This is a genomic window from Mesorhizobium sp. WSM4845 (genome assembly GCF_055811455.1).
Genome location: NZ_JBVVQA010000015.1, coordinates 1 through 55,324 on the forward strand (window position 1 = coordinate 1; position 55,324 = coordinate 55,324).

A 55,324-nucleotide genomic window follows, 5' to 3' on the forward strand; every position below is an offset into this window, starting at 1 on the left:
TTTCTCTTCATCAGTCCGTCCTTCAATCGAGGCCGGACTCTAATCTCAGATGGAGGAAATTACCCGTGGCAGGTCAATTGTAATCGGTATAAACGCCGGCATCTTTGGTCGCTCTCTAGAATTGAAGAGGCTAAACGCGAAGACATGGCGGTGGTTGCATGAACGTTCGTCGGGGCTGTTGGGGGGCCTAATTTGCGTTGCGTCTACCGACCTAACGGCAGCTTTGACGCTGAGACAAGTTCGTCCTCGTCAGTGATACCGGCCGTATAATTTGCCAGGATCCGGGACGCGAGAGCCTCACGTAGATGTTCGGAGTCGCCCTCCCTCTTGAGCCGGTCGAACACGCGGCCCAGCGTAGCTACTTCGGACGCACTGAAGACGCCAAATTCTTTAGCCTTTCGATTAATCGGCATACCACCCCCTCCGGCAAACGTTCTGCGCAAATAATACGATTCAGGACATCCCGGACAACAAAAAAGGCGCGCCGCACCTTTTGGGCACAGCGGGCTAGGACGCCTTCACCAGGTGCCAATTTTATGTCTGACAAAAAGCCGCCTACCGCTTGGCAGCTAGGGCCTTTGCTTCCCGGAGCAGCGATGCCCAATGGAGCCCCAGGAACAAGATAAGCTCTCGGGCCTGTTCTTCGGTGATGCCGGTTTCTTTGACCAAGCGTCGAACGACGAAATCAATGTTGTTCGGTGCCATATCCTGTTCGTCAGCCATAGGAAAGCTCCTCACGCCAAACTTCCCTATCTCGCGCTTGTTCCCAATCGCGCGACGGCGCAACGGAAACTCAAAGCGCGCTATGTAAGATACCAACTAGCGATGGCGTACCCTACCAAGCCCAGCATTGAGAGCGCATACAGAACCAGGAAAAACGGAACTACGGACGGTTGGCTGTCGAGGGCGGCGTCAGTTTCTTCCAGTTCCTCGACCAGATTGCGATCCCGCCTGGCCTTCGTGACCACCAAACCGTGCGGCCCAACTTTACTCTCAGTTTCTCTCGAAATTCTTTTCGCGATATCGGCTCGGATCACTGGATCCTCGGGCAGGTCGCCCGGAAACCACTCAGGAAGATTGTCGCCATCGTTCTTGTCCATGGCGCCAACAATGTTCTCTGCCTCACTTATGTTCCAAGCTTCTAATGTAGAATTTTGACAAAGACGCGAACCCCAACGGCGTGGGAAGGGAAAGGGCGGCTGTCGGGAACGACACAATCAACCGTCAACCAGCCACCCAGACCAGCAGTGCGACACCGATGGCGTAGGGAACCAGAACAACCGCCAACGCGGCCCAAAAGCCCGGATGTGCCAAAGCGGCCATTTCGCTGAGAAGTTGCTTCATGCCGGCGAACGCACACCCGCGCCTGATGTTCCGTGCGGGCAATAAAGCCCGCGCCCAGGAGGGAGAGGACGCGGGCTGATCGGAGGGTGCTATCCGACCTCGCAGCATTGGTCTGCGAGAACATGCTGCAAATGCCCAAACTGTTGTCTCAAGCCTTTGTTCCAAACGCAAAAGCCCGCCGCACCTTTCGGCACGGCGCCACGAGCTTCGGGCTGTCAACCGAAAAGCCCGCGCCTCTGGCGGAGAGCGCGGGCCCGATCGGGTTAAGGGCCCGACCTGCAGCGGGCAAGCGGAGGGCCATGCCCACTGGTCACAGACAATTTTTAGAACTCTCTAGAGTTCCACCCTCACTAGGACCTCGGAAATTGCAGGAGCCGGGCGCTTGGCACTTCCGGCACGGCGGCTTATTGCGGCGCTATGCCTTTAACGAGAGGAAGGTTTCCCGGTCGCCCATACCCTCTGCCAAGATTCCGCTGCCGACCGACTAGGGCAGCTTCTAGACAGCGCATCGGCCAAATAGATGAAGCCGGCGTTGGGTTCGCTCCGCCAACGCAAACGCTTGCAAATTCCTGGACTTGCCGATGTCTTGATCAGCGTTCGCAAAAAGCGCCGACGGAAGGAGCCGGGTTGAGAGACCGGTCGGCGGCCCTTTGGGGAAGGTGGAACGTTTTCGCCCTCCTTGCCGTTGAAGCGGTCGGGAGAACGCTCGTGGTGGACCAAGTCGCGCAAGTTCGAACTGGTAGCTGCATTTGCCGCGGCGTAACGTTTCGCGTGACCGGCGATCCGCTTCGGGTTGGCATTTGCCACTGCAGCGACTGCCGCAAAGCCAGCGGGTCGATTTTCTCTGCGTTTGCAGTGTGGCCCCGAGGGGCATTTGAGCAAATGACGGGTTTCACCAGTACGTACGCGGGCAGAAGCTTCTGCTCGACTTGCGGCGGACGCGTGCCGTCGATCCGCGACGACGAAGTGGAGGTTATGATCGGGGCCCTCGACGAGGTACCATCGGACCTAACACCCGAATACGAACTCTGGACCGTACGTCGCGAAAGCTGGCTTAGTCCTCTGCCATCCGCAACGCAGTTCGAAAAGGACGCAGAAGCCCCCGGCAATGAAGCCGAGGTAGAACCACCTGAGCCCGCAAGCTAAGGACGCAGGCACAACGCCAGAATGAAGGCCGCGGCGAGCAGCATGGCGACTAGTTCCCAGTTAATCCGGTAGATCATCGATCGATGTAGGCCCGCGCGGGTTTAGAATCGCGGCGGTAGATTCTCCGTGGAATGCATCCGCTGTGGGGTCCGTCGTTGTTCCCTCAACGGCGGCGGGCTCCCCCTTGGCAGGACCCGTCAGGGCAGCTATGGAGTTTCGTCCCGACCGGCCTTGCCGATCGCCTCAAGCAATGATGCCAGCGTTGGCGGCAGTTCTGGTTCGACCTCCAGCCCAAGCAGCTTGTGTACGTGATGACGATTGTCTTCGGTGCCGATCAGCTCCCGAACGGCGTCGGCAAGGGTCTTATGGCCCGCTGCATCACGCTCTGCCATGTCGGCATGTCCCAACCCCGCCCGAGCCGCAACTCGCAGGTCACGGAATGGTTCCGTTAGAAGTCACGAATGTTTTGGGACCTAGGGCCACGTATGTCGACCATCAAATCTTAATCAGATTGTTGGGTTCGCTCCGCCAACGCAAAGGCCTGCAAATTCCTGGACTTGCCGATGTCTTGATCAGCGTTGGAAATAATCGAGAAGAACGCCGCACGGGCGATGTCCTTTTTCGACGCTTCCGGATGCTCCTTCTTTGCAGCCTTCAGGAGCTGTTTCGGTGTCATCTCTGGCGTCACTACCCGCATCAGCGTGTCGCTGATCGCCTGCAATTCGGTCGGGTTCATAAGAGGTTCCTCAACAATGGGTTGCTAACGTCCTCTTATCTAAATGTCCCCCCGGTATCTTCTGTTCCGGTAGTTGGTTGGTCGGAATGTTTGGAACAAATTTCTGAGCGCTAAGGACTGGCTGATCAACCGGGAGCCATTAGAGGATCATTCGCTTTGGTCGAAGGCTACCGCGCGCCCAAATGCCGGAGCCGCTGCCACGATAAGCTCGATCAGATCACAGTCGGTCACTTCCCAATGGGGGCCATCTTCGCGCACCGCTGCTATGGTGGCCTTAACGGAGACGATTCCGCCGTATGGCGCTGCCACGATGACCTCTGTAACAAGGTCCTCGACTGTGCGCCCGTTGGTCGTCTTAACGTTCACCCGAGGGTCTCCCCGAGCCGCTGCCCAAGCTGCCATTTGTTGCACCTTCCCGGAAAAAAACAATGTACGATTTCGTACCAAAGGGGCCGGAATGTTTGGTAGACTTGGCGAAAGCGTCGGCGATAACTTCACTGGATGATTGGCGAAGTAGGTCCAAACTCATATCACCGCGGCCGCCGCCCGCGCCTCCGCAATCAGCGCGGAAATCTCTCTGCGCTGCTCGATCGCTTCACAAGTGAATCGCCCGTGACGGTAGAGACCATGAGCGGCGCCTCTGGGTGCTCCGCCGCCAGCGCCATGGAAGCGACAGACGCGATGGCCACGTACAGCCGGAGCTTTGCAGCCAATTCCGCTGCGCTTGCTGCGAGCGTGACAACGCGGTGCGCGGTTCATGGGGTTATCGATCATTTTTCTTCACCTACCCCGCCCCCATGGGCGACGTTGCCGACGATGGCCTGGCCGCCTTTTTCAACGTTCACGCGCTCGACAATCACGCGCTGCTCTCCCTTGCTGCGATAACGCTTCAGAGCCTCAACCTGGGCCACATATGTACGGGCGAGCCGGTTTAATGCCCGTTCTTGCGATTCCTTCAATTCCCACGTCTTAGCTTGTCCCATGCACATAGCGGTATTCATCGTGGCCATGTGAATGGCAGCCATCTGGACACCAAGAGTCGCTTCGATCTGGTCCTTTGGTCGGAGCCCGCATACCATGGAAAGGGCATAATTCATTTCACCCTCACGTACCACGGAGCCGACCTGAGCAGCCTTGGCCAGTGAATCGAGAGTGCCGGCAAGGAAAGTGCCGCTATCGGCCCCTATGGCTTCGGCCAGTAGCTCATAGCCGAGTGCGGGGTCAGGGTGATCCACCGCGATCGAAGCGATGCGCTTACCACCATCGTCGCTCATCGACACTTTTATTTGCGGAATCGGACGCCTGTTCTCGCGGCGCTTAGCGTAGGCGGCCTGTGATGCAAGTTCCCGCGCTGTCGGCTCATACGGCTTTGCAACCGGATTTGCCGTCTTGCCTCTCTTGGGCATCGGAACGACTGTCATTAGTGCCTCACCATAGGGCCGTGCTGCATGGCAGCCAGAGCCGACCGTTGATCGGTCACGCTGAAACCGAAGCCGCTGGGAAGGGATTCGACGCCGGAAAGGGTGCCGGCACGGGCGTCAGCCACGATTGAGCCAATGCTCCTGCATTCGGCCCTGTGGAGGCGCCAAAGCTGCATGAGGGTCATTGGCGGGGCGGCAAAGTGGGACATGCTACGCTGCTGCCCGCTGAGAGGCTTGCGAAGCTGCTTCTCGAATGTACTCCGATAGCGTGAGGCCTCGCCTCATTGCTGCGGCGCGAAGTGCAGACTTCTCTTCGGGCGTAACACGAAGCCGGATATTCTCGATCATCGCTGCGCTGAGGCGCATGGGAAACTCTCCTGTGACGAACACAGGAAATGTATCAGCCTAGGCTATTGCTGGCGTTCCGCATTATCGGCAATGTGGGAGAAGTTGCTATATTGTTCTCGTTTAACCGATTCGGATGGTGTTTTGATGGCCGACGATAACGATGAGCCCGTCCACCTCGTTGAGGATGCTCTGACGGGCGACCGATTTCTCGTCTATGGCACCGATAAAGGTTTGCGGCTCGACATCCGCTATGAAGGCGAAACGCTTTGGATGACCCAAGCCCAAATCGCGCAGCTTTTTGGCGTGGATCGCTCGGTTATCACCAAGCACATAGCTAACGTGTACACTGAAGGCGAGCTGGATGCCGATGCAACAAGTGCAAAGATTGCACAAGTTCGACAGGAGGGTGCCCGAAAAGTTGAACGCCAGATCGAGCACTACAATCTGGATGCCGTGATTTCAGTTGGTTATCGAGTCTCCTCTGCCCAGGCGACAATTTTCCGGCGCTGGGCAACACGTGTGCTGGTCCAGTTTGCTAAGAAGGGGTTCGTTGTAGATGCTCCCCGTCTGAAGCAGCCTGATAGCGCCAGCAGAATAGCCGAGCTTCGTGAAATTATTCGTGACATCCGATCGGATGAAGCCAACGTCTACCGCGAGCTCCGCAGCATCTGCGCTATGTGCCAGGACTACGATGGGACGACCGAAACCGCTCGCGAGTTCTACCAAAGAACACAGGCAAAACTGGTCTACGCGGTGACTTCACGTACGCCAGCCGAAATAGTCGCGTCCCGAGCGGATCACAAGGTCGCAAACATGGGATTGCAGACGTGGCCGAACGACAACATCCGAAAAACGGACGTTTGCGTATCGAAGAACTTCCTTGCTGAGGGCGAGATCAAGGAGCTGAACCGCCTTACAACCATCTTACTCGACATTTTTGAGGACCAACTCGACATAGGTCGCCTGGTGGTGATGCAGGACGCACAAAATCTTCTTGACCAACAACTGCAACAGCTGGGCCGAAATCTCCTGCGCGGCGGTGGCTCTGTGAAGGCTAGCGACGCGAAGAAGCTTGCCGAGAGGCAGTACGAAAAGTTTGATGAACGCCGCCGGATTGACCGCCAGTCTGCAGCGTCTGAAAATATCGCATCTCTCGCCCGGGAAGCTAAGAATCTCCCAAAAGGGTCAAAACGTTAGCGGCGAGACTGGTAATCCGCTAATGCCTCTGCATCGCCCGCCGCAACAATACCTACGCCGATTGGATCTACCCGCCACGGCGCCTTGCTGTGAAGCTGCTTCCCGATCCCATACCGTTTGCACCACCGGGCTATCGTATCGGGCGAAACCCCGGCGATGCCTGCCGCCTGCTGAAGGGTGAGAGGCTTTGATTTATCCATGGCGGCCCCCGTCCTGCGCAGAGGCCTTTTCCTCCAGATAGGCCGCGATGCTTACCGATCGAACAGCCGATGCCGGGCCGAATGTTCCCTGCTCTTTCGTCGGCGCAAATAGCCGGCCCTGCGGGGGTGCTGTTTTCACCGGGCAGAGCGTGCGCTGCACCTTCAAGAGGGCAGGGAACAGCGGCGCCAGCCGATGCGGCATCTTCTTGCCCTGGCGGCCAAGCCTTATTGCCAGCCATAGCGCCTGCCGTTCGCTCTTGAGCGCGCCGACATCGACGCCGTGCTTGCGAAGCCATTCCCGCAAGGCGAACAGCGGCTCTGGCCATTCGTAGGAGCGGCATTCTTTTCTTGATGCCTTGAGGTCGTAGAGCGCTGCCCTTGAAAGCTTGCGTCCTTTCTTCCCTCCAAAGCCTCTTGCCAACGATAAGGGAACGCCTTCGTTCGCTATTTTGACGGTCTCAGTAAAAGTCTTCTTCTTTGTAAAAGTCTCGGTTCCAGTCTCTTCTCCGTCTCGTGTAACTGTCTCCGTCTCAGTCTCCTTATGTCGACAAGGTCTCGACACAGTGTCCCCATCGTGTCCTCTCATGAGGCCCTCCTAGTCATGTAGGATGAATTTCCAAGTCTGGCGCTGCCGAGTGTTTCGACGGTGCTCGGGATCAGAGCGGGGTGAAGTTCGGTCTCGGCGACCTCGCGGACCGCGTCGCTTTCGACATCAGAGACGACGCGAACGATCGACTTCTGATGGCTGGCATTCATCGGTTTGTTATGCCCGAACCAGCCAACAACAAAATACTCGTCCGTCGCGATATCGAAGGCGATCAAGTCGCCCTCGATAAGATGTTGACGAGCCGTCTGCATGCGTTCAATCGGCCAACCCAGGTCCGCCGCAGCATAGGCATCAGGCATTCTGAAGCAGCCCGCACTGGTCTGATGTTCACTGGTCAGGAAGAACAGCAACAGAAAGCGAGCATCGTCAGACGGCAGTGCGCGAAACCGTTTTGAGCGCCACACCTTCGGGCTGATTTTTGAGAATTCGCGCATCTTCAGCATCCCCCAATCCGGGCAGATATCGACTTGAGGAATTGGAGGTCATCGGGGGTCATCATGCCGCGGCCCTCTCGCTGTCGCTGTCCTCGATGATGGCCACCAAGGAGCGGAGCACGTACCGGGCATGAGAACCGGCATAGGGGCCAGCGCGGGCCTCGTGGACGGTATCAATCACAATTCCGAACTTGTGCTTCAAGTCGTGCACGTAGGCAGACCAGCGGGGAGCCGGTTGCTCGATAGGCGTGCAGCCCTTTTCGCCGGCTTCGATCAGCCTGCGAAGGCACCAAGCCTCACGGCCATAGATGGTCATCGGCTCGCCATCGGGCAGCACCTTGGCGCGAACCCAGATCTTATCCTTGGGGCGGCTCATGATGCGCCTCCCAAACCAGAGAGGGTGCAAACAAGACGAGCCGTTTCGATCCGAAGGCGAAAACGGGCCGTCTTGTTTGCAGCGGCATAGTCGAAGCTTGTTGCGAGATCGGTGCGGTTTTGGTAATCCTGAGGCGCGACACCTTTTGAGACTACCGGACCGGTCAGCCCTGCCAGGCTGGCCGTTTCCATTTGTAGGGTCATCGTCTTATCCCCCCACCTTCGGAAGGGATTCGACGTAGCTCTGAAGCTCGGAAACTAATACGAGCGTCCGCTTGCCATTCTTTCGGGGTGTGATTTTCCCCGCCTTGAACAACTTGTAGAGGCCGCTCCGGCTTATGCCGGAGATGTTCACGGCTCTGGCGATGTCAACTGAGATTGCGGTCATTGGAGGGAGTATCCTTTCCCTTGCTGGCTGACCGGCCAGCGCGCATTCCAAGACACGATTTCGTCTAGGACAGTCCCCATGTATTCCCATGCGCAGTGATGGCGGTATCAGCGCCGTGCACCGCCGCTTCTGACGCAATCAAGCGGAGAAAAGCGAGCCCCCCATAGCTAAGCCATTGTTTTTAAATGCCACAAGCGAGGGGGTGCAGAACCTATTTTTTCTTATAGCGGGGAGAGTTTTTGCCTCCGCCCGCTTCCGGCTCGCGCAGGATGGTTGCCATGTTATCGGCCATCGTTGGGCTGATTTGGCTGATGTCTGTATCGGCTACCCCGCGCGCAAAGGTGAGAATATCATTCGCAACTTGCTTGCGCGTCCTATTGTCATCCGGCTTAACGTTGAGGGAATCGGCAGCGGCAAGCAGAAACCGCAGATACTTGGACCTATACCCCTTGGCCGGTTCCGTCGCAGACGGGCTCGTCCCGAGCGGGTTAACCAGCGCAGTCAGCGTGTCCATTCTGACAAACAGCGGATGACGATCGTGGCCATAGTTCGAGGGGACGCTGCAATCCCAAAGCCATTTCATGGCCTGCTCTCGGTTATTCCAGCGCTCCTTCTCAACCTTCATGGCCTCGCCGCTCGACAACATACAGGCGGCGACAAGGCGCCCCCAAGCACAGTGTTCACGGAAAACTTCTTTGGCTTCGCGAAACCTCGACCGCGCCGCCCTGTCCCGCTCGAAAGCATCAAGTGCCAAACTCCAATGCTCCTCCGAAACCGTTTGCGGGGTCTCTATTTCAGGGCAGTATATCCGGATCAACGATTTTGCGGTCTCTAGGCTGCTCCGGGTGGCATCGAAGGTCGCCGGAAGGCGTGGGGGATTATGTGCGGACATCTGCGTTTGCAGTTCTCGCCCTGTCCATGCGGAGCCGAAGTGCAGCGCCCCAACGGCGTCTAACGCTTCTGCAGCGAAAGCATATTCTGGCGTTTTAGGGGGCCAAGACTTTTCATTTGCCCAGTTCAGACGTTCAGTCATTGCCCGCAGCACCTTCGCGATGCACCTTGAGGGCCGCAGGGAAACCGAAGGTGCTGTCCCGGCTTCTCGGATGGCCGTCCTATCCCTGCGGTTTCGACTAGACCTTTTGAACCTTTTAAGTGTTCCGGTTCTGGGGCATTTGAGAATTTTTCATCCTCTGAGTTTCACAACATTGCTGGCTTTCGATGCCTTGAGATAATCGGCCCATGCCTGCATGAGCTTTCGGCGCTTCTCCAGGGCGTCAGACCGGCGATAGGCACGTTCGGTTTCGTCCCCGACCTTATGGGCCAGGGCAGCCTCCGCGACCTCACGCGGGAAGCTGGTGGCATCGCCGCACCAATCCCGGAAACCAGAACGGAAGCCATGAACGGTAATTTCCGTCTGCTTCATGCGCCGAAGCAACATCATCATGGCCATGTTTGACAGAGGATTCTCACTGTCGCGGGTAAAGATAAATTGCTGGCCCTCCTGCCGTTGCTCGTGCAGGGCTTTCAAAATCGCCAGGGCCTCGACCGATAACGGAACGGTATGCGGGGCGCCGGCCTTCATGCGCTCTTTGGGCACGTTCCAGAGCTTGCCCTTGAAGTCGATTTCCGGCCAGGTAGCGCCAAGCGTTTCGCCGGATCTAGCCACGGTAAGAATCGTGAACTCCAGCGCTCTGGCCGCCATGGCTTCTGCCTTCCGCAAGCGGGCCGTGAACGCGGGGATTTCAGCATACGGCATTGCCGGCTGATGGCCGCGTTGAAGCCGCTGGCGCTTGGGCAGGAGGTTTCGGAGATTGCCACGCCATGCGGCTGGATTTTCTCCAGAGCGCCAGCCCTTCACCTTTGCGAACTCTAGAACGCGCTCGATACGCCCGCGAAGCCTCGATGCGGTCTCGGCTTTGGCCTGCCAGATGGGCGCCAGAACTTCTAGAACGTCTTCGGTTGTGATTGTCGAAACCCGCTTCGGCCGGATACTCTCGCAGAAACTGGTGAGCGTCTGATTCCACTGGTATTCGTGCTTGGCATTCCGCCATTCGGACTTGATGGTGGCGATGTACTTGTCGGCGCACTCGCCAAAGGTCGGCTCGGCTTCCTTTGCCTTCTCTGCAATCGGATCGCGCCCTTCCTCAACCGCTGACCGACAGTCCGCAGCCCTCGCCCTGGCCTTGGCGAGCGAGACGGTGGGATAGGCGCCCAAGCCCATCTCCCGGCGCTTGCCGTCGCGAGCCCACATGAACAGCCATGACTTAGAGCCCGAAGGCGAAACCCATAGGTAAAGGCCGCCCCCGTCACTGTGGCGGCCGGAAGCCTTTACCGCTTTCACGGCTACATCAGAGAGTTTGTGCAGCGCTCGGGCCATCGTCCCCACTTTTGTCCCCACTTCGAAGTGGGGATAGTACGGGACGGGGCGGGACAGTGCGAGACAAATAAATCCAAAAGCCCAATATTTTCAAAGCGGCAGGGGACGGTGCGGAACAGCATGAAACGTTAGTTCGGTGGACCTCAGCTCCACCAGCGGAAATTTACTCCAGTAAATCAAGAAGATAGCTGTAGCGGCGTACCCCGAACGCGCTCTGGCGGGCTTTGAGCTTGGGGCTTTTAAACCTGGCCATCAAGCCATTCTCGCAGATCGGGGTCCTCGTGACCTTCAGGGATAGGCGGTCTCGTTCTGACGTACCAGATCACGCCAAATCCAACTGCCGCCCACGCGCCAGCAACCACGAATGTGATGATGTCAGTCACTTCAAACCCCTAAGCCCGACACATCATTAGCTCGACCGAAATCGCCTCACAAGAGCAGAATCAGGTCGTTGCGGGAGTGGGCTGGTGCCTAGCCAAGGGAAGTCCTGCTGTTGTCAGACGCCTAACTAAATCCAGCCGTTCCGCACGGCTGTCACAGCCGCTCACGATGGCCTGCTCTGCGACGATCCGATGGCATTCGTCAGACAGGTTTGCGCATTGCCGGCGGCGACACGGTTGAAGCGGCCTGCACAATCGGCATAGTAGGCCGGTCGTGAACCACGGGAGGGCCACATGAAGCTCGGATTGCTCACCGCACCGTTTGCCGACACCCCGCTTGGCGAGGTTGCCGACTGGGCAAGTTCTGCCGGCTTCGAGGCGCTGGAGATCGCCTGCTGGCCGAAATCCTCAGGCGCAGCCCGGCGCTATGCCGGCACCAGCCATATCGACGCCGCCTCGACCTCGACCTCGCAGGCCAAGGAAATCGCCGCCGCACTGGCGGAAGAGAACCTGTCGATCTCCGGCCTCGGCTTTTATCCCAATCCGCTGCATCCCGATGCCGCCCACCGCAAGGCCGTCGTCGATCATTTGAAGAAGGTGATCGTGCTGGCGAGCCATATGGGCGTGCCTGTCGTCAACACCTTCTGCGGCGGCGACGCCTCAAAAACCATCGACGCCAACTGGCAAGAGGCACTCAAACTGTGGCCCGATATCATCGCCCATGCGCGCGACAACGGCGTCAAGCTGGCTTTTGAGAACTGCCCGATGATCTTCAGCTACGACGAATGGCCGGGCGGCCACAACATCGCCTATTCGCCCTATATCTGGCGCCGCATCCTCGAGGCATGGGGCGGCGACGTCGGCATGAACTTCGACCCGTCGCATCTGGTCTGGCAGATGATCGACCAGGCCCGCTTCATCAGGGAATTCGGCCCGTACATGCTGCATGTCCATGCCAAGGACCTGATGATCGATCATGATGGCCTTTACGAGCGCGGTATCCTCTCGGCCGGCATGGGCTGGCAGGTGCCGCGCATGCCGGGGCTTGGCGATGTCGACTGGAATGTGATCTTCTCCGGCCTCTACCGCGCCGGCTACGACGGAGCCATCATCATCGAACACGAGGACCGGCGCTTTGAGGGAAGCGACGACGACGTCAAGCGCGGCTTTCTGCTCGCCCGCGACGTGCTGCGCCCCTTCGTGAAATGAGGCCTCTTTCGAACTGAACTGAAAACAAGGTGGAGGAAGACTGAAATGAAAAAATATCTGGCAATGGTCCCGCTGCTTGCCGGCGCGGCGTTTCTGGCTTCGGTGGGCATCTCGTCCGCTGAAGCCAAATACACGATCGGCGTCTCCAACACGGTGCAGGGCAATGGCTGGCGCGAGGAGATGATCTGCGCCATCAAGGCGCAGGCGCTTGCCTCCGGCGAGGTCACCAAGCTCAACATCGCCCATCGCAACACCGACGCCGCCGGCCAGCTCGAGGATATCCGCAACCTGATCAGCGCCAAGGTCAACGCCATCGTCGTCAACCCGGCCGATCCCGCCGGCATCAAGTCAGCGCTTGAGGAAGCCACCAAGGCCGGCATCGTCGTCGTCGCCGTCGACCAGGCGGTCACCGAGCCTTCGGCCTACATCATCTCCAACAACCAGGAACAGTATGCCTATCTCGGCGCCAAATGGCTGTTCCAGCAGATCGGCGGCAAGGGCGACGTCGTCTATATGCGTGGCGCCGCCGGCGCCTCGGCCGACAGCGACCGCGACAAGGGTTTTAAGAAGGCGCTTGCCGAATTCCCCGACGTCAAGGTCGTGCATGAGGTCTTCACCGGCTGGCAGCAGGACCAGGGCAAGCAGCAGATCCTCGACTTCATCGCCACCGGATCGCCGTTCAACGGCATCTGGACCTCGGGCATCGACAATGTGATCGTCGATGCGCTGGTCGAGTCGCAGACGCCGCTGGTGCCGGTGGTCGGCGCCGACAATGCCGGCTTCGTCGGCCAGCTGAACTCGGTCGAAGGCCTTGTCGGCGCGGCGGTGACCAATCCTGGTTCGATCGGCGGCGCTGGCGTGACCCTGGCCCTGCAGATCCTGAACGGCAAGAAGCCGGCGGAGCAGACCGTTCTCGTCGAGCCGCAGCTGTGGGAGAACGCCACCGAAGAGGGCAAGGCCAAACTGAAGGGCGTCGCCGATCCGTCGCTGAGCCCGGAATGGCCGGTCTCGATCTCCATTCCGGAATGGACCACCTACACCAAGGAGCAGATCATCGCCTGCAAGGGCCCTGGCGAGTAATCGCTGCCGCGCTTCTGCCTTCTCCCCTTGTGGGAGAAGGTGGATCGGCGCGCAGCGCCGAGACGGATGAGGGGTGCTGGAAGGAATGAGAAGTTGGTGTTCCCTGGAACACCTCTCATCCGACCTCGCTTCGCGAGGCCACCTCCTCCCACAAGGGGAGAAGGCAGGATCGCCATTTTAGACAACTTGCAACGAGAGCAACGCGATTTTGACCACCAACCCGCTCCTGGACGCCACCGGCGTCGTCAAGACTTACGGCGCAGTGGTGGCGCTGCGCAACGCGTCGCTGTCAGTTCTGCCGGGTGAGGTTCACGCGCTGATGGGCGCCAACGGCGCCGGCAAATCGACGCTGGTCAAAATCCTGACCGGCGCCATCCGCGCCGATGCCGGACGTATCCTGATCCGCGGCGAGACGCGCGACGTGCGCTCGCCCGCCGATGCGCGCCGCGCCGGCCTGCTTCCCGTCTACCAGGAACCGTCGCTCATTCCCGATCTCGACGTCGCCTCCAACCTTCGCCTGACCGACACGCCGGTCGAGCCGTTCCGCGCTTGGGTGCGCGAACTCGGCATTCCCGACCTCGACATCCGCGACATCGCGCGCGACATCCCGCTGGCCGTGCTGCGGGTGCTCGATCTGGCGCGCGCGCTGGCGGTCGAGCCCGACGTTTTGCTGCTCGACGAGATGACCGCAGCACTGCCGGCGAACCTGGCCGAAAAGGTGCTTGAGGTCGTTCGCCGCCAGGGCGACAGCGGCCGATCGGTGATCTTCATTTCCCACCGTTTTGTCGAGATATCGGCGCTTTGCGACCGCGCCACCGTGCTTCGCGACGGCGAGACCGTCGGCGTCGTCGACATCGAGCCGGGCGTCGAGGAGCGCATCGTCGAGATGATGCTCGGCGCCAAGGTCGAAAAGACGCGCGTGGCGGCGCGCCAGGCGAGCCAGGCCGCTTCGCCTGGGGATAGCCGTCCACGCCTCGGTGTGGCGAACCTTCGTGTCGGCACCAAGCTCAACGACGTCTCGTTCGATCTGGTGAACGGCGAAGTCGCGGGCGTCGTCGCGCTCGAGGGGCAAGGCCAGGACGAGCTGTTCGCCGCGCTTGCCGGCTCGATCCGGCCGTCCGGCGGCACCATCGAAGTGGACGGGCAGCCGGTGAAATTCGCGCATCCGGCCGATGCGATCCGCGCTGGCATCGCCTATGTGCCCGGCGACCGCACCGAAGCGCTGACCATGCAGCGCTCGGTGCGCGAAAACATCGCGCTCCCGTTCAGCGCCGCCTTGCGCAACTGGGGGCCGATCAACATGGCGCAGGAACGCTCCAGGGTCGTCAGCGCAATCGAGCGTCTGCAGATCGACACCCGCGCCCAGCGCGAGGTGCAGCGGCTGTCCGGCGGCAACCAGCAGAAGGTGACGATCGCCCGCTGGATCGCCGCCGAGGCACAGACCATCCTCTGCTTCGACCCGACGCGCGGCATCGATGTCGGCACCAAGCAGGAGATTTATAAGCTGCTGCGCGAACTCGCCGACCAGGGCAAGTCGGTGCTGTTCTATACATCCGAGCTCGAGGAGGTGCAGCGTGTCTGCGATCGCGTCATCGTCATCTTTGGCGGGCGTGTCGCCGATGTCTTCCCCGTCGAACTCGCCGACGAACCGGCACTGATGCGCGCCGCCTACGGCTTGCCGCGCGGCGCCAAGGTGGACGTCGGCATCCTTGCCGACATCCACTCGAGCCCGGTGGCGAAACCTTGACCCGCCTCGTCCGCCGTCAGGGCTGGGTCGCCGGCCTGCTTGTCCTGTTCGCGGTCCTGCTGGTGATCACCAGGCTCATCCAGCCGGGCTATGGCAGCGGCGATTTCGGCTCGCTGGTGCGCGCGGTGCTGCCTTACGCCTTTGCCGTGGCCGCCCAGACGATTGTCGTCATCGCCGGCGGCATCGATCTTTCCGTCGGCGCGATGATGGCGCTGACCAGCGTCACCGCCGCCTCGATGATGGACGGCGCCAGCGAGGAATATGCGCTTTTTGTCGTTCCGTTCGTGCTGGCGATGGGGCTGGTGCTGGGCGCCGTCAACGGCATGCTGATCGTCGTCACTCGCGTGCCCGATATCGTCGTCACGCTGGCCACCCTGTTCGTCCTGCAGGGCGCGGCGCTGTTGGTCCTCGGCGCGCCCGGCGGCGCGGTCGCCGAATGGCTGCGGGCGACCATCGTCGGCACCGTCGCGATCCTGGGCTTGCCAGAAATCTCTGCCTGGATACCGAAGGCGCTGGTGCTTCTTGTCGTCTGCCTGTGCATCATCTGGATACCGCTCAAGCGATCAAAACTCGGCCTGTCGATCTACGCCATCGGCAGCAGCGAGCTCGCCGCATTTCGCAGCGGCGTGCCGGTCGCGCGCACCAAAATCATCGCCTATGCCCTGTCGGGGCTTTTCGCTGCCATGGGCGGGCTGGCGCTGACCATGAGCACAGGCATCGGCGCCCCTATTCCCGGCCCCTATCTTCTCGCCAGCGTGGCGGCGGTGGTGCTCGGCGGCGTCGCGCTTGGCGGCGGCAAGGGCGGCCTGCTCGGCCCGATCGTCGCCGTCTTCGTGCTGCGGCTGGTGCGCACCGACCTGACGCTCTTGGCCATCGATCCCAACGTCACCGCAATCATCGAGGGCGCGATCATGGTCGCCGTCGTCATGTTCGGCGCCTTTATTACGATGAGGGGGCGGCAATGATGAGCAATGGCGCGAGGCTGGTTTACGGAGTCGGCGATCCACGGCGCCCCCCTCTGTCCTGCCCTCTTTGCCACCACTTGGCATCTACCCCACTTGGGGGGAGATTGGACGGCGCCACGGCTTTCTCCAATTGTCGACGTTGCAAGAATGAGCGAGGCGCCGAAGCTGCCAATCTCCCCACCCGTGGGGGAGATTTCCGGCAGGACAGAGGGGGGCGCCGTAGAACGCTATCCTCTCCCGGCATCGCGCCACCCCAATCGCGAGCAACCTCATGAGCACAACCGCGATCCAACCCGTCCCCTTCGGCCGCCGCCTCAAGCGCTTCATGGCCGACCGGCCGCTGATCCCGCTGATCATCCTGCTGGTCATCCTGGTGGTGGTCCTGCAGATCCTGCGCCCCGGCATCGTCAACGAGCGCTGGCTCGCCAACACCGTCAAATTCGCCATTCCGCTGGCAATTCTGGCCGGATGCCAGACCATGACCATGTTGACCGGCGGCATCGATCTGTCGGTCGGAACCGTGGCGACGATGAGCGCCTTCATCATGGCGACGCAGGTCGTCAACCATGACCCGGCGGTGGCGATCCTGATCGCCTTGGTGCCGGCGGTGCTGATCGGGCTGGTCAACGGCATCGGCGTCGGCGTGTTTCGCGTGCACCCACTGATCATGACGCTTGGCACCAGCCTGATCGGCACCGGCTGCCTGCAGGTCTATCAGCGCACCGTCATCGCTTCGGGCGCCAAGATTCCGCCCTTCCTGGCCTGGTTGGGCACCGGCCTCACCTATGGCGTGCCCAACGCGCTGCTGCTGTTCGTGCCCATCGCCGTCCTCATCGTCTTCACCTTGAACCGCACCGGCTTTGGCCGCCTGCTTTACGCAGTCGGCGACAATGAAGGGGCGGCACGCCTGTCCGGCGTCCGCTACTGGCAGGTCATCACAGCGCTCTACGTCGTCTCCAGCGTGCTCGCCGGCATCACCGGCCTGCTCTACATCGGCCTGATCAAGGCGCCGTCGCTGTCGCTGGCCGAACCGCTGGTGCTGCCTTCGGTGGCAGCCGCGGTGATCGGCGGAACCTCGATCTTCGGCGGCCGCGGCGGCTACACCGGCACCATCATCGGGGCGCTGATCCTCACCGTGCTGACGACCCTGCTGACCATCCTGCAAATGCCGGAAGGCGCGCGGCGGATACTGTTCGGGCTGATCGTGCTGTTCGTCACGGCGGCTTATTTGAGGATTATTGAGGATCGGTAGGGGTGGAGGCTGTAGCCGGGGGCTGCTTTTGACCGAAGCAGACTCTCGCAAACGGAGCCGTGCATGACAGCTTTGCGCGATGAAGCCGTTCAACACGCATCATTGGAACGTCTGCTCTTGGCGCTACCTGTGCATTCCGGGAACGAGAAATTCGAAGGCTGGCCACTGACATCCACTGAGCGACTCGTGGCCGGAAAGTCGCATTAGATGGAGTGTCGAACCTTACGAAAGTCGGCACGGTTTTGGCGATCGCCTAAGCGCGGAAAGCAGGCGGCAGGTGGCACAAACCGCCGAAACCTCCGGCGGAAGTCCGCCACCCGAAATCATAGCCACCACGGCCTTGGCCGCATGGATACCCTACGCCGCCTGAACGATCTCGACCAGTTCAACGTCGAACACCAGATCCTTTCCGGCAAGCGGATGATTGCCGTCGAGCTTGACGCTGGCGTCGTCGACGCCGACGACCGTCACCTGCATGGGGCGCCCTTCGGGGGTTCTGGCCTGCAATCGAGTGCCGATATCGACGTTGATGTTGTCCGGCACCCTGGCGCGGTCGACGGTCATGACCGCTTCGGGGCGGTGGGGACCATAGGCGGCGTCGGCGGGAACGGTGACGGTGCTTTTCGCGCCGACCTCCATGCCCTCGACATGGGTCTCAAGGCCGGGGATCACTTGCCCTTCACCGAGCTTGAATTGCAGCGGTTCGCTGCCGGAAGAATCGAATTGAGTGCCGTCGGCTAGACGTCCAGTATAATTGATGCGCACGGTGTCGCCATTCTTGGCCTGTGTCATGGCAGTCATCCTTTGGGATTTTTGAGGGACCGGCCAGAGTTCACGGTCCCGTTTTCGATCATCCACGCACTAAGGTGCGCGGCGCGAAACTCTAAAACTAGGGGCTTGGCTGCCGATGTAAACCCAAAATGCCAATTCAGCCACCTGCGTAAAGACAAGTCGCGGAGGCCGACTGGGATCTGTTCGCCAAGGATCTGGGGCGCGCATTTTCGAGCATGTCGTGGCGACAGAGATTGCGAAGACTCTGATCGGCCACCCACCCCGCGGTTTTTGGCGTTTGCTGATGTTGAGCGACGTCAGCTTTCGCCCAAGCGCATCAACCTTCAACAGCCAAGCTCCCCTGCTCCGCCTCCCCCGCATTAGGATCCCCCGGCGCCGTCGCCGGTCACCTGGCTCGTGTTCCAGCCGCGCAAGCCATGGCGAGTCGCTATGGCATCGTGCACGGAAGACGCCACCGCCTTTACGGCAAGTTCGTGATCAATTGAATGACGCTCTGCCATTGCGGCCCTCATCCTGAAACGCAACTTGCCTTTAGGCAAAACCACGGCCGCAATTCTTTTGCAACTACAGCTTGAGATATGCTTGGTCGATTGATGATCGAGGAGGGGAGCCACTACACTACTTGATCCTGCAGGAAACTGATCGACTATGGAGTAAGATCACTTCCGCCAGCGGCAGCTCTTCTGGGTGCTTTTGAGTTTGCTTCTATGCAACTTTGAACCGCGAAGGCCCGCCCTCAGCCGGCTCCCAGATATGTTTCAGCAATGCCGATGCTAGTCGACGTCGCGTCGGCACGCTCCTAGCTGGCCCAGGCGTAGAAGACGGCGAACAGCAGAAGCCACACCGCATCGACAAAATGCCAGTACCAGGATGCCGCCGTCGGGATGAAGCCGGCGCCGCCGGCTGAGCGCGCGCGGATCACCCGATATGCGGCGATCGACAGCAACAAGATGCCGATAACGACGTGCAGGCCGTGGAAGCCAGTCGTAAGGAAGAAGATCGAGGGATAGACACCGTCGCGGAATCCCACCGAGGCGAGGCTGAATTCCCGAAGCTGGAGGCCGACGAACACGCCGCCGAGCGCGATCGCCACGGTAAGCCCGATAGCCGAAAGCTGCCATCGCTCTTTCAGAAGCCAGTCGTGCGCCGCTGCGACGCAGACCCCCGACGCGACGAGGATCACTGTGTTGAGAAGCGGGCCGCCCCAAGGGTCGTCGGGGCGCATCGGCGTAGGTGGCCATGAGCTGAACCCCGCGACCTCCGGATAGATCGCGTATCGTAGGTAGGCGGCGAACAAGGCGGCGAAGAACGCTACCTCGGACGCGATTAAGGCGATGATCGCGATCCTCGGGCCAAAGGTGTTTTGCGGACCATTCGCACGCTCACCACTCGTCGCCCGCGACCACGCTGTCAGAGCGATGAACAATGGCAGAAGCCCCACCGCGATCACGAGCGGACCGAGTACCGCGATGCTGCCTGCCAGCGTGCCGAACAGCGACGGGTGGAAGAGCGCGAGACCGGCGCACGCTAGCAGGAACAGCGAGACAGCAATCGCGACAGGCCATCGGCCATCCGTGCCGCCGACCTCGGTGACAGTCTTGCTCACGCGCCTGCCTCCGCGCCCGCCGTGCCACGCGCACGCGCCATCTCGGGATCGTCATCCCATTCATGCGTGAAAGCCGGACCCCACACATCGCGCGGGGCCAGCGCGCCACGCCGCAGCGAGACCGCAAGCATCACCAGGAACAGCAGCGTGGAGGCGAGCGCGAGCACAGCGCCGAGCGACGCAATCATATTCCAGCCCAAGAAACCGTCCGGATAATCCGCGATGCGCCGTGGCATTCCTGCCAGTCCGAGGAAATGCATCGGGAAAAACAGAACGTTGGTGCCGATGAAGAAGCACCAGAAATGCAGCCGTCCAACCCACTCCGGGAACATGCGTCCGGTCATGCGCGGAAACCAGTAATAGAAGCCGGCGAAGATCGCATAGGTCGCGCCGAGGCTCAGCACATAGTGGAAATGCGCGACGACGTAGTAGGTGTTGTGCAGCACTTGATCCGCGCCGGCATTGGCAAGCACGATCCCCGTCGTGCCGCCGACCGTGAACATGATGATGAAGCCCAGCGCCCACAGCATCGGCACGGTGAGGCGGATCGACCCGCCCCACATAGTGGCAATCCAGGCGAACACCTTGATGCCGGTCGGCACCGCGATCACCATCGAGGCCAGCGTGAAGAAGGCACGCGGCGCGAAGCCGCCACCGACGGTGAACATATGGTGCGCCCAGACGATGAAACCCAGCGCCGCAATTGATGCCATCGCCAGCACCATGCCGGGATAACCGAAAATCGGGCGACCTGAGAACCGCGAGACGATCTGACTGATGATGCCGAAGGCCGGCAGGATCATGATGTAGACCTCCGGATGGCCGAAGAACCAGAAGAGGTTCATGAACAGCATCGGGTCTCCGCCGCCGGCTGGATCGAAAAAGGCGCCGCCGAAATTGCGGTCGGCAAGCAGCATCGCCAGCGCGGCAGCCAGCACCGGCATGGCGAGAAGCAGCATGAGCGACGAAATCAGGATCGACCAAACGAACAGCGGCATGCCGAACAGCGGCAAGCGATCCTCGCGCATGTTGAGGATGGTAGTGACGAAATTGATCGCGCTGATCACGGAAGAAATGCCGGCCAAGTGCAGCGCGAGGATCGTCATGTCGACCGATGGTCCGGGCTGGCCGTGTATGCCCGACAGCGGCGGATAGAGGCTCCAGCCGGTACCCGTTCCGTCGCCGACCAGCAGCGACCCGATCAGCATGATCAAGGACAGCGGCAGCAACCAGAAGCCGAGACTGTTCAGTCCCGGAAAGGCCATGTCGCGCGCACCAATCATCAGCGGGACGAACCAGTTGCCGAAGCCGCCGATCAACGCCGGCATCACCATGTAGAAGATCATGATCAGGCCATGCGCGGTGATCAGCGCGTTCCAGGACTGGCCGTTGACGACATAGTCCATGCCCGGCTGCGCCAGTTCGAGCCGCATGTAGCCCGAGATCGCGCCGCCCAGCGTCCCCGCCATGATCGCGAATCCGAGATAAAGCGTGCCGATCGCCTTATGGTCGGTGGTGAACAGCCAAGCCGCAATCGACCGGCACGCGCGCCTATGTTCGGTGGCGCTCATTTCGCCACCTGCGCTGATATAGTCGCGGCGCTGACCACCGGATATCGCGTTGCAGCGTCCCGCACCCAGGCGTCGAAATCAGGCTGCGCCATGGCCTCGATCGCGATCGGCATGAAGGAGTGATTCAGACCGCAGATCTGGTTGCACTGCCCGTAATAGACGCCCGGCTTCTCGACGCGTGTCCAGGTTTCGTTGAGGCGCCCGGGCATGGCGTAAATCTGTAGGCCCAGTGCCGGCATGAAGAAGGAGTGCACGACGTCCGACGATGTCACCTGTATGCGCACGACAGCGCCGACCGGGACAACCATGCGATTGTCGACCGCTAGCAGACGCGGTTCACCGGCCGGAACGGAGGCCGGCGGCAACATGATGGAATCGTATGCGAAGCCGCCATTGTCGGGATAGGAATAACGCCAGAACCACTGATGGCCGCTGGCCTTTATCGTCAACTGTGCGTCGGGAATATCGCTCTCATAGGCGAGCAGCTGGAGCGACGGCGCGGCGATCGCGCCCAGCACCAGCACCGGCGCGATAGTCCAGCCGAATTCCAGCCAGGGCATGCGCGTGACTTTTGACGCCGTGGGGTGCCGGCTCGCCCGGAAGCGCAAGAGCGCGAAACCGATCAGCATGGCGACGAGCGCGACGATGCAGACGCCGATCAGCAATATGTGGTCGTGCAGCGCAACGATCCGCTCCTTCGTCTCCGAGGCTGAGACGCCGAAACTTGTCTGCCAGTTCGCCGGCGCCTGCGCCAAGCCGTGCCGTGCGTCGAGCATCATTGCGGAGACAAAACCGAGGAAAACAGTGCCCCGCCCGCGCATGACATCTACGCCTTCAGCAGGGAGATGAGATGCGCGCCGAGGCGCGCACTGAGCGCCGCAATGGTGAGCGTGGGCGCATTCGCCGTGATGGACGGGAAGACGGACGAGCCAACGATGTAGAGGTTTGGATGGTCGTGGCTCTTCAGGTCCCTGTCGACGACCGAGGTGAGCGGGTCATCTCCCATGCGTGTCGTGCCGCCCATGATCGCGCTGTCAGCGATCGGGCCGAGCTGCTTGATCTGCGTGGCGCCGAGTGCAGCCATGAGCTTGTTCTGCACATCGCGCGCGAGCGCCAGCCCGCGCGCCGTGTAGTCGTCAGACTTGAAGGCGATGTTCGGCCGCGGAATGCCGATCCCGTCCATCTGATTGCTCAGCGTCACGCGATTGTCCGGATTGGGAAGCATTTCGGCAGAGCTGCCAATGATCAGCTCCCGCGCGACGTGCGAACGGACTGCCGCCTTCAGCGCATCGCCGCGCAGGCCCTGTTTGATGAAGGTCGTCGCAGCCTGGAACGGACCGACCGCCCGCGCCCAGCCCTCGTTGGAAGGCGAGATGCCGATGGCCGCACGCTCGTTGCGGAAATCGCCGTCCCGAAGCTCGGCAATGCCACCGGTCGAGACCGGTCCGCGATAGGTGAACACGGGATCCCTGGTCAGTCCCTGAATGCCGACATCGATCTGCGACAGCAGATTGCGGCCGACCTGGTCGGAACTGTTCGCCACGCCCGTCGGCGCATTGTCTCCCGTCGAAAGCAGTAGCAGCTTTGGCGTCTCAATAGTATGCGCCGCGATGACCACAATTTTTCCGGTCGCGCTGCCCTCGCTGCGATCCGGGCGACGGTAACGCACTTCGGCAATGCGTTTGTCCGGACCGACGACTAGCTCGTGCACCACGGCCTGCGGCTCGACATGCGCGCTGGCGCGCTCCGCGATGGCGAGATGATGCGTTGCGTCGTACTTCGCCTGGATGGGGCAGATCGGCACGCAACTCGCATTGCCGCAGCATTGCGGGCGGCCATCCCGCCACACCGAATTGCGCGCCTGTGGAAATGGCAACACCGAGTAGCCGAGCGCCTTGGCAGCGATGCCGACCTGCTTGTCGGCATAGGTCATGGGGATCGGTGGCATCGGAAACGACTTTGAGCGCGGCGCGCCGAAATCGGCGGTGTCGTCGCCCGCGACGCCGATCTCTTCCTCGGCGGCCTGATACCACGGCTCCATGTCGCCATAGGCGATAGGCCAATCGACGCCGACGCCGAACTTCGAGCGCATCTTGAAATCGTTTGGCCGGAACCGCGCGGCGAGCCCGCCCCAGTGCCACGTGGTGCCGCCGACGATCCTCGCCTGCTGTCCCCTAAAGGTGTCCGGCCCAGCCTCGACATAGTAGGCGGAGAAGTCGGATTCTTCCGGCTGCGGCGCATAGGGCTGGTCGGGGTAAGGCGAGTTCTGGCCCTTCGCGGACGAGTACTGGAATCGTGTCACAGCGGTGCCGCGATCGACGCGCGGTCCCGCCTCGAGGAACAGCACGCTGAACCCTGCTTTCGCGATAGCCGCGCCGGCAAGCGCCGCGGCTACGCCTGAACCGACAAACACGACATCGGCGGACGCCGGCGCGGTCATTCGGAAAACCGTCCGGGCGGCGGTGCGTTCGCCCACGCGCCAAAATTCGTGTCGCATCGCGTCGGCGGCTTGGTGTAACCGCAGGCATGCCAGACGAACGCATCGAGATAGGTAAGGACGCGTTCTTCCGAGCCGTGCATGATGCTACCCGTATACCAGGCTTGGATGAGCGATTCCGACAGCGGTTTCAGCCCCGCCGACGCAATCGCGCTGTCCCATTCTGTCTCGGGCTGTTCCGTCACGATCGCATGCAGTTTTCCGAGATCGGCGGCGTCAGCGGAGAATGCCTGCAGGAACAATTCCGGCAGCGTGGCGTCGCTCGGCGACATGCCCGTCAGTATGCCTGTCAATTCGCGAAACGCGCCGGGCTCGATCGCGCTGCTCAAGGCGACCTGGCTACGGGCCGCGGCGGGCAATCCGAAGAATGCTGCGAGCGTCGAGACGGCAATGAGAAGCTCGCGTCGCCGCACTGTTGCCGACGCAGAATGATGCGCCGCCGGCTGACCTACCTGCTTGGGCAGACGCGCATCGTCACTGCCAGCCATCGGTACCCTCAAGGCGAGCCTCTGCTGAAACAACCAGGCCGCACGCTATCTGAAGCTACGGCTCAATCTGAGCTTGGTCAATCGACCCTTTCAAGCTCAGAACAGTCGAGCCAGAGAGCTCCACATTTGAGATCAAAAGCGCCGCTTGGGCCTGACCTTGCACGCGGCGACCTATCCATGCGGTGGTCGTCCTCAGGAGGGAATAACTAAGCCGTCGGCCGGAAATAGCCGATGTCGAGCTTGCCTTGCCACCAAACATGCGGTCCGTCAGGCCCCTCCACAGCGTTAATCATCGCGCACGTTCCCCCTGATCAGCGCGAAAATCAGCGTGGAGCGATCTCTACGACGAGATCGTTCGTCGTCTTGACCCCCGCCATGAAGCCGGCGGCATTGAATTCGTTCATGACGAAGAAAGCGCCAACGCCGCGTGTCGGTGCAATCGCAACATAGAGAAACATCCCTTGCAGGCCGCCGCTCTTCTGGAGGATGAGCGGGCTATGCTCGGTGGGGAGCATGATGACCCATCCGAGACCCATGGCGTCCATCGGGCCGCCGTCATCCAGCCCCACCACCGACGCGAGCCCGTCCCGGTACAAAAAAGCCGCGTGGTTCAAAAGCCGCAACTCGGCATCGGCCGCAGAAGGCTTGTTCTCGACATGCCAGTTCATCCAGCGCAGCAGGTCGTCCGCGGTCGAGTACAATCCACCGGCGCACTCCATGGCTGTGCTCGTCGGCACGATGGGCATGGCGCTGCCGTCGAAGTTATGGCCCTGCATCAGGCGCGGCTCGTCCTCCGGTCTTGCGTTGAAAACCGTGTTTTTCATGCCGAGAGGATCGAGGACACGCTCCCGAAGGAGCTCGGCATAAGGCTTTCCAGAGACATTCGCGAGCGCCGCTCCAAGGAGGTCGTATCCGAAGTTCGAATAGAGAACGGCGGTGCCCGGCGCGAACAGCAGCGGATTGTCCTCGAGGGCGGCAATCTGCGCCTCTTTGGTGTTCGTAGAGAAGGGGTCGGAGGGGGGCGCCTCGGCCACTGGCACCTCCCGCGGAAGGCCGGAAGCTTGCGCGACGAGATCGATCAGGCGGAGGGCGCGGCCATCCTTCTCAGGGAGCGTGACGTCCCAGCCAAGGCGATCCTGCAGCCGGTCGGTGAGCTGTACCTTGCCGTCGATCGCCAGCGAGGAAAGCACACTGCCGCAGAACACCTTGCTCACGGATGCGATGCGGAACATTGTGTCGCCGTCGGGCACTTTTTCACTCCCGTCGGCAATCTTGCCGAAACCGGCCAAGGCCGTCTCGCCGTTGCGCACGGCGCCGAAGATCAGGCCAGGCACTTCGGTGGAGAGATACAGGATCGTACCGTTGAACTGCACCGCTTCCGTCAGCAGCTTGTCCTCGGCATGTCCATAAGAGGGAAGGGTGACGGCTGCGATTGCCGTCAAAGCGATGGCCATAAGTCGGCGCGATCGAGACAAACGCATTGCCGAAATCCTTTGATGAAGCTGCAGAATAAAATCTTCGGAAAAAGGGCCGCCGCGTAGTATCTTACCATCTCTCCAGAAGCAGGAGATGTCAACAGAATGAACCGAAGGGGGTAATCGGCGGCGGTAGCGTAGTTTCGGCGGCTATTTGCGCTACAGTCCTGCCGTATTTCTTGTCCTTCGTCAGTTGATCGGGGCTGATCTCTTCATTAGCAACCGACCCGCGGGTAATTTAGAAGATATATGAAGCGCCGTCGGCAGGAGGGAGTGCTGTAGCGTCGAACAACTTACAATAGGCGGATCTGCGTCGCGCCAATCGTCGTCGTATGATGAAGACCGGGCAGAAGAGCTGTGGCGGGCCAAGGCCCTATCTGCGCAAAAAAGACTCGCCGCTGTACCTGCCGCTTGGCCATACATCGCCTTGATGCGTGGCATTTCCCTTGCGCGCTCGGCCGCCGCCTCACACAGCCAAACGCCCCTGCTCCACCTCCGCAGCACCGGGATCGCCCGGCGCCGTCGCCCAGGCCAATTCGACGAGCGTCACGACCCGCCGGCCGAGACCGTCAAGCTGGCACACGATCAGCCCCTGCTCCTCGATATAGGTCAGCAGGCGCCTGGCGCGGCGCAGCGAGTGTGAGCCATAGGCGCGGGCGATCGCCGCGTCGCTCGGACAGGGCCAGCCCTCCTTCGCCGCGCGGGCGATCATCATGAACACGCCTTGCATATCCTCGGGCAGCAGCGAGGCGCGCGCCGAGACGTCCTGCCACGCGTCATCGCCTGCCATGTCGGAGCCGAGGCCGGCGCGGGCGCGTGTCAGCATGCGGCGGAAGGCGGGCAGATCCGGCACGATCGAGGCGAGGCCTTCTATCCGGCAGCGGACCACGAACTCCTGATAGAGCACGCCGATGACACGGAACCCCGCATCGGGCTGTGCCAGCACGGCGCGCAAAACCCGGTCGACGCGCTCACGCCGCTCCGCAAGATCCTCGGCGCTGATCGGCGGCTCCACCGGTTCGGGGCGGATTTCCAGCGCCGCCGATTTTGCCGCCATCAGCTGATCGAGCAGGTCCGGCGACGACCGGCGCTGCGGCCGGACGGCTTCCGGCGGCGGGGCAGCCAGGATGATGGCGCGGGCATCCTCCAATCCCGCTTCCGGCAGCGGCATCAGCCGCGGGGTGCCGTTGCGCGGACTTGTATCGGTCGGGCCGATGCGCAAGCCGAGCGGGCGGCGCGACAGCGCCGGCCCCAGCGCCATGAATTGCCCGCGCTCCAGGTCGCGAAAAGCCTCCGCCTGCCGCCGCTCCATGCCCAAAAGGTCGGCGGCGCGCGCCATGTCGATATCGAGAAAAGTCCGGCCCATGAGGAAATTGGACGCCTCGGCGGCGACGTTCTTGGCGAGTTTGGCCAGTCGCTGGGTGGCGATGATCCCGGCCAGCCCGCGTTTGCGGCCACGGCACATCAGATTTGTCATGGCGCCGAGCGAGAGTTTGCGCGCCTCGTCGGAAAACTCGCCCGCCACGGCCGGCGCGAACAGCTGCGCCTCGTCCACCACCACCAGCATCGGATACCAGTGGTCGCGGGCGACCTCGAAAAGCCCGCCGAGGAAGGCGGCGGCGCGCCGCATCTGGTTCTCGGCGTCGAGCCCCTCGAGATTGAGCACGGTGGAAACGCGGTGGATGCGCGCCCGCTCGCCGGCGGTCTGCAGGCCGCGCTCGGTATGCTGCTCGGCATCGATCACCAAATGGCCGAAACGGTCGCCCAGCGAGACGAAGTCGCCTTCGGGGTCGATGATGGTCTGCTGCACCCAGGGGGCACTCTGCTCCAGCAGCCGGCGCAGCAGATGCGATTTGCCGGAGCCCGAATTGCCCTGCACCAGCAGGCGGGTTGCCAGCAGCTCCTCAAGATCCAGTGCCGCCGGGGCGCCTGCCGTCGTGTGGCCCATCTCGATCGCAACGGTCATGTCTCGACTCTCCTTGAGGAGAGGGCTTATCAACCGCATCACAGCCCGTCGAGCGCCCATGGCCGACCGCTCGCTGTTGCGCACAAGCTGGACGCTGCGCGTGGCGTCAGTTCGCTGACGTAAGCATCACGGGCGCAACAGGCTGCCGCCTGATCAGGATGATCGCCGAGAAGGCCAGTATGCCGAGCATGCCGACCGCAGCGGTCAACCAGAGCGATGGCTGGACGCCGATGCCTGCCATCGCCATGGCAAGGGCAAATGGCGCAAGTGCTGACGAAAACTGACGCGCGGCCGTCACCCAGCCGAGCCGGGCGCCGTAGCGCTCCCGTCCGAACAGTTCCAGGGGCAGCGTGCCACCGACGATACTGGCGAGGCCCGAGCCCAACCCAAACAGGATGACGAAGGCGATGGCTCCAGGCACCGATGGTGTCGTCGCCAGCAGGGCGACAAGGCCGAGCGGCAGCAATGTCGCGCCGATAACCGCGAGCCAGGTCTGTGCCAGCCTGCCGCCGAACAGCATGTTGATCAACCGGCTTGCCACCTGGGACGGGCCAAATAGCGTGGTGACGACAAGCCCGGCGGAGCCAAGCCCGAGCGCCGCCGTCAGCGGCACCATGTGAACGAGGATCGAGGACAGCACAAAACCCTCGACCGCGAAGCCGCCAAGCATGAGCAGAAACACTCTGCTGCGGTCGCGCGCGGTGAAGGCAACCGGCCCGCCGACCGACCCGATCGCCGCAGGTGTCGCCGAAGCGTTTTTGTCCGCCCGACGCGACAGTCGTGCCAGCCAGGCATGGATGGGCAGGCAGATGGTGACATTGACGGCGGCAAAGACCAGGTAGACCTCGCGCCAGGTCAGGTATTCGTGCAGTGCAGCCGTCAGCGGCCAGAACAGGGTGGAGGCGAAGCCGGCGATCAGCGTCAGATGGGTAATGCTGCGCTGCGCTTTGGCGCCGCCGATCTGGACGATCGCGACGAAAGCGGCACTATAGAGCACGAATGCGGATGCCAGCTCCATCGCCATCAGCGCCAGCACGAAGGTCACCCGACCGGGAGCTGCCGCGGAAGCGACAAGTGCTGCCGCGGCGGCAGCCGAACCAAAGGTCATCACGCGGCCGGCACCGAAACGATCGGCCCAGCGCCCCGCTGTCGGCGCAAACAGTCCACCCACCAGCAGCGACGCCGACAAGGCGCCGAAAACCCATTGCTCCGGCCAGGCGAGCTCAAGCGCGATCGACGGCACCAGGATGCTAAAACTGTAATAGAGCGTACCGTAGCCGATGATCTGCGTCAGCCCCAACGCCCAGAGCGCGGCAGCCGGGATTTTCCGGTCGCTCATTGAGCGACGATCTCGAGATCGTCGCTGCGCACTGCTTGCGTGCTGCCGCAGCCCGACTTGCCGCTCGCCTTTGCCTTGGCATCGTCGACACAGCAGGCGTCGACAGCAGCCGGCGCCGGTCCGCCGCAGCAATTTTGGGACGACACGCCTGACAGTGATACCGGCACCGTGCAGACGCCGGTTTTGGGCAACACCAGCTGCACGGCATCGGCGGCCGCCATGTCGCCGGCGAGCGCCGCGGCGACCGAGCGGACCTGTTCATAGCCGGTCAGCAGCAGGAACGTCGGCGCCCGGCCATAGCTTTTGACGCCGACCGTGTAGAAATCGGGCTCGGGGTGGCTGAGCTCGCGATGGCCATGCGGCGGGACATCGCCGCAGGAATGCTCATTGGGATCGATGAGCGGCCCAAGCGCCTTGACGCCTTCGAGCCATGGATCGAGGTCCAGCCGAAGCTCCCGGGTCAAGGCGAGGTCAGGGCGCTGCCCGGTCGCGGCGATGATCCGGCCGACAGGGCCGAGCGTGTGCAACCCGTCATTCGTCTGGCCTTCGACAGCGAGACGGCCGTCGACCTCACGGATGGCAACAATGGCAAAGCCGGTAACCAGCCGCACGCGGCCGCTCTCGGCGAGCTGCCGGACATCCGAGCCAAGCTCGCCGCGCGCCGGCAGGGCGTCGGCATCGCCGCCGCCATAGATGCGGACAATTTCGGTGCTGCGCGTCACCCATAGTGCCGAAGTGCCCGGCTCGGTTTGCGCAAGCTCCGCCAATTCCAGCAAGGCATTGGCGGCAGAATGGCCGGCGCCGACCACCAATGTCGTGCGGCCCGCATAGAGGTGGCGGTCGCGGCCGAGAACATTTGGTATGCCGTAGGCGATGCGATCGCCAAATTCCGTCTCGCCTTCGGCCGACAAGCCGCCTGCGCCGAGCGGGTTCGGCGTCTGCCAGGTGCCGGACGCATCGATGACGGCACGGGCGCTGTCCCGGCGCGTGCCCTCCGCCGTTTCGACCACAAGCATGAACGGCCGCGTCTGTCGCCCCTTGCTCAGAACCTTGTCGGCTCCCCAGCGGGAAATGGCGACAACACGGGCATTGATCTCGATCGACGGCGCCAGTTCGGCAAGCGTTGCCAGCGGCGCGAGATACTGGTCGACGATCTCATCCGCCGTTGGGAATGCCTCCGGCTCGGGCATTTGCCAGCCGTGGCTCTCGAGGAGTTTTCGGGCAACCGCATCGACACAATAGCGCCACGGCGTGAAAACCCGGACATGACCCCAATCCCGAAGGTTCGAGCCGACAGAAGAACCAGCCTCGTAAACCCTAATCGGAAGGCCACGGCTGACCAGTTGGGCGGCCGCCGCCAGGCCAACAGGTCCGCCGCCGATGATAGCGATCGGGAGATCGTTTTCAGAAACCATGACATCCCTTCTATGTTTCTAGGATTATAGAAATACCAGTCAAAAAAAGAGTTATGCAGCCGCCTCCCCGACAGCCGGGCCGCATGCGGCATCGGCACAACATTCATCGGCAAGAAAGCCAAGGAGATCGTTCATCACAGGGTAATTGGCACGGCAAATCAGCGTCGTTGCCTGGCGTTCCTGGGTGACCAGGCCGGTCAGGATGAGCCGGTGCAGATGATGCGACAGCGTGGACGCAGCGATGCCAAGGCTTTCCTGCAGATAACCGACCGGTCTCCCGGTTTCGCCTGCCCGCACCAGCGTGCGATAAAGCTTCAGCCGCGTCGGATTGCCGAGCGCTTCGAGCTGTTTTGCTGCTTGTTCGAGTTTCATGGAAATAAGGTAGCACTGAGACAGCGCCGCGTCAATAACTATTTCGAAAATTATCGAATTAGCAACCACACCCGCTCTCAAATCGACCGCTGATTGACCCGCTCGGCAACCGCTTCGGCGCTTTCGACACGCTCGGAATAACGGTCCGTGAGATAGGCGGACCGGTCACGCAAGAGCAGCGTGAACTTCATCAGCTCCTCCATCACGTCGACCATCCTGTTATAGTACGACGACGGCTTCATCCGGCCGGCCTCGTCGAACTCGTTGAAAGCCTTGGCTACCGACGACTGGTTGGGGATGGTGACCATTCGCATCCAGCGGCCGAGGATACGAAGCTGGTTGACGGCGTTGAAACTCTGCGAGCCGCCAGACACCTGCATCACCGCGAGCGTGCGGCCTTGCGTCGTCCTGACGCCGCCGGCCGAGAGCGGCAGCCAGTCGATCTGCGCCTTCATCACTCCCGTCATCGAGCCATGCCGCTCCGGCGAGCACCAGACCTGCGCTTCCGACCAGATCGACAGGTCTCGCAGCTCCTGGACTTTGGCGTGGTCGGCCGAGGTCGAATCCGGCAGTGGCAGGCCGGAGGGATTGTAGATGCGCACCTCGGCGCCCAGGCGGCGCAAAATGCGAGCCGCCTCCTCCGTCGCGAGCCGCGAATAGGACCGCTCGCGCAGCGAGCCGTAGAGCATCAGCACGCGAGGTTTGTGGATCGACCGCGGCACGTCGAGCAGCGCCGGCAGGTCGATCGGCCGGAACTGGTCTTCGTCGACGTTCGGAAGCGAGTCTTCGGGCACTAGGTCAGGCAACGCGCTTGCCCTGCGCATCGATGACGACTTCGCCGTCTTCCTTGGCGAACGGCCCGATCTCAGGATTGGGCAGGATGTCGAGAACCGCTTCGGACGGCCGAGCAAGCATGGTGCCAAGCGGCGTCACCACGATCGGCCGGTTGATCAGGATCGGATGCGCCAGCATGAAATCGACGATCTCGTCGTCGGTCCATTTGGGATCGCCGAGATTGAGCTCGGCGTATGGCGTGCCCTTCTCGCGCAGCAATTGGCGCGGCGTCATCCCCATCGCCGCGATCAGCTCGACCAGCCGTTCACGCGACGGCGGGTTTTTCAGATACTCGATCACCTCAGGCTCTTCGCCGGACTGCCGGATGATGGCGAGCGTGTTGCGCGAGGTGCCGCAGTTGGGATTGTGGTAGATGGTGATGGTCATTTCGCGGCTCTCATCTGTCTGATTGGCTTGGGTTCAGCGAGCAGCCATCCTGCCAACGCCATGGCAAGCAGCGCGCCCAGCAGCTCGGCGACGATGAACGCCGGCAGGTCTATCGGCCGGATGCCCGCGAAGGTGTTGGAAACCGCCCGCGCGATGGCGACTGCCGGATTGGCAAACGAGGTCGAGGCCGTGAACCAATAGGCCGCGGTGATGTAGAGGCCGACCAGCCAGGGGATGGCATCCGAACGGAAGCGAAGGCCGGCCAGAATGGTGAAGACCAGCCCGAAAGCGGCCACCAACTCCGCAATCCATTGTCCGTTTCCGGTCCGCACGGTTTGCGAGATCTGCAGAATCGGCAGCTCGAACATGGCATGCGCCAGCAGCGTTCCGGCGACGCCGCCGGCAATCTGGGCGATCAGATAGGCCAGTGCAGCGTTCGCTTCGATTTCCCGCCTGAGGGCAAAGACCAGCGTCACCGCCGGATTGAAATGCGCCCCGGAAATCGGTCCGAGTATGGTGATCAGCACCACCAAAATCGCTCCAGTCGGCAGCGTGTTGCCGAGCAGGGAGAGACCCACATCGTCCGTCAGACGATCCGCCATGATGCCGGAGCCGACGACCGTCGCGACCAGCATTGCCGTGCCGAGCGCTTCCGCGACGATGCGGCGGGACAGGTCAGCCGCCATGATGTCAGCCGGCCTTCGGCAGATCGCGGCCGATTTCATCGAGCCGTTTCTGCAGCGCGAGTTTGTCGATGGTGTTCATCGGCAGGCTGACGAAGATCGAGATCCGGTTGTTGAGCATGCGATAGGCTTCGGCGAAGGCCAGATGCTTTTCGGCGTCGGTGCCGTCCACGGCGGCCGGGTCGGGCACGCCCCAATGCGCGGTCATCGGCTGTCCCGGCCAGACCGGGCAGGCTTCATTTGCCGCGTTGTCGCAGACGGTGAAAACGAAATTCATCTCCGGGGCGCCAGGAGCCGCGAATTCCTGCCAGTCTTTCGAGCGGGCGAAGGACGTGTCGTGGTTGAGGGTTTTCAACAGCTGGAGCGCGTAGGGATGGACCTCTCCCTTCGGGTGCGATCCGGCCGAATAGGCCCTGAACTTGCCGGCGCCGACACGGTTGAGGATCGCTTCGCCAAGGATCGACCGTGCCGAATTGCCGGTGCACAGAAAAAGCACGTTGTATGGGTCATTCATGGGGTGGTCCTCCCTTCTAGCAGTTGCAAGTCACGGCCTGAATGACCGGCTGGCAGAGTTCTGGCGCGCCGTTGCAGCAATCCTCCATGAGATAGGCAAGCAGATCGCGAAAGCCGGTCATGTCGGCGACGTAACGGATCGTCCGGCCGTCGCGCTCGGCGCGAACCAGGCCGGCATGGTCGAGAACCTTCAGATGCGCCGACATGGTGTTCTGCACCGCACCGAGGCGCGTGGCGATCTCCCCGGCAGGCACACCGTCTGCGCCCGCCCGCACCAGCAGGCGAAACACTTCGAGCCTGGTGTCCTGGCCAAGCGCTGCCAGTGCGAGAAGAGCGGCGTTCTTATCCATATATCCTAAAATCCGGAACTATCGATGTATATGGCCGGTATGTGACAGACAGATGACATAGGCAAGAGGCCGGCCACTTCTGAGCCGCTGCATTCTTCGGCTGATGTCACGGAATGGATCCCAGGGTCTGCGCCGCGTCGCTTCGCTCCTTGCTCCGCCCTGGGATGACGAAGTGGAGGATGATTCGGCTAATCCTAGAGGTTGGCGGTTTGCCACTGGACCGAATTGTCGACGTTCGCTGCCGGCCCAGACCTGTCAAAATCACTGTGCCGAGGAACTTAGTTGCGCAGGGCGAACGAGAATGGCGCGGTGCGGGTTATGCGGGAGCCGAGTTCCGGCGGTGGCTCCGGCACGGACGCGCCCTGTAATGCGCTGAGCGCCGCGCTATCGAGGTCTGGATCGCCGGAGGAACGAGCCAGCCGGGCGGACAGGACCCGGCCGGATCCGTCGATCGTGAAGGTCACGCTCGGACTGCCTTCCGCGCGCCGGGCCTTCGCCGCCCTTGGATAATTTGTGTGCCGTCTTATCCATGCACGCAACCGCGAATTCCACCTGTCCGGACTCACGCCGGATCTCGCAGCCGTTGCTTTGGCCGATTTCGGGGCGGCCGCCCTGGCTGCGGATGTCGCAGCGACACTGGCCTTCGTCCGCGGCGGTGTGGCCTTTTCCTTTTTCGGACGCTTTTTGGCTTCTTTGACAGGCTTCTTCGCCTTGACCTCAGCCGGCTCCTTTACCTCAGTCTTTGCCTGTTTCTTTGGCTTGGCCTCGACGGGTTTGTCGACCGGTTTCGGCTGCGGCAGCGGAACGACCACTTCCGGCGTGACGGCTTCGGCAATTTCGGGCACGACCTCCTCGAGCGGCGGCTGGTCGACCCGTTCGGCCACTGTCGGCGGGGTCGGCTCGACCGTGTCGGCCGGAGCGGCCTCCGATGGCTCGGTGACCGGCTCGGCCTGCTCGACGGGCGGTTCGGGCGGAGGCTCCGTTTCGGTTATCTCGGGCTCCTCGGCCGGGTCCGGCTGATCGGGCGCTATCTCATCCGATATCGGCGCCGGCTCGGCCGGCGTGAGCGCCATTGGCGACAGCTCGATCACCTGCGCCTGCGGCGGCCCGCCATCGGGCTCGGCCGGGCGCCAGCCCTGCATCGCATAGCCGACCGCGGCATGCGCCATCAGGACCAGCGCAGCCGCGCCCGCCCACCAGGCGATCTCGCGCGCGCCGAAACGCCGCTGATCGGCCATCGGCAGGGCGGCCGCCGGCGACATTATTGGCCGGTTCCGACTTGCGGCGCCGCGGCATCGCCGGGCGCTGTCTCGAGGCCAACCAGCGCGATCTTCAGATAGCCGGCGCCGCGCAAAAGGTTCATCACCTCCATCAGCTCGCCGTAGCCGACCGCCTTGTCGGCGCGCAGGAAGATGCGCGTCTGCCTGTCGCCTTTTGTCCTGCCGACCAGCGCGGCGGCGAAGGCTGCGCGCGGCACGCTGTCGTTGCCGATCGCCAGGCTGAGATCGTTCTTCAGCGTCAGGAACAGCGGCGTCTCCGGTCGAGGCGCAGGCGTTGCGGTCGAGCCCGGCAGGTCGACATTGACATCCACGGTCGCCAGCGGCGCCGCGACCATGAAGATGATCAGCAGAACCAGGATCACGTCGATGAACGGCGTGACGTTGATCTCGTGATTTTCCTCGAGATCGCCGTCGATGTTCTCTCGAATTCTAGCCGCCATGGCGTCGCTCCGTGTTCATTCCGCGGCCATCTGCTTTGCCGGCGCGACCGTGCGGAAATCCAGATCCCGGCTGACCAGCCGCTCGACCCCTGCCGACGCATCGGCAAGGATCTGCCTGTAGCCGGCTATCGATCGCGCGAAGACGTTGTAGATGACCACCGCCGGGATCGCCGCGACAAGGCCCATCGCCGTGGCCAGCAAGGCTTCCGCAATGCCCGGGGCAACGACGGCGAGGTTGGTGGTCTGCGCCTGCGAGATGCCGATGAAGGCATTCATGATGCCCCAGACGGTGCCGAACAGGCCGACGAAGGGCGCGGTCGAGCCGATTGTCGCCAGCACGCCGGTGCCGCGCGACACGCGCCGCGCCGCCGCCGCCTCGATGCGCGACAGGCGCGAGGTGACCCGTTCCTTCAGCCCGTCGCCGGACACATGGTCGAGCGAGCCGGCCGAAAGCGCGGTCTCTTCCTCGGCTGCCCGCACCAGCAGGGCGCCAGGACCGGTATTATGGCCAAGCGCGCGCCCGGCCTGGTTCAACGTCGCGGCATTGCCGATCGCTTGTGCCGCGCGGCGGGCGCGCAGCTTGCCGCCTAGGATCTCCAGCGATTTGGCCAGCCATATCGTCCAGGTGACGAAGGACGCAAAAGCCAACCCGATCATCACCGCTTTCACGACGATGTCGGCCGCCATGAACATGCCCCATGGCGACAGGTCACGCGGCAGGGTCAGGGACGTTGCCGTCGAAGGACCAGTCTCGGTAGGCGTTGTCTCGATAGGTGTTGTCACGCCGGGCTGCGTCGCCGGTGGCGCGGCGGCGTCTGGCGCAGCCTGCCCAGGCACTGGAGCCGGCGCCTCGATCGCCGGGGCCGCGCCCGGTTGCTCCTGGGCGGCTGCCTCCGGTTGCTCCTGGGCGGCTGCGCCGCCGGCCGACAGGATGGCGGATGCGAACAACGCCGCGAACAAACCATGTCTGGACAAGGGCTTCTTCCTTATTCTCACAGTGGCCTCATTGCACATAGCCGATGGGCTGGCCGGTGACGGGGTGCGCAAACACGCCCATCTCGACACCGAAAATACCTTTGAGCACGTCGCCCTGCATGATCTGGTCCGGCGTGCCGCGCGTCAGCAGCCTGCCGTCCTTCAGCGCGATCAATTCGTCGCAGTAGCGCGCCGCCATGTTGGGATCGTGCAGCACGACGACGACGCACAGGTCGCGCTTGCGGCTGAGGTCCCTGACCAGCCCCAGCACCTCGACCTGATGGGCGATGTCGAGCGCCGAGATCGGCTCGTCGAGCAGCATGACGCCGGCATTCTGCGCCACCAGCATGGCCAGCCATGCGCGCTGGCGCTCGCCGCCGGATAATTCGTCGACCAGCCGGTCGGTGAAGTCAGCCATATCGGTCAGGACAAGCGCCTCCTCGACATGGCGCCTGTCCTCATGCCCGAAACGACCGAGCGCGCCATGCCAGGGATAGCGGCCGAGCGTCGCCAGTTCGCGCACCGTCAGGCCGGTCGCCGCCGGCGTCGTCTGCGGCAGATAGGCGAGCGCGCGCGCCAGTTCACGCGCGCGCCACTGCACCAGCGGCCGCTGCGCGAAGGTTATGCCGCCCGAGCTTGCCGGCTGCTGGCGCGCCAGGAGCTTGATCAGCGTCGACTTGCCCGAGCCGTTGTGCCCGATCAGCCCATAGACGCGCGAGCGTTGCAACTCGAGTGTGACGGGACCGAGCAGCGTCCGCTCGCCGACAGCGAACCGCACCGCTTCGACATGGAAGGCAGTCTGGGCATGAATTCCTGCCACGGTCTCGGCCTCACTCCAGCTTTGCGCGCATTTCGAAATCCGGTTTTCGGCAATCCGGTTTGCGGGCGCCGATGTCCGGTTGACTATGAAACATGAGTTTACTAGTCAACAATGAAGATGACTTCTCGAGTCAACAAAATGTCGTGACGCGCCGGATTTGCGTCGAACACGAAATGTGGAGCGCGCCGAGATGGTCGTTGGTTCAGGTCGCGGAAGAACTCAAAGCGAAGTGACTGCGCGCCGAAACCTGCTGGTCGCGGCGATGTCGCTGCCGGTGCTGCTTGGCGGCGGTCACGCCGTCGCGCAGGAGGCGACCACCACTCTCGACCCGATCAATATTCAGGAACGCGTCGAAAGCGCCTTTGGGACGGTCGACGGCTATGTCGCCACCCAGGGCTCCACCGCTACCAAGACCGAAACACCGCTGATCGAGACGCCGCAGTCGATATCGGTCATCACCAAAGACCAGATGGAAGCGCAGGCGGTGGACAGCCTGAACAGCGCGCTGCGGTATACGCCAGGCGCAACCGGCAATCTCTACGGCACCGACAATCGTGGCCACGGCTTGCAGATGCGCGGCATTTCGAACTCCAGCGGCGTCTTCTACAAGGACGGGCTGCAGCTCAAGGAAAGCAATTTCACGCTGTTCACGGCGCTCGATTCCTACGGTGCCGAACGCTACGAAATCCTGCGCGGGCCGGCATCGGTTCTTTACGGCCAGGCAAGTCCTGGCGGCATCATCAACTATGTTAGCAAGCGTCCGACAGAGGAGAACCTCCGCGAGGTTGAGCTCGGCGCCGGAAGCTTCGACCGCTATGAAGGAAAGTTCGACTTCAGCGGGGCTGTCAACGCCGACAAGTCGCTGCTGTTCCGCCTCACCGGCGCCGCCCACACCGGCGATACGCAGACAGACTTCGTCGAGGACGACCGCATCTTCATCGCGCCGGCGCTGACCTGGCAGCCCGATGCCGATACCAGCCTGACCATCCTCGCCAACTATCAGCGCGACCGGTCCGGCTGGGCGATGCAGTATCTGCCGGCATATGGCACGATCAGGCCGGGCAGGGACGGAAAATACCTGCCGAACAGCATGTTCGTCGGCGAACCGGGCTTCGACACCTACGACAACGACCAGGCGTCGATCGGTTACGAGTTGGAACACCGCCTCAACGAGACGTGGCAGGTCCGCCAGCATGCCCGCTACGTCTAACTGAAGCACTATGAGGAAGGCGTCTTCGGCGGCGGCCTTCTGAATGATGAGGGCGACTATTCCCGCTATGCCGATGCCGGCGGCAGCAGGCTCAGCGGCGTGACCATCGACAATCAGGCGCAGGCCGATTTCGACACCGGGCCGCTCGCCCACACGCTGCTTCTCGGCCTCGACTACAAGCGCTACACCTACCGCGACTATGCCGCCAGCAACGATATGATCGACGATCATTTCAATATTTTCGACCCTGTCTATGGCTATCCGGTCGGCGAAATGACGCCCTATACAGATACCGACACCACCCAATCGCAGGTCGGCCTCTACGCGCAGGACCAGATCAAGCTGGGCAACTGGCGGCTGACGCTGGGCGGCCGCCAGGACTGGGCCGACGCGAAAGTCCACGACAATCTGGCCGGCGCTTTCGTCCCTCGCCAGAAGGACGACGCCTTCACCAGCCGCGCCGGTCTGCTTTATCTCGCCGACAATGGCCTTGCCCCTTATGTCAGCTATTCCGAATCGTTCCAGCCGGTGTCCGGCCCCGACAGCAATGGCAATCCGCTCGTGCCCGAAACCGGCAAGCAGTACGAGGTCGGGCTGAAATACCAGCCGGTCGGCTGGAACGCCTTCGTCACCGTTTCGGCGTTCGACCTGGCCCGGCAGAATGTCGTACGCTATGGCGGTGTTGGCGCGCCCAACGACATCTTCCAGACCGGCGAGATCAGGTCGCGCGGCATCGAGCTGGAAGCTGTTGCGAGCCTCGATTCAGGCTTCGATTTCCGGGCGGCCTATACCTATCTCGACACCGAGATCACCAAGGCCACCTCGATCACCGTCGATGACGATAGTGGCGAGACAATCAGCGATGAGGGCAACACCCCATTCGGCGTGCCGGAGCATGCGGCCTCGCTGTGGGCGAATTACACCGTCGGCAGCGGCAAATTGGAAGGCTTCGGGCTCGGCGCCGGCATCCGCTATGTCGGCTCGACCTTCGGCGACGACGCCAACACTTTCAAAGTGCCGGCAGTCACGCTTGTCGATGCCGCACTCCACTACGAATGGCGGAACGCCGAGCTGAACCTCAATGTCAGCAATCTGTTCGACAAGCGCTATGTCGCCTCCTGCTACGCGGAAAGCTTCGGCTGCTTTTATGGCGAGGGTCGCCGGATCAACGGCTCGGTGAAGTACACATGGTGACCCGCGCGTGCAGGCCCGGACCCAATTGGCGCCACTGACGCGGCGCCGGTGTCTGGCCGGCCTGGCCGCGACGAGCCTCGGCCTGCGCGGCGACCCGGCGCATGCCGCGCCACTGCCGCGCATCGCCTGCCTCGAATGGACCTCGGCCGAGATGGTCGTCTCGCTCGGGATCGGACCGGTGGCGGTCGCCGACACCAAAGGTTACCGCGACTGGGTCGCGGGTCCGGCTCTTCCCGCCGGCTGCCGCGATCTCGGCTCGCGCGGCGAGCCCAATCTCGAACTGCTCCTGGAACTCAAGCCCGATCTTATCGTCGGCGCTTATGGCTATGGATTGGACGAAGCTCCGTTCAGGCGGATCGCGCCGCTGCACACCGTGCCCTTCTACGATGGCACCGATGCGCCTTATCGCCAGGCCGAGGATGAGACGCTGAAACTTGGCTCAAAGCTCGGCCGCGAGGCTGAGGCTCAGCGCCTCATCCAGGCGACGGCGGCGGCAATCGCCCAGATCAGAGCACAATTTTCACAACGGGCAAAGCGGCCGCTCGCGGTGGTCAGCATGTTCGACGACCGTCACGTCCGCGTCTACGGCAAGGGCAGTCTGTTCCAGGACGTGCTCGACAGGTTGAGCCTCACCAACGCCTGGACGGCGCCGACCGATAGCTGGGGCTTTTCCATGCTGGGCATCGAAGAGCTGGTTGCGATCGGCGAGGCCCGCGTGATTTCGCTCGATCCGATCCCGCCGCATGTGAAGATCAGGATCGACCAGAGCAGCCTCTGGGCGAACCTTCCCTGCGTCAAGGCCGGCAACGTCAGGACAATCCCGCCAGTATGGCCGTTTGGCGGGCTAGCCGCCGCTACCCGTTTTGCGACGTTTTTGGCCCGGGCATGACCATCATGCAGTCCACAGCCGGCCATCGTGCTCGTTTCAAGGCAGGGATGCTCGTCGCCCTCGTCGGCGTGCCGGCGGTGCTCGCCGCCTATCTCACCGCTGCCGGGCTTTTGCGCCTGTTGCCCGCAGACATATGGTGGCAGTCGCTCGGGACGACCGACTTTGCCGATCCGCGGCAGCTGCTTTACCGGCATGCGTTTCTGCCGCGTTTGGCGATCAGTCTGCTGGCCGGCGCGGCGCTCGGCCTGACCGGCACGCTGCTCCAGCAGCTGCTGCGCAATCCGCTCGCCGAGCCGACGACCATCGGCACCAATGCCGGCGCCACCGTCGCCCTGACGATCGCCACGCTCTACGCGCCGTGGATGCTGGAGCAAGGTCGCGAATGGGTGGCGCTCGCCGGCGGCGCCCTGTCGACGCTGGCGGTTTTGGCTCTGGCCCGGGGCCGGAGTTTTTCGCCGGTCGCGATCATCATTTCCGGCCTGGTGGTCAGCCTCACATGCAGTTCGGCAAGCGCCCTGCTGATGGCGGCCAACCGCGAATATTCCGAGGAACTCTTCATCTGGCAGAGCGGTTCCCTAATCCAGAACGGCGATGCCGTGGTGCTCGGGTTCGCGCCATGGCTGGCGATGGCCGGCATTGCTGCCTTCCTTCTGCTCCGGCCACTGCGGCTTCTCGACCTGAGCGACGAGGGAGCCGAAAGTCTCGGCACGAAACCCGTGGTGACACGGCTGGCCGGGATGACCGTCGCCGTCGCGCTGAGCAGCATGGTGGTCGCAGCCGTCGGCGTCATCAGCTTCGTGGCGCTTGTGGCGCCGGCGCTGGTCAGGCTCGCCGGCGCACGGACCCTGCGCCAGCGCATGATCTGGGCGCCGCTTGCGGGCGCCATGCTGTTGTGGCTGACCGACCGGCTGGTGCAGGTCCTGCCGTTTACCTCCGAAATCCCGGCAGGCGTGGCGACTGCTTTCCTCGGTGCGCCGCTGCTGTTTCTTCTCCTGCCGAAATTGCGCACCAGCCCGGATCGGGACGGCACCATGCTGGCTTCCGTGCGCAGGCGCAGCGGGTGGCCCTGTCTGCTGCTCGGGCTCATCGCGATGGCGTTTCTTCTCTGCGCCGCGCTTGTTGTCGGGCGAGGCGCGACCGGCTGGCACGTGGCCTCGGCCGCCGAACTTGCCGACCTGCTGCCGCTCAGGGCGCCTCGCATCGTCGTCGCGGTTTGCGCTGGTATGATGCTGGGCGTGGTCGGCACGCTGATGCAGCGGGTGACCGGCAGTCCGATGGCGGCGCCCGAGGTGCTGGGTATCTCAGGCGGCGCCTCGCTAGGCATACTGCTGCTCTTCGTCGCGACTTCTGATGTCAACCGCCCGGCGATGATCGCGGCCGGTCTCGTCGGGGCGCTGGTCAGCCTGGCGATGGTTTCGCCGACCGGCCGCCAGCAGCCCCTCGCACCTGATCGGTTGCTGCTTTCCGGGGTCGCCGTGGCGACGATGGCGTCGGCATTCTCGGCGGTGATGCTCGCCAGCGGCGATCCTCGGCTCGATACGCTGATCGGCTGGCTGTCCGGCTCCACCTACCGGGCCACCGCCGCCGATGCCACAATCGCCGCGGTGGCGGCGACTGCTCTGCTCGCCATCGTGCCCCTCACCAGCCGCTGGCTGGAAATCCTGCCGCTTGGAGAAGCCGCCTCGCGCGGGCTCGGGCTTAGCCTGGTTCGCGTGCGGGTCGTGCTCCTGGTGCTTATCTCGGTGCCGACGACAATAGCCACGCTGGTCATCGGGCCGCTGAGCTTCGTCGGATTGATGGCGCCGCACCTGGCCCGCATGCTCGGTCTTCAACGCGCCTTGCCGCAGCTTTTCGCTTCCGCGATGCTTGGCGGGATGATGCTTGTCTCGGCCGACTGGGCCGGCCGGATGCTGATTTCCCGTGGCAGATTCCGGCGGGTTTGCTTGCTGCCCTGGTTGGCGGGCCTTACTTCATGGTGCTGATGTGGAACGGCCGGCAATGAGCGGCCCCGCCACGCGCTTCGGTTGGCGACCACAAAGCGCATAGCACGCGCTCAGCCGGCGCGTGCTTCGCGGATCACGCGAGGCGCAAACGCGCCGGGCTGAGGGACATCGGCCTCGCGGCGCGTCAGCGAATTGCGCAGCAGCGCGATCACCTCGCGGCCCGCCGCCGCGATGCCGCCCGGCCTGTCGACACCGACGATCATGAACTCCTCGATTCCCAGGGCAGCATAAGGAAGCAGGGAAAGCGCGACTTGTGCCGGTGGTCCGACAAATTCGACCGCCTTCTGGCAGGAAGCGTTGCCCTCCGAACGGATCCGGACGGGGAGCGCGAAACGCAGCTTGCCGGCCCGACCGTGTTCGGCGGCGGCATTGCGAACCCGCTCCATCAGTTGCCGGATCTCGTCGAGCGAACCCGGCGTCAGCTCGAAGACATCGGCATGCCGCCCGGCGACCCTGAGCGCCGTTCCGGACCGTCCGCCCATGCGGATGCTCACGCCGGCGCTACGCGGCCCCTTGCGCGGGACATAGCCGCCGCTGACGCTGTAGAAGGCGCCTTCATGGTCGAACGGCCTGTCGTTCGACCACAACCGTTTCAGCAGCACCAGATATTCATCGATGCGCTGCCAGACGACCGTGTGACCGACCGGGCGTGTTTCGGCATCGTCGTCGTTCAGCGGCTCGCTGAGCATCCTGAGCGACAGCCGACCGCCGCTTTTCGCGTCGAGGGCCGCCAATTGCCGTGCCGCCACCGTCGGGTCGATCACACCAGCCCAATGCGTGAGAACGATCTCGAGCGAAGAAGTGCGGTCCAGCGCCCGGGCGGCAATATCCATATTGGTCAGCAGCCCGGCCGGATCGTCGACGACGATTTTCTGGAAACCGATGTCCTCGATCAGCGAGAGCTTTGTCGCGGTTTCCGCGAAATCGTAGAAAAACGGCGCGGTTGGGTCGGCCGGGTGAGTTTTACCGGGAACATGCGTGAACTCGAACGGCATTGCCATCTCCTCCATCACGTTGGGGTCAAGCGCGCGAAAGCGCACCGGGACTCGGTTCATTCAACTCCGATATCGCGAAACGGCAGACAGCTATCCCTTTAGTCAGGCCCGATGACTCGCGGGCTCCATAGTCAGGGAACAAAACCCAGAACGACCGCCCCGGTGAACACGAACGCAAGGGCAAAGACGAGATAGGCAAAGGCGCCCGCATAGGCCGGCCGCCAAGTCTGCTCGGAACCGAGCCTTTGGCCTTTGCGGGCAGTGTGGGCGTTCTGGAAATAGGACATATCGACCTCCGTCTCGGCAGTTAATCTATTAAATCAGTAGACTTTGTCGAGTGCTATTTTCCAGCGATCCTTAGAATGTTTTTCTCCAACCTGAGGACAATTTGGTTTGTTTGCTGCTTAGCGCGGCACTTTCCGAGGCCGATCGGCCCGATGGCAAAACGCCCGGTCGTGCGGGCGGGCAGGGATGGGCGGAGCGGCCGCCTAGTTGGCGGGCGGCCTGTAAGCTTCCAGGCCGAACAGCATCAGCACGAGCGACACAAGGAAGAACCCGACCGCGACGCCGAGCGCGATCCGGGCGTAGAGTCTATAAACGTCGCCCATGATGGTGCCGAACACCCGTCGTGCCGAGGCATCTGCTGGGCGCGATTTCTCATCGAGATAGAGCCAGACTTCGGTGTGCTTGGGATTTTTGAAGGCTGCGGTCGTTGCTTTCCCCATCAGCGCCAGAACCATGGTCAGCGTGAGGAACGCGCCGGAGCGAAATGCAGACACCGGGTTGAAGGAGAATCCGACCATGACACAGCCAATGGCAAGCGAGCCGAACATGACGGCGCGCCCGATGCACCCCACAGCAACCCGCCTGATCTCATCCATCGGCGCCCTCGGCAGCAAGCTCGCCGACAATGTGCGAGCGCTGCGACCGTATCAAATCACTTTAAGGCGAATGGGCCGCCTGGACGTGCAGGCGCGCAACTCCCCGGCGCAACATTGCGAACGCCATAGCCTGACTTCGGCCATCGACGCGGCCCGCCGGCGCGCTCTATGTTGCATGGCAAAGCAGAATCGAACCTTTCCGGCATCGACAGGCGCTGTCTAGGACAGGCGTTGTCTGGGCAAGACATCCGGCAGAGGAAGGCTATCGGCTATGCCGAAGGAGACGGAATTGAAGCCGGCGAGCGGCGCGACACCGCTGATAGCAATTGCGGCTGCCGCCGTCGACACCGAAACAACCGGGCCCGACGCCACCAGGGCGCGCGTGGTCCAGATTGGCGCGATCGGCATCGCGCGTGGCAAGGTCGTCCGGCAAGCTCAGCTCGATCTCCTCATCGATCCCGGTGAAGCAATCCCGTCCGAGGCTTCGCTCGTCCACGGCATCACCGATGCCGATGTTGACGGAGCCGGGAGCTTCCCGGATGCATGGGCGCAATTCCAGCAGTTCGTCGGCGACCGCATCCTCGTCGGCCATTCGATCGGCTTCGACCTGGCGGTATTGGAGCGCGAATGCCGACGCGCCCGATTGCCCTGGAAAAAGCCTCGGGCGCTGTGCGTCCGGCTTCTTGCAACCATAGCAAATCCCAATCTGGCAGACCATTCGCTGGAAACGATCGCCGGATGGCTTCGCCTGGAGATAACCGGCCGGCATTCGGCTCTGGGCGATGCGATTGCGGCCGGAGACATCTTTGCCGCGTTGATTCCGGAGTTGCGCAAACGCAACATCCGAACACTTGGAGAGGCCGAGGTTGCCTGCCTTGCCCTTTCGGACGCTCTCGAAGCCGGCCATCGCGCCGGCTGGGCCGAACCGGTGTCGCGACCCCAGGCTCCCGCGTTTCAGCCGGTTGATCCCTATGCCTATCGCCATCGCGTCGGCAGCCTGATGAGCAGCCCGCCAGTGGTGGTGAAGTCGACCAAGCCGACAAGGCAGGTCATCGACCTCATGGTCAAGCGCAAGATCAGCTCTGTCCTCGTGTCCGAGCGTGGAACGCCGGATCAAGCGATCGAGGATTATGGCATCGTTACCGAGCGTGACCTGCTGCGCCGCATATCGTCCGACGCCGAGCGGGCTTTTGACATGCCGGTCGGAAACATCGCAGCGCGACCGCTGATAAGCATCCGCGCCGCCGCCTTCGCTTATCGGGCGATCGGCCGCATGGATCGGCTGAAAGTCCGCCACCTCGCCGTCCGCGACGAAGGCGGCATGCTGGTCGGCGTGCTTACGGCGCGCGACCTGCTGAGGCTTCGCGCCGCCGCTGCCATCGATCTCGACGACACGATCGAACATGCCAGGGATGCCGCCGAACTGGCGGCCAGCTGGTCGATGCTGCCGGGCGTGGTACGATCGCTCATCGGCGAAGCAATCGACCCGCGCGTGGTGGCGAAAATCATCAGCGACGAACTTTGCTCGCTTACCCGCCGCGCCGCGGTGCTTGCCGAACAGCAGATGCAGATAGAAGGTCACGGCCCGCCGCCCTGCGCCTACGCCGTGCTTGTGCTCGGCTCGGGCGGCCGTGGCGAAAGCCTGATGGCCCCCGACCAGGACAACGCAATCGTCTTTGCAGATGGCGAGCCGGATGGGCCCGAAGATCGCTGGTTCAATAATCTCGGCGCCAAGCTCGCCGACATGCTCGACATCTCAGGCGTGCCGTATTGCAAAGGCGGTGTAATGGCCTCGAATGCCGCATTCCGCGGAAGCCTCGACACCTGGAAGCGGCGCGTCGAGGATTGGGTTCGCCGTCTGCGGCCTCAGGACCTGCTCAACGTCGATATCGTCTACGACCTGCGGCCGGTGCATGGCGACACCACGCTGGCCGCGCAGTTCGTCGAATATGCCTATGACCGTGCCCACGCCGAGCCGGTGTTCGCGAAGCTGCTCGGCGAGCAGATGACGACCGGCAATCCCTTCACTGTCTTTGGCGGCCTTCAGCTTGAAAATGGCCGGCTGGACATCAAGAAGCATGGCCTTTTTCCAATCGTCGCGACCGCACGCACGCTCGCAATTTGCCACGGCATCCGCGAGCGGAGCACGCGTGCCCGGCTCGAGCGACTGATCGCGCTGGATATTGGCGGCGGGCCCGACATGAAGGCGATGCTGGCCGGCCACGCCATGCTGATCGGCTTGGTGCTCGCTCAGCAGACGCGTGACATCTACGCCGGTATACCGGTATCCAACCGCGCCGAGATCAATGCGCTGGCGCGCGATCAGCAGGCACAGCTCAAGACACTCATCAAGCGCCTTCAGTCGGCACCCGACCTGGTGCGGGACCTGATGTTCGCATCGCCGGCGACGCTCCGGACAGTAAACAAACTCAGCTGCGCGCGGCGCCAAGCAGTTGGTCGACGAGGGCGCTGCGGTCGGCCTGCACCAGGAAATCCTCATGCGCGCGCAGCAGATTCATTCTCAGGAAATTGAAGATATAGTCGTAATCGTTGGTCAGCAGATTGGGGTGGATCGGTACCATCTCGAAAACCGTTCGCGCCAGCGGCTCGGGGATCTCGCGCACCGGGCGCGGCGGGCCGATCTGGGTGGCGGCGAGGCGCTGACGTGTGAGCTCGGCGGCGTCCTCCCAGAAAGTGGCGGGCGAGCCCGCCGGAACGGCATATTTGGAGAAGCTTGCCAGGGCGACTTTTTCCAGCGCCGCTGGCAGGCCTCGCTGGCGCAAGCCGGCGGGTTCGCGCAGCGCACCCTCCACCATTTCCGCCACCATCGCGTAACACGCAGGGTAGGCGCGCCAGCGCGAATGGCTGAGCGCCGCCTGGAATTCCTTCTCGCTGAACAGCTTCTGCCAGTATACCCCTGCCCTGACGCGGCAGAACTCGACGATGCTTTTCTGCGCCAGGAAGGCGGCGCGCGAATCCATGAAGTCAGCCAGTTCGCCGACGCTGCCGATCGGCTGCGGCTTGCGCAGGAACGCGGGCAACAGGTCGTTCAGCAGGCCCATGGCGCTCTCCCTTCGGTTCCAACCGATGTTGACCGTTTAGCCTCCGCGATGCCGCACCGCCAGCCCTCTTGCCAATTCAAGTCCTCTCACCGATTCTCCAGTCCTTTCACCGATTCTAAAGTCGTATGAACAGCCGCGACAAAAAGTGATACTCCTCCACAGTTACGGTCGGCTGATTCTATGCTTGGCCGCGACATATGCCGGAGGGCTTCCGCGTCAGCGGAAGAGGCAAGCTTTAAACGGCGCCTTGCGGTCGAGACGGTTCGCAAGCTGCCAACCTAGGGAGGGTTCAACGCTATGGCGACGCCAGACCGCATAAGTTATTGGAACAAGACCAAGAGCCTCATGTTCGTCATGCTCGGCCTATGGGTGTTCTTCGGTTACGTCATCCACATGTTCGTGGAGCAACTCAACAGCATCGTCATTTTTGGCTTTCCGCTCGGCTTCTACATGGCCGCTCAGGGTTCGCTCATCGCCTTCGTCGTCATGCTGTTCTGGTTCGCACGGCGCCAGAACGCGATCGACGAAGAGCATGGCGTCCATGAAGATTGATCGGGGGAACTTCAATGGCTAACACGACATCCACCACCGCAGGCGGAGGCGACTTCACCTCCAATCTCGGCCGCATCTACGGCATCTACACCGGCGGCTTCATAGCCTTCATCATCCTGATGGCTGTCTTGAGCGCCATGGGCGTCGAGAATGTTGTCATCGGCTACCTGTTCATGGGCTTCACCATCGTCATCTACGCCGTGATCGGCGTCCTGAGCCGCACCATGCACGTTGGTGAATATTACGTCGCCGGGCGTCGCGTACCGGCGCTCTACAACGGCATGGCGACCGGCGCCGACTGGATGTCGGCGGCCTCCTTCATCGGCATGGCTGGCTCGCTCTATCTGCTCGGCTATGATGGTCTCGGCTTCGTGCTCGGCTGGACCGGCGGCTACGTGCTCGTGGCCATCCTCGTTGCGCCCTATCTGCGCAAGTTCGGCGCCTACACGGTTCCCGACTTCCTGTCGGCGCGCTACGGCGGCAATCTTGCCCGCTTCATCGGCGTGATCGTTCTGTTCTCCTGCTCGTTTACCTATGTCGTCGCGCAGATTTTCGGCACTGGCCTGATCTCGGCGCGCTTCCTTGGCATCGACTTCAACGTCGCGGTCTATGTCGGCCTGGCCGGCATTCTCGTCTGCTCAATGCTGGGCGGCATGCGCGCAGTCACCTGGACGCAGGTCGCCCAGTACATCGTGCTGATCATCGCCTAATCTCATCCCTGTCATTTGGATGTCGACGGTGAAAACCGGCGTGCCGATCCCACAATTGATGCAAGGCCAGGCGCTGGCGAACATCACCGCGCTTGAGACGGCGCAGGGCATCACCGTGCATCACATCACCCCATTCGTGCATGGGGGCTACGATGCCAAGAACTACTTCCTGCTCATCCTCTGCCTGATGGTCGGAACGGCGTCATTGCCGCATGTCCTGATGCGCTACTTCACCACCCCGTCGGTGCGTGAAGCGCGTGTCTCGGTCGCCTGGTCGCTGCTGTTCATCTTCATCCTCTACTTCACTGCGCCCGCCTATGCGGCGTTCGCCAAGTGGACGATGCTCGACCTTGTGGCGTCGGGCCTGACGCCCGAAAACATCGCCGAGAAAGCCGGATGGATGATGCGCTGGGCCGCAGCCGACAATACGCTCGTGCAGATCTGCGGCAAGGCGGCGACAGACACCGCGGCGATCGTCGCGGCCTGCGCCGAAAAGGGCGTGACGGCACTTTCGTTTGCCGACATCAACCTTAACGCCGACATGATCGTGCTGGCGACGCCGGAAATGGCCGGCATGCCTTACGTCATCTCGGGCCTCGTCGCCGCCGGCGGTCTTGCCGCCGCGCTGTCGACGGCGGACGGCCTGCTGCTGGCCATCGCCAACGCACTCAGCCACGACATCTACTACAAGATGATCGACCAGAATGCGCCGACGTCGCGGCGCCTGATCGTGTCCCGCATCCTGCTGGTTATGGTCGCCGTGCTGGCCGCCTACGTCGCGTCGACCAAGCCGTCGGACATCCTGTCGATGGTGTCGTGGGCGTTCTCGCTTGCGGCAGGCGGGCTGTTCCCGGCGCTGGTGCTCGGCGTCTGGTGGAAGCGGGCGAACTCGGCCGGTGCGGTCGCCGGCATGATCGCGGGCTTCGGCATCACCATCTTCTACCTTGTCATGACCCAGTACGGCGCCGACTTCGACAAGGCGACGCCGAATATGGAACTGTGGTGGGGCGTGAAGAACATTTCGTCGGCGGCCTTCGGTCTGCCGGTGGGCTTCGCCGTGATGATCATCGTCAGCCTTCTCACCAGGGCGCCGTCCCGGGATATGCAGGATTTCATCGAGGAAATCCGTGTGCCGCGTGGCAAGCAGATGATGGAAGAAAAGACTGCCTGATCGCGCATAGCGATCGGCGCTCAAGGCGGGGTCCGGTGACGGACCCCGCCTTCATTTTGGAGGCGTCGCTGGCATAACGCGGCGCCGCCGCTGCTTGGAAACTCCCACATGAACGATTTCTGGTCCTATTGGTATTTCCACATCCCGAATTTCATCCTTGCCGCGGTGATGTACACTCTGATGGGGCGTCTCCTGCTCGGCCTCTTCGTGCCCGAAAGCTGGGACAACTACATCTGGCGCTTCTTCAAGAGTGTCACGGACCCGTTCCTGCGGGCCGTGCGGAGCATTACGCCGTCGATCCTGACCCAGCCGGTGGTGATCGTCTTCAGCGTGCTCTGGCTTATGGCCTTGCGCGTGTTCTACCTCGTCTTTCTGATCAATTTCGGCATTGCGCCGATGGCTTCGCAGGGGGGTTGAGGCAATGGACAGAAACTGTCTTGTCCCGGTCATGGCGGTCGCCATCGTCAACGGCATCTTTTCGCCGTGGGTGCTGATGGTGTTCCTGTTCTATCCGATCTGGTATCCGGGCTGGGCGCCTCCCCTGAGCCAGATCGTCTACATGGCAAGTGCGCTGATCCTGTCGACGATGACCATCATGCTCGCCGGCGTGCCGGCCGCTCTCTATGAGCGCTGGTCGGCGCGCCCCAGGAGCATCGTCGTCGCGTCGATCTGGCTTGCGGGCACGGTTTTGCTGACGCTGCCGGCGCTGCCGAATGTGATGCGGGCGCTAAGCGGTGGCTGAGAATTCCCTTCCCCGCCCTGTCAGCGTTCTTCGCGGCGGAACGGCTTGAGGAGCGCCGAAGGCGCGACGGCGTTGCGCGACATCACCGCCATGGCGACGATGGTGAAGATGAAGGGCAGCATCAGGAACGCCTCATAGGGGATATGGCCGAGCCCGCTCGCCTGCATGCGCAGTTGCAGGGCATCGACGAAGGCGAACAGCAGGGCGGCCCCTGCCGAACGCCAGGGATCCCAGCGGCCGAAGACGACGAGCGCGATCGCCACCCAGCCACGCCCGGAGACGAGGCCGAAGGTGAAGGCGTTGAACTGCACCATCGACAGGAAAGCCCCGGCCAGCCCCATCAGGGCACCGCCAAGGATCACCGCCTGGAAGCGAGTGGCGATGACGCCGACGCCGGCCGAATCGGCGGCGCGCGGATTTTCGCCGACCATGCGCACCGACAGGCCCCACGGAGTCCGATAGAGCACGAAGGCGGCAAGGGGAACGGCTGCCATCGCCATGTAGACCAGCGAAAACTGGTTGAACACGGCTGGTCCGAGCACCGGGATGTCGGAGAGAACAGGGATCGGCAGCGTTTCGAAACTCTTGATGCTGGGCGGCACCGATTGCTGGCCGAAGATCAGCCGGTAAAGGAAATAGGCGAGGCCCGACGAGAACAGCGTCACGCCGATGCCGCAGACATGCTGGCTGAGGCCGAGAGCCACCGTGAACAGCGCATGCACGGCACCCATCAGCGCACCGGTCAGCACCGCCGCAAGCACGCCGAGCCACAGGCTGCCGCTGAGGCTGGTCGCGGTGAAGCCGGTCATCGCCGACAACAGCATGATGCCTTCGATGCCGAGATTGAGCACGCCGGCCCGCTCCGAAAACATCTCGCCCAGCGTCGCGAAAGCCAAAGGCGTGGCGATGCGGATGATCGCGGCGAGGAAGCCGACCTGAAAAATCTGTTCGAGCACGACGCTCATCATGCGGCTCCGACGCGGCGGATGCGATAGGCCGTGAACAGCAGCGCCACCAGCATGGCGAGCAGCGCGGTGCCCTGGATGACGTCGCTGAGGAAGGCGGGAACGCCGGTGGCCCGCGACATCGCCTCGGCGCCGGTCATGACGGCGGCGAGGAACAGCGCCGCCGGCATCACGCCAAGCGGGTTGAGCCTCGCCAGCATGGCGACGACGATGCCGGAATAGCCATAGCCCGGCGAGATGTCGCTCATCACCTGGAAATGCACGCCGCCGACTTCGCTGACGCCGGCAAGGCCGGCGAGCGCCCCGGACAGCAGCGCCGTCGAGATCAGCACCCGCTCGACATGGATGCCGCCATAGCGCGCGGCCTCGGGATTTTCGCCGATCACCCTGATCCTGAAGCCGAGCGTCGTGCGCGCAATCAGGAACCAGATGACCGGTGCGGCCACGAAAGCCGCCACGACGCCGATATGCAGCCGCGTGCCTTCGAGCAGCACCGGGAAATTCGCTGAATCCTCGATCGGCGGCGAGATCGGGTACCCGCTGAAACTGTCTTTCCAAGGGCCTTCGATCAGCGCCATCAACGCGTAGAAGATGACCGAGTTGAGCAGCAGTGAACTAACGACATCATCGACTTTGAATTTCACCCGCAGCGTTGCCGGGATCAGGGCGACCGCAGCACCGGCGGCGGCGCCGGCGAGCGCCATCAGCAGCATGGCGAGCGGTCCCGGCATCGGGATGGCGCCGACCGCACAGCTCGCCACCGCACCGGCAAGCAACTGCCCCTCGGCGCCGATATTCCAGAATTTGGCGCGGAAGGCGACCGCTACGGCAAGGCCGGTGAAGATCATCGGTGTTGCGCGCACCAGGGTTTCGGTGATCGCGTAGCTGTCGCCCAGCGACGCCGAGAACATCACGCCATAGGCCTCGATCACCCCGGCGCCGGCCAGCGCAATGAGGCCGCTGCATAGCACCAATGTCGCGCCGATGGCCAGCAACGGCAGAGCCAGGTTGAACCAGGCGGGCGTTGAGGTGCGGGCTTCGAGGCGGAACATCAACTATGGCCCCCCGCTCCGGTCATCATCAGTCCGAGCCGCGCGATGGTGGCGTCGGCGCTGGCCAGCGTGCCGGCAATGCGCCCCTCATATATCACCGCGATGCGGTCGCAGAGCATCAGCAGCTCTTCGAGGTCTTCGCCGATGACGACGATGCCGCAGCCCCTGGCACGCATGTCGAGGAACTTTTCGTGGATGAAGCGCGCCGCACCAATGTCGAGGCCGCGCGTCGGCTGCGACACGATCAGCACCTTGGGGTCGAAGGCGAGCTCACGCGCCAGCAGCGCCTTTTGCAGATTGCCGCCGGACAGCGCTCCGGCCCGCGTCATCGGCCCGGGGCAGCGTATGTCATAGGCCTTGATCTGTTCTTCGGCGAAGGCGCGGATCGCATCGGGCCTGAGCAGACCGTTGCGGCTGAACGCCCCGGTGCCGATGCGCGGCAGCACCATCGAATCGGCAAGCGGCAGGTTGGTGACCAGTCCCGTCGTCATCCGGTCTTCCGGGATGCGCCCGAGACCGAGCGCCTGCACCTCGCGCGGCGAGAACCGCGAGACAGCTTTGCCGGCTATCGTCATCCGGCCGGCATCGGGCGCGCGAACGCCGGAGATCACCTCGGCAAGCGCCCGCTGGCCGTTGCCCGAGACACCGGCAATGCCGAGGATCTCGCCGGCGCGGACAAAGAGCGAGACATCGGCGAGCGCCATGCCTGAACGACGCGATGTCGAGATGCCATCCAGGGTCAGCACCGCAGCACCCGGCGTCGACGGTCCCCTGGCCGGCGGTACGATCTCGTGGCCGCACATCAGCCGCGCCATGTCCTGGGATGTCGTGCTGGCAGGTGCGTCGACGCGCCCGGTCACGCGGCCATGCCGCAGCACCACGCAGCGATGGGTCAGCGCCCTGACCTCGTTGAGCTTGTGCGAGATGAAGATGATGCCGAGGCCCTGGGCCGCCATCGATCGCAGCGCCGAAAACAGCCCGTCGATCTCGGTTGGCGCCAGCACCGCCGTCGGCTCGTCGAGGATCAGCAGCCTTGCGCCGCGAAACAGCGCCTTGACGATTTCGAGCCGCTGCTGCTCGCCGATCGACAGCGCCGAGACGGGAAGGTCCAGATCGAGCGTGAGGCCATGCTGGCGGCCGATCTCCGCCAATCGCGCCAGCCCGCCGGCGCGGTCGATCCGGCCCGATTTGCCGGGAATGCCGATCAGCAGGTTTTCCAGCACCGAAAGCCGCGGCGCCAGATGGAAGTGCTGGTGCACCATGCCGATGCCGGCGGCGAGCGCATCGGCCGAGTTGTTGATCGTCACCGGCCGGCCCTGAACCAGGATCTCGCCGGCGTCGGGCGCATAGGCGCCGAACAGCACGTTCATCAGCGTCGTCTTGCCGGCGCCATTTTCACCGAGCAGCCCGAGAATCTCACCGGGTGCGACGCTGAGATCGACGGCTTCGTTCGCCACGACGGCGCCGAAGTTTTTGGAGATGCCGCGCATTTCGATGAGAGGGGCGGGCAAAGGCGAAGGTGCTCCAGATGAGAGATGGCGCTGATATCCCTCCCCCTCGAGGGGAGGGTGGCCCGAAGGGCCGGGTGGGGTCCGTGTGACGCGCTCCATCCTTATCGTTCTAAAGGTCGAGGCAGCTGAGGTGACCCCACCCGCCCCGCTTCGCTCGGCACCCTCCCCTCAAGGGGGAGGGCTGCGCCGCTCAATCCGAAACCGGCGTGTTCTCGTCGACGACGACACGCAAATTGCCGTCGAGGATTTCGGCCTTCTTCTTCTCGACCAGCTCCTTGACGTCGGCGGGCAGCGTCTTGTCGAATTTGTGATAGGGCGCCAGAAAGGAGCCGCCCTTGGCCATGCGCGAGAAATCGCCGTAATCCTGCGCGGTGAAGACGCCGGCCTTGACCAGTTTGATCGCATGCTCGACCGTCGGATACATGTCCCAGACCGGGCCGGTGATCACCGTATCCGGGCCGAGGTTGGACTGGTCGGACATATTGGAGATGGCGAGGATCTTCCTCTCGACCGCCGCTTCGATGACGCCGAAACGTTCGGCATAGATCACGTCGACGCCGGCGTCGATCTGGGCGATAGCCGCTTCCTTGGCCTTGGGCGGGTCGAAGAAGGAGCCGATGAATGCGACCTTCCTCTTGATGTCAGGATTGACCTCGCGGGCGCCGGCAAAGAAGGCATTGACCAGCCGGTTCACTTCCGGAATGCCCATCGCCGCAACGGCGCCGATCGTGCCTGATTTCGACATCTTTCCGGCGATCAGGCCGGAGAGATAGGCGGGCTCGTGGATCCAATTGTCGAAGACTGCAAAATTCGGTTCGGCCGGCCCGGCGCCGGAGCCGAACAGGAAGGCGACCTTCGGAAATTGCTTGGCGGTGCGGCGGGATTCGCGTTCGGCAGCGAACGCATCGCCCAGCACCAGCTCATAGCCGCCTTGCGCATATTCACGCATCACACGGCTGAAATCGGCCGTCTGCACCTTCTCCGACCATTTGTACTCGATGCCGAGTTCCTTCTCGGCCCTCTGCAGGGCGACATGGATCTGGTGGACCCATGGCTCCTCGGTCGGGGTGGCGAAGATCGCCGCCACCTTCAGCTTCTTGTCCTGCGCCAAGACCTGGCCCGGCAGCATGGCTGCCGCCAGGCCGAGCGCGCCGAGTTCCAGCAAATCGCGTCGCGAAAGTCCTTCGCGTTTCGACTGGATTTTGCTCTTCCCGTTTTCCATTGCATGCCCCTCTGATTGGCGCCCTGTCGAGCCGGCTGTTTCTTTGGATATCAGGCGAGGGAACTATGGAACGGCGTCCGACCTTTGTCCACATGGTCAAATTTGTCGCGAAGCTGCGTTGCCGCCCTCCGTCGCAAAACCACGGCGGCAGTGGAT

At 62.8% G+C, this 55,324-nt stretch carries 59 protein-coding genes; 17 read left to right on the forward strand and 42 right to left on the reverse strand.

Features of this window, described 5'->3' with window-relative positions; all coding sequences use genetic code 11:
- Positions 1-555: 555 nt before the first annotated feature.
- Both AC0L2C_RS17925 and AC0L2C_RS17930 read right to left on the reverse strand, forming a co-directional pair.
- Positions 556-723 (reverse strand): hypothetical protein, encoded by a 168-nt coding sequence (locus AC0L2C_RS17925; protein ID WP_287066606.1) that lies wholly within the window; start codon positions 721-723, stop codon positions 556-558.
- 80 nt (positions 724-803) lie between these two features.
- Positions 804-1,100, reverse strand: a complete 297-nt coding sequence (locus AC0L2C_RS17930) for a hypothetical protein (protein WP_473524020.1) — start codon at positions 1,098-1,100, stop codon at positions 804-806.
- A 661-nt stretch (positions 1,101-1,761) separates the two neighbouring features.
- Between AC0L2C_RS17930 and AC0L2C_RS17935 the strand changes: the two genes are divergently transcribed.
- Positions 1,762-2,490 (forward strand): GFA family protein, encoded by a 729-nt coding sequence (locus tag AC0L2C_RS17935; protein ID WP_473524021.1) that lies wholly within the window; start codon positions 1,762-1,764, stop codon positions 2,488-2,490.
- 206 nt (positions 2,491-2,696) lie between these two features.
- Here AC0L2C_RS17935 and AC0L2C_RS17940 read toward each other — a convergent pair whose 3' ends face one another.
- From AC0L2C_RS17940 to AC0L2C_RS17960, 5 genes are all read right to left on the reverse strand, one after another.
- On the reverse strand, positions 2,697-2,882 hold the full coding sequence (locus AC0L2C_RS17940) for a hypothetical protein (protein ID WP_287260829.1): 186 nt from the start codon (positions 2,880-2,882) through the stop codon (positions 2,697-2,699).
- A gap of 110 nt (positions 2,883-2,992) precedes the next feature.
- Positions 2,993-3,226, reverse strand: coding sequence for a hypothetical protein (locus AC0L2C_RS17945; RefSeq protein WP_287260831.1), 234 nt, complete (start codon positions 3,224-3,226; stop codon positions 2,993-2,995).
- Positions 3,227-3,373: 147 nt separating this feature from the next.
- The gene (locus AC0L2C_RS17950; protein ID WP_473524022.1) at positions 3,374-3,592 is read right to left on the reverse strand and encodes a hypothetical protein; all 219 of its coding nucleotides are present in this window, start codon (positions 3,590-3,592) and stop codon (positions 3,374-3,376) included.
- Between the two features lie 404 nt (positions 3,593-3,996).
- Positions 3,997-4,647, reverse strand: a complete 651-nt coding sequence (locus tag AC0L2C_RS17955; RefSeq protein WP_473524023.1) for a hypothetical protein — start codon at positions 4,645-4,647, stop codon at positions 3,997-3,999.
- A 210-nt stretch (positions 4,648-4,857) separates the two neighbouring features.
- Positions 4,858-5,013, reverse strand: coding sequence for a plasmid mobilization protein (locus tag AC0L2C_RS17960; protein ID WP_473524024.1), 156 nt, complete (start codon positions 5,011-5,013; stop codon positions 4,858-4,860).
- A 126-nt stretch (positions 5,014-5,139) separates the two neighbouring features.
- On the opposite strand from AC0L2C_RS17960, the gene rhuM reads away from it, so the two are divergent.
- The gene (gene rhuM / locus AC0L2C_RS17965) at positions 5,140-6,192 is read left to right on the forward strand and encodes a RhuM family protein (RefSeq protein WP_473524025.1); all 1,053 of its coding nucleotides are present in this window, start codon (positions 5,140-5,142) and stop codon (positions 6,190-6,192) included.
- Positions 6,193-6,384: 192 nt separating this feature from the next.
- Here rhuM and AC0L2C_RS17970 read toward each other — a convergent pair whose 3' ends face one another.
- The 7 genes from AC0L2C_RS17970 to AC0L2C_RS18000 all read right to left on the reverse strand — a co-directional run bounded on the left by AC0L2C_RS17970 (position 6,385) and on the right by AC0L2C_RS18000 (position 10,573).
- Complete coding sequence (locus AC0L2C_RS17970) at positions 6,385-6,978, reverse strand: hypothetical protein (protein WP_473524026.1); 594 nt, start codon at positions 6,976-6,978, stop codon at positions 6,385-6,387.
- Positions 6,975-7,442, reverse strand: a complete 468-nt coding sequence (locus AC0L2C_RS17975) for a hypothetical protein (RefSeq protein WP_473524027.1) — start codon at positions 7,440-7,442, stop codon at positions 6,975-6,977. Before AC0L2C_RS17975 ends, AC0L2C_RS17970 begins: the two co-directional genes overlap by 4 nt.
- 52 nt (positions 7,443-7,494) lie before the next feature.
- Complete coding sequence (locus AC0L2C_RS17980) at positions 7,495-7,809, reverse strand: winged helix domain-containing protein (protein WP_473524028.1); 315 nt, start codon at positions 7,807-7,809, stop codon at positions 7,495-7,497.
- Positions 7,806-8,012 carry a hypothetical protein gene (locus AC0L2C_RS17985; protein WP_473524029.1) on the reverse strand — a complete coding sequence of 69 codons (207 nt, stop codon included), beginning with the start codon at positions 8,010-8,012 and terminating at the stop codon, positions 7,806-7,808. Before AC0L2C_RS17985 ends, AC0L2C_RS17980 begins: the two co-directional genes overlap by 4 nt.
- A 4-nt stretch (positions 8,013-8,016) precedes the next feature.
- A complete protein-coding gene (locus AC0L2C_RS17990; protein ID WP_473524030.1) occupies positions 8,017-8,286 on the reverse strand; it encodes a helix-turn-helix domain-containing protein in 270 nt (89 codons plus the stop codon).
- Positions 8,287-8,407: 121 nt separating this feature from the next.
- Entirely contained in the window at positions 8,408-9,229 is an 822-nt protein-coding gene (locus tag AC0L2C_RS17995) for a hypothetical protein (RefSeq protein WP_473524031.1), read from the reverse strand.
- A 150-nt stretch (positions 9,230-9,379) separates the two neighbouring features.
- Entirely contained in the window at positions 9,380-10,573 is a 1,194-nt protein-coding gene (locus AC0L2C_RS18000; protein ID WP_473524032.1) for a tyrosine-type recombinase/integrase, read from the reverse strand.
- A gap of 674 nt (positions 10,574-11,247) precedes the next feature.
- Between AC0L2C_RS18000 and AC0L2C_RS18005 the strand changes: the two genes are divergently transcribed.
- The 5 genes from AC0L2C_RS18005 (at position 11,248) to AC0L2C_RS18025 (ending at position 17,206) form a co-directional block, all read left to right on the forward strand.
- Positions 11,248-12,162, forward strand: coding sequence for a sugar phosphate isomerase/epimerase family protein (locus tag AC0L2C_RS18005; protein WP_023800490.1), 915 nt, complete (start codon positions 11,248-11,250; stop codon positions 12,160-12,162).
- Between the two features lie 45 nt (positions 12,163-12,207).
- Positions 12,208-13,242, forward strand: a complete 1,035-nt coding sequence (locus tag AC0L2C_RS18010) for an ABC transporter substrate-binding protein (protein WP_287171807.1) — start codon at positions 12,208-12,210, stop codon at positions 13,240-13,242.
- 208 nt (positions 13,243-13,450) lie between these two features.
- Positions 13,451-14,989, forward strand: coding sequence for a sugar ABC transporter ATP-binding protein (locus tag AC0L2C_RS18015; RefSeq protein ID WP_473524033.1), 1,539 nt, complete (start codon positions 13,451-13,453; stop codon positions 14,987-14,989).
- Entirely contained in the window at positions 14,986-15,954 is a 969-nt protein-coding gene (locus AC0L2C_RS18020) for an ABC transporter permease (RefSeq protein WP_473524034.1), read from the forward strand. The genes AC0L2C_RS18015 and AC0L2C_RS18020 overlap by 4 nt, the downstream gene beginning before the upstream one ends.
- 271 nt (positions 15,955-16,225) lie before the next feature.
- On the forward strand, positions 16,226-17,206 hold the full coding sequence (locus AC0L2C_RS18025; protein ID WP_473524035.1) for an ABC transporter permease: 981 nt from the start codon (positions 16,226-16,228) through the stop codon (positions 17,204-17,206).
- A gap of 357 nt (positions 17,207-17,563) precedes the next feature.
- Here AC0L2C_RS18025 and AC0L2C_RS18030 read toward each other — a convergent pair whose 3' ends face one another.
- The 20 genes from AC0L2C_RS18030 to AC0L2C_RS18125 all read right to left on the reverse strand — a co-directional run bounded on the left by AC0L2C_RS18030 (position 17,564) and on the right by AC0L2C_RS18125 (position 37,009).
- The gene (locus AC0L2C_RS18030) at positions 17,564-17,998 is read right to left on the reverse strand and encodes an FKBP-type peptidyl-prolyl cis-trans isomerase (protein WP_077381007.1); all 435 of its coding nucleotides are present in this window, start codon (positions 17,996-17,998) and stop codon (positions 17,564-17,566) included.
- Between the two features lie 799 nt (positions 17,999-18,797).
- Positions 18,798-19,604 carry a cytochrome c oxidase subunit 3 gene (locus AC0L2C_RS18035; RefSeq protein WP_091592351.1) on the reverse strand — a complete coding sequence of 269 codons (807 nt, stop codon included), beginning with the start codon at positions 19,602-19,604 and terminating at the stop codon, positions 18,798-18,800.
- Entirely contained in the window at positions 19,601-21,175 is a 1,575-nt protein-coding gene (locus AC0L2C_RS18040; RefSeq protein WP_473524036.1) for a cytochrome c oxidase subunit I, read from the reverse strand. Before AC0L2C_RS18040 ends, AC0L2C_RS18035 begins: the two co-directional genes overlap by 4 nt.
- Positions 21,172-21,996, reverse strand: a complete 825-nt coding sequence (coxB, locus tag AC0L2C_RS18045; RefSeq protein WP_091592347.1) for a cytochrome c oxidase subunit II — start codon at positions 21,994-21,996, stop codon at positions 21,172-21,174. Before coxB ends, AC0L2C_RS18040 begins: the two co-directional genes overlap by 4 nt.
- 5 nt (positions 21,997-22,001) lie before the next feature.
- Positions 22,002-23,615 (reverse strand): GMC family oxidoreductase, encoded by a 1,614-nt coding sequence (locus tag AC0L2C_RS18050; protein ID WP_473524037.1) that lies wholly within the window; start codon positions 23,613-23,615, stop codon positions 22,002-22,004.
- The gene (locus AC0L2C_RS18055; RefSeq protein WP_128173635.1) at positions 23,612-24,160 is read right to left on the reverse strand and encodes a sugar dehydrogenase complex small subunit; all 549 of its coding nucleotides are present in this window, start codon (positions 24,158-24,160) and stop codon (positions 23,612-23,614) included. The genes AC0L2C_RS18050 and AC0L2C_RS18055 overlap by 4 nt, the downstream gene beginning before the upstream one ends.
- Before the next feature lie 323 nt (positions 24,161-24,483).
- Positions 24,484-25,614, reverse strand: a complete 1,131-nt coding sequence (ampH, locus tag AC0L2C_RS18060; protein ID WP_473524038.1) for a D-alanyl-D-alanine-carboxypeptidase/endopeptidase AmpH — start codon at positions 25,612-25,614, stop codon at positions 24,484-24,486.
- A 487-nt stretch (positions 25,615-26,101) separates the two neighbouring features.
- Positions 26,102-27,601, reverse strand: coding sequence for a helicase HerA domain-containing protein (locus AC0L2C_RS18065; RefSeq protein ID WP_473524039.1), 1,500 nt, complete (start codon positions 27,599-27,601; stop codon positions 26,102-26,104).
- A gap of 106 nt (positions 27,602-27,707) precedes the next feature.
- On the reverse strand, positions 27,708-28,940 hold the full coding sequence (gene arsK / locus AC0L2C_RS18070) for an arsenite efflux MFS transporter ArsK (protein WP_473524040.1): 1,233 nt from the start codon (positions 28,938-28,940) through the stop codon (positions 27,708-27,710).
- Positions 28,937-30,355: an NAD(P)-binding domain-containing protein gene (locus AC0L2C_RS18075; RefSeq protein ID WP_473524041.1), complete on the reverse strand. Its 1,419-nt coding sequence runs from the start codon at positions 30,353-30,355 to the stop codon at positions 28,937-28,939. Before AC0L2C_RS18075 ends, arsK begins: the two co-directional genes overlap by 4 nt.
- Before the next feature lie 51 nt (positions 30,356-30,406).
- Positions 30,407-30,727, reverse strand: a complete 321-nt coding sequence (locus tag AC0L2C_RS18080; RefSeq protein WP_091592333.1) for an ArsR/SmtB family transcription factor — start codon at positions 30,725-30,727, stop codon at positions 30,407-30,409.
- Between the two features lie 77 nt (positions 30,728-30,804).
- Positions 30,805-31,533, reverse strand: coding sequence for an arsenical resistance protein ArsH (gene arsH / locus AC0L2C_RS18085; protein ID WP_473524042.1), 729 nt, complete (start codon positions 31,531-31,533; stop codon positions 30,805-30,807).
- The gene (gene arsC / locus AC0L2C_RS18090) at positions 31,526-31,948 is read right to left on the reverse strand and encodes an arsenate reductase (glutaredoxin) (protein ID WP_091592329.1); all 423 of its coding nucleotides are present in this window, start codon (positions 31,946-31,948) and stop codon (positions 31,526-31,528) included. The genes arsH and arsC overlap by 8 nt, the downstream gene beginning before the upstream one ends.
- On the reverse strand, positions 31,945-32,634 hold the full coding sequence (locus tag AC0L2C_RS18095; protein WP_473524043.1) for an aquaporin: 690 nt from the start codon (positions 32,632-32,634) through the stop codon (positions 31,945-31,947). Before AC0L2C_RS18095 ends, arsC begins: the two co-directional genes overlap by 4 nt.
- A 4-nt stretch (positions 32,635-32,638) precedes the next feature.
- Positions 32,639-33,145 (reverse strand): arsenate reductase ArsC, encoded by a 507-nt coding sequence (locus AC0L2C_RS18100; protein ID WP_473524044.1) that lies wholly within the window; start codon positions 33,143-33,145, stop codon positions 32,639-32,641.
- 16 nt (positions 33,146-33,161) lie between these two features.
- Entirely contained in the window at positions 33,162-33,494 is a 333-nt protein-coding gene (locus tag AC0L2C_RS18105) for an ArsR/SmtB family transcription factor (RefSeq protein ID WP_473524045.1), read from the reverse strand.
- A gap of 278 nt (positions 33,495-33,772) precedes the next feature.
- Entirely contained in the window at positions 33,773-34,756 is a 984-nt protein-coding gene (locus tag AC0L2C_RS18110; protein ID WP_473524046.1) for a TonB family protein, read from the reverse strand.
- Complete coding sequence (gene exbD, locus AC0L2C_RS18115; protein ID WP_023800509.1) at positions 34,756-35,214, reverse strand: TonB system transport protein ExbD; 459 nt, start codon at positions 35,212-35,214, stop codon at positions 34,756-34,758. Before exbD ends, AC0L2C_RS18110 begins: the two co-directional genes overlap by 1 nt.
- A gap of 15 nt (positions 35,215-35,229) precedes the next feature.
- Positions 35,230-36,189, reverse strand: coding sequence for a tonB-system energizer ExbB (exbB, locus tag AC0L2C_RS18120; RefSeq protein WP_473524047.1), 960 nt, complete (start codon positions 36,187-36,189; stop codon positions 35,230-35,232).
- A 28-nt stretch (positions 36,190-36,217) separates the two neighbouring features.
- Positions 36,218-37,009, reverse strand: a complete 792-nt coding sequence (locus AC0L2C_RS18125; RefSeq protein WP_128245870.1) for an ATP-binding cassette domain-containing protein — start codon at positions 37,007-37,009, stop codon at positions 36,218-36,220.
- Between the two features lie 229 nt (positions 37,010-37,238).
- Between AC0L2C_RS18125 and AC0L2C_RS18130 the strand changes: the two genes are divergently transcribed.
- The 4 genes from AC0L2C_RS18130 to fhuB are packed head-to-tail and all read left to right on the forward strand — an operon-like array spanning position 37,239 to position 42,284.
- On the forward strand, positions 37,239-38,219 hold the full coding sequence (locus AC0L2C_RS18130) for a TonB-dependent siderophore receptor (RefSeq protein ID WP_473524048.1): 981 nt from the start codon (positions 37,239-37,241) through the stop codon (positions 38,217-38,219).
- A complete protein-coding gene (locus AC0L2C_RS18135) occupies positions 38,220-39,413 on the forward strand; it encodes a TonB-dependent siderophore receptor (protein ID WP_473524085.1) in 1,194 nt (397 codons plus the stop codon).
- A 7-nt stretch (positions 39,414-39,420) separates the two neighbouring features.
- Entirely contained in the window at positions 39,421-40,302 is an 882-nt protein-coding gene (locus tag AC0L2C_RS18140; protein WP_419695163.1) for an ABC transporter substrate-binding protein, read from the forward strand.
- Positions 40,303-40,307: 5 nt separating this feature from the next.
- On the forward strand, positions 40,308-42,284 hold the full coding sequence (gene fhuB / locus AC0L2C_RS18145; protein ID WP_473524049.1) for a Fe(3+)-hydroxamate ABC transporter permease FhuB: 1,977 nt from the start codon (positions 40,308-40,310) through the stop codon (positions 42,282-42,284).
- Positions 42,285-42,355: 71 nt separating this feature from the next.
- On the opposite strand, the gene AC0L2C_RS18150 is transcribed toward fhuB, so the two are convergent.
- The 3 genes from AC0L2C_RS18150 to AC0L2C_RS18160 form a co-directional block, all read right to left on the reverse strand.
- Complete coding sequence (locus AC0L2C_RS18150; RefSeq protein ID WP_128173692.1) at positions 42,356-43,300, reverse strand: LLM class flavin-dependent oxidoreductase; 945 nt, start codon at positions 43,298-43,300, stop codon at positions 42,356-42,358.
- Between the two features lie 131 nt (positions 43,301-43,431).
- Positions 43,432-43,587 (reverse strand): hypothetical protein, encoded by a 156-nt coding sequence (locus tag AC0L2C_RS18155; RefSeq protein WP_091592315.1) that lies wholly within the window; start codon positions 43,585-43,587, stop codon positions 43,432-43,434.
- Between the two features lie 201 nt (positions 43,588-43,788).
- Complete coding sequence (locus AC0L2C_RS18160; protein ID WP_473524050.1) at positions 43,789-44,181, reverse strand: hypothetical protein; 393 nt, start codon at positions 44,179-44,181, stop codon at positions 43,789-43,791.
- A gap of 271 nt (positions 44,182-44,452) precedes the next feature.
- On the opposite strand from AC0L2C_RS18160, the gene AC0L2C_RS18165 reads away from it, so the two are divergent.
- On the forward strand, positions 44,453-46,714 hold the full coding sequence (locus tag AC0L2C_RS18165; protein WP_473524051.1) for a DUF294 nucleotidyltransferase-like domain-containing protein: 2,262 nt from the start codon (positions 44,453-44,455) through the stop codon (positions 46,712-46,714).
- Here AC0L2C_RS18165 and AC0L2C_RS18170 read toward each other — a convergent pair.
- Positions 46,611-47,243, reverse strand: a complete 633-nt coding sequence (locus AC0L2C_RS18170) for a hypothetical protein (RefSeq protein WP_473524052.1) — start codon at positions 47,241-47,243, stop codon at positions 46,611-46,613. The genes AC0L2C_RS18165 and AC0L2C_RS18170 overlap by 104 nt on opposite strands.
- A 297-nt stretch (positions 47,244-47,540) precedes the next feature.
- Here AC0L2C_RS18170 and AC0L2C_RS18175 point away from each other — a divergent pair, with 297 nt between their 5' ends.
- The 5 genes from AC0L2C_RS18175 (at position 47,541) to AC0L2C_RS18195 (ending at position 50,418) form a co-directional block, all read left to right on the forward strand.
- Entirely contained in the window at positions 47,541-47,795 is a 255-nt protein-coding gene (locus tag AC0L2C_RS18175; protein WP_287213370.1) for a DUF4212 domain-containing protein, read from the forward strand.
- 14 nt (positions 47,796-47,809) lie between these two features.
- Positions 47,810-48,505 carry a sodium:solute symporter family transporter gene (locus AC0L2C_RS18180; protein ID WP_473524053.1) on the forward strand — a complete coding sequence of 232 codons (696 nt, stop codon included), beginning with the start codon at positions 47,810-47,812 and terminating at the stop codon, positions 48,503-48,505.
- Positions 48,506-48,533: 28 nt separating this feature from the next.
- Positions 48,534-49,676: a VC_2705 family sodium/solute symporter gene (locus AC0L2C_RS18185; RefSeq protein ID WP_473524054.1), complete on the forward strand. Its 1,143-nt coding sequence runs from the start codon at positions 48,534-48,536 to the stop codon at positions 49,674-49,676.
- A 108-nt stretch (positions 49,677-49,784) separates the two neighbouring features.
- Complete coding sequence (locus AC0L2C_RS18190; RefSeq protein WP_128173652.1) at positions 49,785-50,093, forward strand: YggT family protein; 309 nt, start codon at positions 49,785-49,787, stop codon at positions 50,091-50,093.
- Between the two features lie 4 nt (positions 50,094-50,097).
- Positions 50,098-50,418 carry a hypothetical protein gene (locus AC0L2C_RS18195; RefSeq protein WP_473524055.1) on the forward strand — a complete coding sequence of 107 codons (321 nt, stop codon included), beginning with the start codon at positions 50,098-50,100 and terminating at the stop codon, positions 50,416-50,418.
- A 20-nt stretch (positions 50,419-50,438) separates the two neighbouring features.
- Here the strand turns inward: AC0L2C_RS18195 and AC0L2C_RS18200 are convergent, their stop codons facing one another.
- From AC0L2C_RS18200 to AC0L2C_RS18215, 4 genes are all read right to left on the reverse strand, one after another.
- On the reverse strand, positions 50,439-51,383 hold the full coding sequence (locus AC0L2C_RS18200; protein WP_023800524.1) for an ABC transporter permease: 945 nt from the start codon (positions 51,381-51,383) through the stop codon (positions 50,439-50,441).
- Positions 51,383-52,435: an ABC transporter permease gene (locus tag AC0L2C_RS18205; protein WP_287248345.1), complete on the reverse strand. Its 1,053-nt coding sequence runs from the start codon at positions 52,433-52,435 to the stop codon at positions 51,383-51,385. Before AC0L2C_RS18205 ends, AC0L2C_RS18200 begins: the two co-directional genes overlap by 1 nt.
- A complete protein-coding gene (locus AC0L2C_RS18210) occupies positions 52,435-53,946 on the reverse strand; it encodes an ABC transporter ATP-binding protein (RefSeq protein WP_473524056.1) in 1,512 nt (503 codons plus the stop codon). Before AC0L2C_RS18210 ends, AC0L2C_RS18205 begins: the two co-directional genes overlap by 1 nt.
- 190 nt (positions 53,947-54,136) lie before the next feature.
- Complete coding sequence (locus AC0L2C_RS18215) at positions 54,137-55,168, reverse strand: BMP family protein (protein WP_287248341.1); 1,032 nt, start codon at positions 55,166-55,168, stop codon at positions 54,137-54,139.
- Positions 55,169-55,324 lie beyond the last annotated feature (156 nt).

What these genes read in the sequence shown, in the direction of transcription:
- AC0L2C_RS17925 (WP_287066606.1), bottom strand. Translation starts at nt 723, where the DNA reads ATGGCTGACGAACAGGATATGGCACCGAACAACATTGATTTCGTCGTT.
- AC0L2C_RS17930 (WP_473524020.1), bottom strand. Translation starts at nt 1,100, where the DNA reads ATGGACAAGAACGATGGCGACAATCTTCCTGAGTGGTTTCCGGGCGAC.
- AC0L2C_RS17935 (WP_473524021.1), top strand. Translation starts at nt 1,762, where the DNA reads ATGCCTTTAACGAGAGGAAGGTTTCCCGGTCGCCCATACCCTCTGCCA.
- AC0L2C_RS17940 (WP_287260829.1), bottom strand. Translation starts at nt 2,882, where the DNA reads ATGGCAGAGCGTGATGCAGCGGGCCATAAGACCCTTGCCGACGCCGTT.
- AC0L2C_RS17945 (WP_287260831.1), bottom strand. Translation starts at nt 3,226, where the DNA reads ATGAACCCGACCGAATTGCAGGCGATCAGCGACACGCTGATGCGGGTA.
- AC0L2C_RS17955 (WP_473524023.1), bottom strand. Translation starts at nt 4,647, where the DNA reads ATGACAGTCGTTCCGATGCCCAAGAGAGGCAAGACGGCAAATCCGGTT.
- AC0L2C_RS17960 (WP_473524024.1), bottom strand. Translation starts at nt 5,013, where the DNA reads ATGCGCCTCAGCGCAGCGATGATCGAGAATATCCGGCTTCGTGTTACG.
- rhuM (WP_473524025.1), top strand. Translation starts at nt 5,140, where the DNA reads ATGGCCGACGATAACGATGAGCCCGTCCACCTCGTTGAGGATGCTCTG.
- AC0L2C_RS17970 (WP_473524026.1), bottom strand. Translation starts at nt 6,978, where the DNA reads ATGAGAGGACACGATGGGGACACTGTGTCGAGACCTTGTCGACATAAG.
- AC0L2C_RS17975 (WP_473524027.1), bottom strand. Translation starts at nt 7,442, where the DNA reads ATGCTGAAGATGCGCGAATTCTCAAAAATCAGCCCGAAGGTGTGGCGC.
- AC0L2C_RS17980 (WP_473524028.1), bottom strand. Translation starts at nt 7,809, where the DNA reads ATGAGCCGCCCCAAGGATAAGATCTGGGTTCGCGCCAAGGTGCTGCCC.
- AC0L2C_RS17985 (WP_473524029.1), bottom strand. Translation starts at nt 8,012, where the DNA reads ATGACCCTACAAATGGAAACGGCCAGCCTGGCAGGGCTGACCGGTCCG.
- AC0L2C_RS17990 (WP_473524030.1), bottom strand. Translation starts at nt 8,286, where the DNA reads ATGGGAATACATGGGGACTGTCCTAGACGAAATCGTGTCTTGGAATGC.
- AC0L2C_RS17995 (WP_473524031.1), bottom strand. Translation starts at nt 9,229, where the DNA reads ATGACTGAACGTCTGAACTGGGCAAATGAAAAGTCTTGGCCCCCTAAA.
- AC0L2C_RS18000 (WP_473524032.1), bottom strand. Translation starts at nt 10,573, where the DNA reads ATGGCCCGAGCGCTGCACAAACTCTCTGATGTAGCCGTGAAAGCGGTA.
- AC0L2C_RS18005 (WP_023800490.1), top strand. Translation starts at nt 11,248, where the DNA reads ATGAAGCTCGGATTGCTCACCGCACCGTTTGCCGACACCCCGCTTGGC.
- AC0L2C_RS18010 (WP_287171807.1), top strand. Translation starts at nt 12,208, where the DNA reads ATGAAAAAATATCTGGCAATGGTCCCGCTGCTTGCCGGCGCGGCGTTT.
- AC0L2C_RS18025 (WP_473524035.1), top strand. Translation starts at nt 16,226, where the DNA reads ATGAGCACAACCGCGATCCAACCCGTCCCCTTCGGCCGCCGCCTCAAG.
- AC0L2C_RS18030 (WP_077381007.1), bottom strand. Translation starts at nt 17,998, where the DNA reads ATGACACAGGCCAAGAATGGCGACACCGTGCGCATCAATTATACTGGA.
- AC0L2C_RS18040 (WP_473524036.1), bottom strand. Translation starts at nt 21,175, where the DNA reads ATGAGCGCCACCGAACATAGGCGCGCGTGCCGGTCGATTGCGGCTTGG.
- coxB (WP_091592347.1), bottom strand. Translation starts at nt 21,996, where the DNA reads ATGCGCGGGCGGGGCACTGTTTTCCTCGGTTTTGTCTCCGCAATGATG.
- AC0L2C_RS18050 (WP_473524037.1), bottom strand. Translation starts at nt 23,615, where the DNA reads ATGACCGCGCCGGCGTCCGCCGATGTCGTGTTTGTCGGTTCAGGCGTA.
- AC0L2C_RS18055 (WP_128173635.1), bottom strand. Translation starts at nt 24,160, where the DNA reads ATGGCTGGCAGTGACGATGCGCGTCTGCCCAAGCAGGTAGGTCAGCCG.
- ampH (WP_473524038.1), bottom strand. Translation starts at nt 25,614, where the DNA reads ATGGCCATCGCTTTGACGGCAATCGCAGCCGTCACCCTTCCCTCTTAT.
- AC0L2C_RS18065 (WP_473524039.1), bottom strand. Translation starts at nt 27,601, where the DNA reads ATGACCGTTGCGATCGAGATGGGCCACACGACGGCAGGCGCCCCGGCG.
- arsK (WP_473524040.1), bottom strand. Translation starts at nt 28,940, where the DNA reads ATGAGCGACCGGAAAATCCCGGCTGCCGCGCTCTGGGCGTTGGGGCTG.
- AC0L2C_RS18075 (WP_473524041.1), bottom strand. Translation starts at nt 30,355, where the DNA reads ATGGTTTCTGAAAACGATCTCCCGATCGCTATCATCGGCGGCGGACCT.
- AC0L2C_RS18080 (WP_091592333.1), bottom strand. Translation starts at nt 30,727, where the DNA reads ATGAAACTCGAACAAGCAGCAAAACAGCTCGAAGCGCTCGGCAATCCG.
- arsC (WP_091592329.1), bottom strand. Translation starts at nt 31,948, where the DNA reads ATGACCATCACCATCTACCACAATCCCAACTGCGGCACCTCGCGCAAC.
- AC0L2C_RS18095 (WP_473524043.1), bottom strand. Translation starts at nt 32,634, where the DNA reads ATGGCGGCTGACCTGTCCCGCCGCATCGTCGCGGAAGCGCTCGGCACG.
- AC0L2C_RS18100 (WP_473524044.1), bottom strand. Translation starts at nt 33,145, where the DNA reads ATGAATGACCCATACAACGTGCTTTTTCTGTGCACCGGCAATTCGGCA.
- AC0L2C_RS18105 (WP_473524045.1), bottom strand. Translation starts at nt 33,494, where the DNA reads ATGGATAAGAACGCCGCTCTTCTCGCACTGGCAGCGCTTGGCCAGGAC.
- AC0L2C_RS18110 (WP_473524046.1), bottom strand. Translation starts at nt 34,756, where the DNA reads ATGTCGCCGGCGGCCGCCCTGCCGATGGCCGATCAGCGGCGTTTCGGC.
- exbD (WP_023800509.1), bottom strand. Translation starts at nt 35,214, where the DNA reads ATGGCGGCTAGAATTCGAGAGAACATCGACGGCGATCTCGAGGAAAAT.
- fhuB (WP_473524049.1), top strand. Translation starts at nt 40,308, where the DNA reads ATGCAGTCCACAGCCGGCCATCGTGCTCGTTTCAAGGCAGGGATGCTC.
- AC0L2C_RS18150 (WP_128173692.1), bottom strand. Translation starts at nt 43,300, where the DNA reads ATGCCGTTCGAGTTCACGCATGTTCCCGGTAAAACTCACCCGGCCGAC.
- AC0L2C_RS18155 (WP_091592315.1), bottom strand. Translation starts at nt 43,587, where the DNA reads ATGTCCTATTTCCAGAACGCCCACACTGCCCGCAAAGGCCAAAGGCTC.
- AC0L2C_RS18160 (WP_473524050.1), bottom strand. Translation starts at nt 44,181, where the DNA reads ATGGATGAGATCAGGCGGGTTGCTGTGGGGTGCATCGGGCGCGCCGTC.
- AC0L2C_RS18165 (WP_473524051.1), top strand. Translation starts at nt 44,453, where the DNA reads ATGCCGAAGGAGACGGAATTGAAGCCGGCGAGCGGCGCGACACCGCTG.
- AC0L2C_RS18170 (WP_473524052.1), bottom strand. Translation starts at nt 47,243, where the DNA reads ATGGGCCTGCTGAACGACCTGTTGCCCGCGTTCCTGCGCAAGCCGCAG.
- AC0L2C_RS18175 (WP_287213370.1), top strand. Translation starts at nt 47,541, where the DNA reads ATGGCGACGCCAGACCGCATAAGTTATTGGAACAAGACCAAGAGCCTC.
- AC0L2C_RS18180 (WP_473524053.1), top strand. Translation starts at nt 47,810, where the DNA reads ATGGCTAACACGACATCCACCACCGCAGGCGGAGGCGACTTCACCTCC.
- AC0L2C_RS18190 (WP_128173652.1), top strand. Translation starts at nt 49,785, where the DNA reads ATGAACGATTTCTGGTCCTATTGGTATTTCCACATCCCGAATTTCATC.
- AC0L2C_RS18195 (WP_473524055.1), top strand. Translation starts at nt 50,098, where the DNA reads ATGGACAGAAACTGTCTTGTCCCGGTCATGGCGGTCGCCATCGTCAAC.
- AC0L2C_RS18200 (WP_023800524.1), bottom strand. Translation starts at nt 51,383, where the DNA reads ATGAGCGTCGTGCTCGAACAGATTTTTCAGGTCGGCTTCCTCGCCGCG.
- AC0L2C_RS18205 (WP_287248345.1), bottom strand. Translation starts at nt 52,435, where the DNA reads ATGTTCCGCCTCGAAGCCCGCACCTCAACGCCCGCCTGGTTCAACCTG.
- AC0L2C_RS18215 (WP_287248341.1), bottom strand. Translation starts at nt 55,168, where the DNA reads ATGGAAAACGGGAAGAGCAAAATCCAGTCGAAACGCGAAGGACTTTCG.